This is a genomic window from Pseudomonas sp. 9Ag, assembly GCF_902506445.1.
In the GTDB taxonomy this organism is placed as follows: Bacteria; Pseudomonadota; Gammaproteobacteria; order Pseudomonadales; family Pseudomonadaceae; genus Stutzerimonas; species Stutzerimonas stutzeri_AB.
The window spans coordinates 4356759-4413295 of sequence record NZ_LR733836.1; the positions used below are offsets into that span (position 1 = coordinate 4356759).

Genomic DNA, 56537 nt, shown 5'->3' on the forward strand with positions numbered 1-56537 from the left:
GACTCTGACGCCTATGTAAAGAGTCTGGATGAATGGATTCCGATTCCAGGCTCGATCCAGGCGATCGCAAGGTTGTGCAAGGCCGGCTGGACAGTGGCAGTCGCCACCAACCAGTCGGGCCTTGCCCGAGGTCTGTTTGACGCAACTACGCTCGGCGACATGCATTTCAATATGCAGCAGCTAGCAATGGAAGAGGGTGGTCGCATCGACTTGATCGTGCACTGTCCGCATGGTCCCGACGATGGTTGTGATTGCCGCAAACCGCTGCCCGGCTTGTTCCAGCAGATCGCAGAACACTTCCATCTGGACGATCTCAAGGGCGTTCCGGTGGTAGGTGACAGTCAACGCGATCTGGTTGCTGGCATGCGTCTTGGCGGCCTGCCTTATCTGGTTCGCACCGGAAAAGGCTTGAAAGCTTCAGACGGTACGCTGCCACCTGGCACCCAAGTGTTCGATGACCTGGCTGCCGTGGTCGATCATCTGTTGGGAGCGAAACGATGAGCGCCTTGCTGCCGATTCGCATCGTCCTGTTCTACCTGTTGCTGTCATTCACGGCGTTTGCCTGGTGTTTGGTCAGCCTGGTGTTCGCACCCTTCATGTCATTCCGCACACGCTACCGGTTCGTGGTCCAGACCTGGTGCCGCAGCGCCGTCTGGTTAGCCAAGACCGTTATCGGTCTGCGTTATGAGGTGAGCGGTGCGGAAAACGTGCCGGAGAAGCCCTGCGTGATTCTGTCCAAGCACCAGAGCACCTGGGAAACGTTTTTCCTTTCGGCTTACTTCGAACCATTGAGTCAGGTGCTCAAGCGCGAACTGCTCAACGTGCCGTTCTTTGGATGGGCAATCCGGCTGCTCAAACCCATTGCGATAGACCGTGAGAATCCCAAGGAGGCGTTACGTCAGGTCGCCAAGCAGGGACTGGAACGGCTCGAGCAGGGTGCCTGGGTGTTGATCTTTCCAGAAGGTACTCGCGTTCCCGTTGGCCAAGTCGGCAAGTTCTCGCGCAGCGGTGCGGCGCTGGCAGTCAACGCCAAGCTTCCGATTTTGCCTGTCGCGCACAATGCCGGTACGTTCTGGCCCAAGTCCGGTTGGGGCAAGCGACCTGGGGTCATTCAGGTGGTCATAGGTCCTGCTATGCATGCCGAGAGCGAAGGTCCCCGGGCTGCAGCTGAGCTCAACCAGCGCGCCGAAGACTGGATCAATTCGACCGTGGCGGAATTGGAACGCAACGTTTGACCTAAAAAAATAGGGCAATACAAAAGGGGAGCAGACTGATGTCTGCTCCCCTTTTTTTACCCCAACGTTCAGTCTTCGACCGAGCTGCGAATCAAATGATCGAAGGCACTCAGCGAGGCTTTCGCGCCTTCGCCAACGGCGATGACGATCTGCTTGTATGGCACCGTGGTGACATCACCTGCCGCGAAGATGCCCGGCAGCGAGGTCTCGCCACGCGCATCGACGATGATCTCGCCGCGTGAGGTCAGCTCTACCGTACCTTTCAGCCAATCAGAGTTGGGCAACAGGCCGATCTGCACGAAGATACCTTCCAGTTCCAGCTCATGGAATTCACTGGAGTTGCGGTCCTTGTAGGTCAGGCCGATAACCTTCTTGCCGTCGCCGATGACTTCACTGGTCAGCGCACTGGTGATCACGGTGACGTTGGGCAGGCTGTGCAGCTTCTTCTGCAGCACCGCATCGGCACGCAGCTGGCTGTCGAACTCGAGCAAGGTGACCTGAGCGACGATACCCGCCAGGTCGATCGCCGCTTCCACGCCCGAGTTACCGCCGCCAATCACCGCGACGCGCTTGCCCTTGAACAGCGGGCCGTCGCAGTGCGGACAGTAGGCTACGCCACGGCCACGGTATTCCTGCTCGCCCGGGACGTTCATTTCGCGCCAACGCGCACCGGTCGCCAGGATCAGCGTCTTGGCTTTCAGCGAGCCACCATTTTCGAGCTTGATCTCGTGCAGACCGCCTTCGCTTGAAGCGGGAATCAACTGCGCCGCACGCTGCAGGTTCATGATGTCGACGTCGTATTCGCGTACGTGGTTTTCCAGCGCACGGGCCAGTTTCGGACCTTCGGTCTCGTTGACCGAGATGAAGTTCTCGATGGCCATGGTGTCCAGCACCTGACCGCCGAAGCGCTCGGCGGCAACACCGGTACGGATGCCCTTACGCGCCGCGTAGATGGCCGCTGCAGCGCCGGCCGGGCCACCGCCGACCACGAGCACGTCGAAGGCGTCCTTAGCGCTGAGTTTCTCGGCATCACGCGCCGAAGCGCCGGTGTCGAGCTTGGCGAGAATTTCCTCTTCACCCATGCGGCCCTGACTGAACAGCTCGCCGTTGAGGTAGATGCTCGGCACGGACATCACCTGGCGCACCGTGACCTCTTCCTGGAACAACGCACCGTCGATGGCGACGTGACTTATATTCGGGTTGAGCACAGCCATGAGGTTCAGTGCCTGAACCACGTCGGGGCAATTCTGGCAGGACAGCGAGAAATAGGTTTCGAAGTTGTATTCGCCGTCGAGGTTCTTGATCTGCTCGATGACGTCAGGCGCGGTCTTGGACGGGTGACCGCCCACCTGGAGCAGGGCCAGTACCAAGGATGTGAATTCGTGGCCCATCGGAATGCCGGCGAAACGCAGGCTGATGTCGCCACCGATGCGGTTGAGCGCAAATGATGGCCGGCGAACGTCGTCACCGTCGGTGCGCAGAGTGATCTTGTCGCTCAGGCTGGTGATATCTTCCAGCAGGCTGAGCATTTCCTGGGACTTGGCGCCGTCACCGAGGGACGCGACGATCTCGAACGGCTGGGTGACCTTTTCCAGATAGGTTTTGAGTTGCGATTTCAGGTTGCTGTCGAGCATGTCGATTACCCCTTACTCAGAAGCTTATTAAAGGAAGCGGTTGAATTTAGATGGACCTAGCTTAAGAGCTGGAGAGGAGTTCGGAAAATTGATTAAACGAAGCATGACGATTAAACGAAACTATACGGTTCAAATGGCGACGTTCCACGTGAAACAAAAAACCCGGCCTAGGCCGGGTTTCTTGCTATTGCTTACTGACGATTATCTCTTCTTTTATCAAAAGTCCAGGTTGGAGACAGCCAGTGCATTCGACTCAATGAAGTCACGTCGGGGTTCTACAGCATCCCCCATGAGGGTGTTGAAGATCTGGTCTGCACCAATGGCATCCTCGATCGTGACTTTGAGCATCCGACGTACTGCCGGATCCATCGTGGTTTCCCACAGCTGATCAGGGTTCATTTCACCCAGCCCCTTGTATCGTTGAACGCTGTGACGTCGCGTACCTTCGGTCATCAGCCAATCAAGAGCTTGCTTAAACGTGGAAACCGGCTTTTTGCGCTCACCACGCTGAACATAGGCTCCTTCCTCGAGAAGGCTGTTCAGCTTGTCACCCAGCACTGTGACTGTCTTGTAGTCGTTACTGCCGAAGAAGTCGCGGTTGAAGGTGATATAGCTCGCCAACCCGTGCGAAATGATCTCGACTTCCGGAAGCCACAGATTGCGCTCTTTGTCTTCGCGCAGACTTGCCTTGTATGCCAGGCCAGATCGTTCAACGCCTTTCAGCAGCGCAGCGTAGGGCTCTAGCCAGGCCTGCATCGCTGCGTGATCACCCAACTGCTCGACAGTCACCCTGGGCAGATAGATAAAATGCTCTGTCAGCTCCTGTGGGTACAGACGCGATAGACGTTGAAGCGTTTTCATCACGGTACGGTAGTCGTTGACCAGACGCTCTAGCGCCTCACCGGACAAGCCGGGCGCGTGCTCGTTGACGTGCAGGCTGGCGTCTTCCAGAGCCGACTGGGTCAGGTATTCGTCCATCGCCTCGTCGTCTTTGATGTACTGTTCCTGCTTACCGCGCTTGACCTTGTAGAGCGGCGGCTGCGCGATATAGACGTAACCACGTTCAATCAGCTCGGGCAGCTGGCGGAAGAAGAACGTCAGTAGCAACGTCCGGATGTGAGAACCGTCAACGTCGGCATCGGTCATGATGATGATGTTGTGGTAGCGCAACTTATCGATGTTGTACTCATCGCGACCGATACCACAGCCGAGCGCGGTGATCAGGGTGCCCACTTCCTGCGATGAAATCATCTTGTCGAAACGAGCTTTCTCGACGTTGAGGATCTTGCCCTTGAGCGGCAGGATGGCCTGGGTCCTGCGGTTGCGGCCCTGCTTGGCAGAACCGCCCGCGGAGTCACCCTCCACGATGTAAAGTTCGGAAAGGGCAGGGTCCTTTTCCTGGCAGTCGGCTAGCTTGCCGGGGAGGCCCGCGATGTCCAAGGCACCCTTGCGTCGAGTCATCTCGCGCGCTTTGCGTGCTGCTTCACGTGCTCGCGCAGCATCGATCATCTTGCCAACTACGGCCTTCGCCTCGTTGGGATGCTCGAGTAGAAAATCTCCGAAGTGCTTACCCATCTCCTGTTCTACGGCGGTCTTTACTTCGGACGAAACCAGCTTGTCCTTGGTCTGCGAGCTGAACTTCGGGTCCGGCACCTTGACCGAAATGATCGCGGTCAATCCTTCGCGCGCATCGTCACCTGTCGTAGCAACCTTGTGCTTCTTGGCCAAACCTTCCTGTTCAATGTAATTGTTCAGGTTGCGCGTTAACGCCGATCTGAAACCGGCCAGATGCGTTCCACCGTCGCGCTGAGGGATGTTATTGGTGAAGCACAGTAGGTTTTCATTGAAGCTGTCATTCCACTGCAGCGCTACCTCGACACCGACACCATCGTCACGCTGTACATTGAAGTGAAACACTTCATTGACCGGCGTCTTGTTGGTATTGAGATAGGCCACGAAGGCACTGAGCCCACCTTCGTACTTGAACAACTCTTCCTTGGCGTTGCGCTCGTCGCGCAGGATGATTCCGACACCGGAATTCAGGAATGACAGCTCACGCAGCCGTTTGGCGAGAATATCCCAGCTGAAGTGAATATTCTGAAAGGTTTCAGCCGAGGGCTTGAAGTGGATTTCAGTCCCCGAATCTTCGGTTTCTCCGACTGCGGCGAGCGGGGCTTGCGGTACACCGTGGCGGTAGGTTTGTTCCCAAACCTTACCTTCCCGGCGAATTGTCAGGATGAGCTCCTCGGACAGGGCGTTCACTACCGAAACACCCACACCGTGAAGGCCGCCGGAAACTTTGTAGGAGTTGTCGTCGAACTTACCGCCTGCGTGCAGAACAGTCATGATGACCTCCGCTGCAGACACGCCTTCTTCGTGAATGTCTACCGGAATGCCACGACCATTATCGCGAACGCTGATCGATTCATCGACATGGATAGTGATCGAAATATCGCTGCAGTGACCTGCCAAAGCCTCATCGATCGAGTTATCGACGACTTCGAAGACCATATGGTGCAGACCAGTTCCATCGTCCGTATCGCCGATATACATGCCGGGGCGCTTACGTACGGCATCAAGGCCCTTGAGCACCTTAATACTGGACGAATCGTACGTGTGGTTTTCGCTCATGCCTTCACTCCCGAGGGGCCGTGGTCTTGGGCTATCGCTCCATGTTCCACGTGAAACATTGAGACTGGCGTGTCGCAACACCAGCCTTCTCGCAATATGTTCGAATCAACACAGGTGATAAATACCTGGCAATTCAACTGTTCAAGCAACCGGCACAACGCAAGCCGGTGCTGATCGTCCAATTCGGACGGTAAGTCGTCGACCAAGTAGATACACTGGCCGCGCTTGGCTTCGCTTACCAGATGACCTTGAGCAATCCGCAACGCGCACACCACCAGCTTCTGCTGGCCGCGGGATAGGGTCTCCGCGGCATTATGGTTAGCAATACGCAATCGAAGGTCAGCCCGCTGGGGACCCGCCTGAGTGTGTCCCATGAGCCTGTCTCGTTCGATTGAAGCCGCAAGCACTTCACTCAGAGAACGTCCTTTATCCCAGCCACGGTAGTAGCTGAGCTGAAAACCTTCGAGGTCCAAAAGCGCCGCCAGAGTGGCCTCGAAAATCGGCTTCAGCGCCTGAATATAAGCCCGTCTGTATCCATCGATTTCATCGCTCGCGGCGCTTAATTCGCGGCTCCAGGCCACCTGAGAAGCGGGGTCAAGTGTACCATGTCGCAGCCACGAGTTACGTTGCCTCAGAGCCTGTTGGAGACGCTGCCAGACCTGAATAAAGCGGGGTTCCACGTGAAACACACCCCAATCCAGAAATTGGCGGCGGAGCTTGGGGGCACCCTCAAGCAAGCGGAAACTGTCCGGATTGATCAGCTGTAACGGTAAGGCTTCAGCCAATTCCGCTGCGCTTCGAACGGTCTGCCCATTAATCCGAATGCGCGCTTCACCGCTGCGATCTCGGGAGATTCCCAGGGCGCTCGACTGACCATCAGCCATTTCGACCTGTCCAAAAACCGTGCAGCTGGAATGCTCATGACTAATGACAGGTGTTAGACGTGTACTGCGGAAAGAACGGGCCATTCCAAGAAGATGAATCGCCTCGAGGAGACTGGTTTTCCCGCTACCGTTATCACCGTAGAGAATATTGACACGAGGGGAGGGGTTTAGCGTCACCGGCTGCAGATTGCGAATGCCGGTGACGGAGATGCGGCTAAGTGACATTCAATGAATGGGTTACAGGCGCATCGGCATAACAACGTAGGCCGAGTCGTCGTTGTCGTACTCCTGAACCAGAGCACTGCTGTTCGCATCGGAAAGAATCAACCGGACCTGATCAGTCGTCATGACACTAAGCACATCGAGCAGATAGCTGACGTTGAAACCGATTTCCAAAGCCCCACCGGTATAGTCCACTGCAACTTCTTCTTCAGCTTCTTCCTGCTCGGGGTTGTTCGCCTGTATTTTCAACAGACCAGATTCCAGCTGCAGCCGGATACCACGGTATTTCTCGTTGGAAAGAATGGCCGTACGGCTGAACGCTTCGCGCAGGGTCTGGCGTTCACCCACCACCAACTTGTCACCGCCGCGGGGGAGCACACGCTCATAGTCAGGGAATTTCCCATCAACAAGCTTGGAGGTAAAAGTAAATTCACCTGTGGTAGCGCGAATGTGATGTTGGCCCAGGACGATACTGACTTCACCGTCCTGATCCGTAAGAAGCCTGGCCAACTCGAGGATGCCCTTACGCGGAACGATCACTTGATGTCGGTCGGGCTGTTCGATGCCAGCTTGCATGGAGCACATGGCCAAACGATGTCCGTCAGTTGCGACCGCGCGCAGCATTCCACTTGAAACCTCGATCAGCATACCGTTCAGGTAGTAACGCACATCCTGCTGTGCCATGGCGAAGCTGCTGCGCTCGATTAAACGGCGCATCTTGCCTTGGTTAACGCTGAAGTTCAGCGAGCCAGGCCCTTCCTCAACAGTAGGAAAATCATTGGCCGGCAAGGTTGAAAGCGAAAAGCGGCTGCGCCCGGATTTGATAACAATCTTCTGGTCATCCAGCCGGATATCGATAAGCGCATCAGGCTGCAAGCTTTTGCAGATATCCATCAGTTTGCGCGCAGGCACCGTGATCTCGCCTGGCTCGGATGCATCCTCCAAGGCGACACGACCAACCAACTCGACTTCAAGATCAGTGCCGGTAAGCGAAAGCTGATGGTCCTGGACCACCAGCAAGACGTTCGACAACACCGGCAGGGTCTGTCGACGCTCGACGACGCCGGCCACCAGCTGCAGAGGTTTCAACAAGGCTTCGCGCTGAATAGTGAAATGCATGGTCTGGTCCCTTGCCTATTAAATGGCCGCAGTCTGTTCAGGTTGTCAAAGTGCGCAGCAAATTCTTGTAATCTTCGCGAATATCCGCATCCAATTCCCGAAGTTCGGCAATCTTACGACAAGCGTGTAGCACTGTCGTGTGATCGCGCCCACCGAAGGCGTCGCCGATTTCCGGCAAGCTGTGATTGGTGAGCTCTTTGGACAATGCCATCGCGACCTGCCGAGGCCTCGCGACCGAACGCGAGCGTCGTTTCGAGAGGAGATCCGATATCTTGATCTTGTAGTATTCCGCGACGGTGCGCTGAATGTTATCAACACTTACCAGCTTGTCTTGCAGTGCAAGCAGGTCTTTCAACGACTCGCGAATCAGCTCGATGGTAATGTCACGCCCCATGAAATGAGCATGGGCGATTACGCGTTTCAATGCTCCTTCCAGTTCGCGAACATTCGAACGGATGCGCTGCGCAATGAAAAACGCAGCATCATGTGGAAGCTCGACGTTGGCCTGATCAGCCTTCTTCATCAGGATCGCCACACGGGTCTCAAGCTCCGGCGGCTCGACGGCCACAGTCAGCCCCCAGCCGAAGCGCGACTTCAAGCGCTCTTCGAGCCCGTCAATTTCTTTCGGGTAACGGTCACTGGTGAGGATTACCTGCTGGCCACCTTCAAGCAAGGCGTTGAACGTGTGGAAAAACTCTTCCTGCGACCGTTCTTTCTTGGCGAAGAATTGGATGTCGTCAATCAACAACGCATCCACCGATCGATAGAAGCGCTTGAACTCATTGATCGCGTTGAGCTGCAGAGCCTTGACCATATCCGCAACGAACCGCTCGGAATGCAGATAGACCACCTTGGCGTTAGGGTTCTTCTTCAGCAGATGATTGCCAACCGCGTGCATCAAGTGCGTCTTGCCAAGTCCTACGCCGCCATACAGAAACAACGGGTTGTAGCCATGCTTGGGATTGTCGGCCACCTGCCAGGCAGCTGCCCGTGCCAGTTGGTTGGACTTGCCTTCGACAAAATTCTCAAAGGTGAACGTGCGGTTGAGATAACTGGTGTGCTTGAGCCCACCCTCGACCTGAACGTTGCGTTCCGCGGGCCGAGACGGTGCGCTAGACGCAGGTACTGCCATAGGTTCGGCAGATGGGGTCGGTTCGTTGAACGATGCAGGCGGCGGCGCAGCGGCGGCAGGAGCGCCAACCTGCGCCTGAGAACGAGCAACGGAGCCGACAGCTGGCCGTGAAGAAGCTACTCGCCGGCTGCCTATCAGCAGGGACAGTGAAGGCACGGCTCCAGTGGCACGTTCCGACAGCAGCTCCATCAAGCGCGAAAGATACTTCTCGTTGACCCAATCGAGCACAAACCGGTTCGGGGCATAGACCCGCAACTCATCTCCATCAGCTTCGATCTGAAGCGGACGAATCCAAGTGTTGAATTGCTGGGCCGGCAGCTCATCTCTCAAGAGGTCAATACACTGCTGCCAAAGTTCCACCGACACGGACACTCCTAGACGCTGCAACGCTCAAAACGGAGCTTATTGTAGCCCTGAGCCCATCAGTTATCCACAGTCCAAGGGCAGTTATATAGGAAGCAGACGATCCAACCATGCTTGGTGATGATTGAAACCAGCCTCCTAAGGTTTGTTGATAACCATGCTCCAGCCCATTGGAAAAGCCTGTGTACAGCTTGCGGTGGTTTGGGCCTGTGTATAAGTTCTGCTTCCATCCACAGGAAACGCAGTGGCTTTGCACTGCAAACGCACCGTTTCCACAGAAGGCTTAAGAGCGCTGTACGCCTTGCGCTGCGTGGGCTACAGGCACCTGTCCACAGAAAATGGCTCCACCATCTATAAGCACTGCATTAAGAAGAGCTTTATCTTCTTTCTCTATCTATTAATTTCTGAATGAATGGCGCTGGTTGGAAATTGACCTCACCGCGCGGCTTCTCTACAATCGCCGGTCTCTTAAAAGGGGGCCATTCCGGCCCGCAACGAATCACCAGGTAACGCATCATGAAACGCACTTTCCAACCCAGCACCCTCAAGCGCGCTCGCACCCACGGTTTCCGTGCCCGTATGGCCACCAAAAACGGTCGTGCCGTCCTGTCGCGTCGTCGCGCCAAAGGTCGTAAGCGTCTGGCAGTCTGAAGACGTCGGAACAGGTAGTGAGTCGAGACTTCGGTCGGGAAAAGCGTCTGCTGACCCCGAGCCAGTTCAAGGCTGTCTTCGACTCCCCCGACGGTAAGTTACCGGGCAGGAATGTCCTGCTACTGGTGCGCGAAAATCAGTTGCCACACCCGCGAATCGGATTGGTAATTGGCAAGAAGAGCGTCAAGCTCTCGGTAGAGCGCAATCGCATCAAGCGGCAACTGCGTGAAACCTTTCGTCTCCACCAGATGGAGTTGACGGGGTGGGACATCGTGGTCATCGCACGCAAGGGCCTCGCGGAACTGGATAATCCAGAACTGGCAAAGCAGTTTGCCAAACTCTGGCGACGCTTGGCTCGTACGCCGGCGCCGGACACCAAGCAGGTCCAGAGCAACGCCGCCGATGCGTAAGCTCGCACTCGTCCCCATCAAATTCTACCGGTACGCCATCAGTCCGATGATGGCCAGCCACTGTCGCTTCTACCCAAGTTGCTCCTGCTACGCACAAGAGGCCATTGAAACTCATGGCTTGCTGCGCGGTGGCTGGCTGAGCCTATGCAGGCTTGGCCGTTGCCATCCATGGAATCCGGGCGGCTATGATCCCGTGCCTTCCAACACCCCTCCAATTCATCTTCGATGACCGAGTAACCATGGATATCAAACGCTCGATCCTGCTTGTCGCCCTGGCAGTCGTTGCTTACCTGATGGTTTTGCAGTGGAACCAGGACTACGGTCAGACCGCTATCCCTGACGAGACGCGCCAGGAGCAGTCTTCGGCTGCGCAGCTTCCCGCTGTCCCAACCAACAGTGATGTGAATGCGCAGGGGGATATCCCTGCCGTAAGTACTGAACCGTCGGCCAACGCGGTAGCCGACGGTCAGGCCAGTTCTGAATTGATCCACGTACGCACTGACGTACTGGACGTCGCGATCGATCCCCGCGGTGGCGACATTGTCGATCTGCGCTTGCCAGAGTTTCCTCGTCGGCAAGATCGTCCAGACGTGCCGTTCCAGTTGTTCGAACGTAGCGGCGAGAGGACCTATGAAGCCCAGAGCGGCTTGATTGGGGACGGTCCGGACAAAGCAACTGGTCGTCCGCTATACAGCAGCGAGCAACAGCAATACCAATTGGGTGAGAATCAGGACCAGCTGGTCGTTGATCTGCAATTCAGCGAAGACGGCGTCAACTACACCAAGCGCTTTACCTTCAAACGAGGCGACTACGATCTTGGCGTGCGCTATCTGATCGACAACCAAAGCGATCAAGCGTGGACCGGTCATATGTTCGGTCAGCTGAAACGTGATGACAGCAAGGATCCGTCCTCGAGTACCGCAACTGGCACAGCAACCTACCTGGGCGCGGCTCTCTGGACCAAAGACGAGCCCTACACCAAGGTTTCCATGGGGGACATGGACGACAAGAGTCTGAAGAAGACCGTCGAAGGTGGCTGGATAGCATGGTTGCAGCACTACTTTGTGACCGCGTGGATTCCAGCGCCTGACCAGACCAATCTGGTACAGACCCGCAAGGACAGCCAGGGCAACTACATCATCGGTTTCACCGGTCCCGCTGTTTCGGTTGCACCGGGCAGTCAGGGTGAGACCTACGCTACCCTGTATGCCGGTCCGAAAAGTCAGGACCAGCTGGAAGAGCTGTCACCCGGCCTCCGTCTAACCGTTGATTACGGCATTCTCTGGTTCATCGCCCAGCCGATATTCTGGCTACTTCAGAATATCCATGCACTGCTGGGTAATTGGGGCTGGTCAATCATCGCGCTGACTATCGTGATCAAATTGGCGTTCTTCCCGCTCTCGGCTGCGAGTTACAGGTCGATGGCCCGCATGCGTGCGGTTTCGCCGAAAATGCAGGCGCTCAAAGAGCAGTTCGGCGACGACCGCCAGAAGATGTCTCAGGCGATGATGGAGCTGTACAAGAAAGAGAAGATCAATCCACTCGGAGGCTGTCTGCCGATCCTGGTGCAGATGCCCGTCTTCCTCGCGTTGTACTGGGTTCTGCTGGAAAGCGTCGAAATGCGCCAGGCGCCCTGGATGTTCTGGATCACAGACCTGTCGATCAAAGACCCTTTCTTCATTCTGCCGATCATCATGGGCCTGACCATGTTTATCCAGCAGCAATTGAACCCTACGCCACCGGACCCGATGCAAGCCAAGGTGATGAAGCTGCTGCCAATTATCTTCACCTTCTTCTTCCTCTGGTTCCCGGCAGGCCTGGTGCTGTACTGGGTCGTTAACAACTGCTTGTCGATCGCGCAGCAGTGGTACATTACCCGCAAGATCACCGGACAGACTGCCAGCGCAACCTGATCCGTCGAAGTGAACAGAACGCCCCTTAATTGGGGCGTTTTGCATTATCGATACCTGGGAGAGTTTTGATGAGCCAAGATCGCGAAACCATCGCTGCCGTCGCCACTGCACCGGGTCGTGGAGGGATCGGCGTTGTGCGCGTTTCCGGCTCGCGAGCCAAAGCCGTCGCGATCACGCTTAGCGGTCGCGAGCCGGTTCCAAGACATGCCCACTACGGCCCCTTCCATGCCGATGATGGCGAAGTGATCGATGAGGGTTTGATGCTGTTCTTCCCCGGCCCCCACTCGTTTACCGGCGAAGATGTTCTGGAACTTCAAGGTCATGGCGGCCCCGTCGTGATGGACATGTTGTTGCAGCGTTGCGTAGAGCTCGGCATCCGGCCTGCTCGTCCCGGCGAGTTCAGCGAACGAGCGTTCCTCAACGACAAGCTGGACCTGGCCCAGGCAGAGGCGATTGCGGACCTTATCGAAGCGAGCTCGGCGCAAGCAGCGCGCAATGCAGTGCGCTCCCTTCAGGGTGATTTCTCCCGGCGCGTGCATCACCTCACCGAAAGCCTGGTGCAGCTGCGCATCTACGTCGAAGCAGCGATCGATTTTCCGGAGGAGGAAATCGATTTCCTCGCAGACGGCCGAGTGCTCGGGTTGCTGGAGCAGCTTCGCGCAGAGTTATCCACAGTTCTTCGTGAGGCAGGGCAGGGCGCATTGCTGCGTGAGGGCATGAACGTGGTCATTGCAGGCCGACCCAACGCCGGCAAATCGAGCCTGCTCAATGCCCTGGCAGGGCGTGAGGCGGCAATCGTGACCGACATTGCCGGGACCACGAGAGATCTGCTCAAAGAGCATATCCAGATTGATGGAATGCCGTTGCACATCGTCGATACAGCCGGGCTGCGTGATACGAAGGACCAGGTGGAACGAATCGGCGTAGATCGGGCCATCAAAGCCATAGAGGATGCCGACCGGGTGCTGCTGGTGGTCGATGCGAGTGCGGCGTCTGTTGCTGATGATGATGTCCTGTGGCCGGGTCTGCTTCTGACCAGACCAGACCCAGCGAAGACCACGGTGATTCGCAATAAGGCCGACATTACGGGTGACGCCGTCAGTATCTCAGTCGCCCCAGAGGGACATACCACGCTCAGCCTGTCGGCCCGTTCAGGTGAGGGGCTTGAATTGCTCCGTGGGCATCTCAAGCACTGTATGGGCTATGACCAGACAGCGGAGAGCGCATTTAGCGCAAGACGTAGGCACCTGGACGCGCTGCGCAAGGCTGCCGAGCACCTTGACCATGGTCATGCTCAGTTAACGCTGGCAGGCGCAGGTGAACTCCTAGCTGAAGACCTTCGTCAAGCGCAGCAGGCACTTGGCGAGATCACCGGGGCATTCAGTTCCGACGATCTGCTTGGCCGAATCTTCTCCAGCTTCTGCATCGGCAAATAGTCGGTCTCTAGCCACGCTGTGGCGCTCAAACCTTTCCTGAACGCTATCCGTTCCTGAGGGGGCGACCTCCCACAGCCACCCCAGCATTCCAGTTCGACATCAGCCCTTCAGTTGGAGGGCCTGTCCACCTGCTCGCCTAAAATTCTCCTCCATCCCTGCCATTTTGTTGTTTTCAGCGCAGCGCGTCCGGCAGTTTTGCATAAAGAGACGATGCTTAAGCTCTGTGGAAAACCCTGCCTAAGCTCGGTCAATAAGCAGTGCGTAAAGCGACTGCTGCAGGCGGCTGTGGATAAAGTCTTATTCCATACACAGGGTGTCAACCGGGGTTCCACCGCTTGTACGGCGGCTGAACACAGCGTTTCTTCCGGCTGTAACCTGCGTCACATAGGCGTTTCAGAGTTCTATCCACAGATATGCGCTGCGTATTTATAAACATAAAAATAAGCTTTAAATCATTTCTCTTTTTTATCTATTAAGGCCTTCTCTTGAGCCAGCGTCGCTGCAACTGGTCATTTTTTGTTCAGAGGCCTTCTTTCGCGCTCTCCTAGTGCCTATACTGGCGAGCTTCCTGAGACTCAACCAAACAGGCACGAGGTGCGTGGTGGATTTCCCTTCCCGTTTTGACGTCATCGTTATCGGCGGCGGCCATGCCGGTACCGAAGCTGCGCTCGCAGCAGCTCGAATCGGCGTAAAAACACTCTTGCTGACCCACAATGTCGAAACGCTGGGACAGATGAGCTGCAATCCAGCCATTGGTGGCATCGGCAAGAGTCATTTGGTGAAGGAAATCGATGCTCTCGGTGGCGTCATGGCAACTGCTACCGATCTGAGCGGCATTCAATTCCGGGTGCTCAACAGCCGCAAAGGGCCAGCCGTACGGGCGACGCGCGCTCAGGCCGATAGGGTGTTGTACAAGGCTGCTGTCCGCGAAGTGTTGGAAAACCAGCCGAACCTGTGGATATTTCAACAGGCAGCCGACGACCTGATCGTTGAGTCCGATCAGGTCAAGGGTGTCGTTACCCAGATGGGACTGCGCTTCCTAGCTGAATCGGTTGTCCTCACAACCGGCACCTTCCTTGGTGGACTTATCCACATTGGTTTGCAGAATTACTCTGGCGGCAGGGCCGGCGATCCCCCTTCGATAGCGTTGGCCAAACGTTTACGCGAGCTGCCCCTGCGGGTTGGACGTCTGAAGACCGGAACGCCTCCGCGAATCGATGGCCGCAGTGTCGATTTTTCAGTAATGACCGAGCAACCAGGCGATACGCCAATTCCTCCCATGTCGTTTCTGGGTGAGGCAGCGCAGCATCCGCGACAGGTGAGTTGCTGGATCACGCACACCAACGCCCGCACTCACGAAATCATTGCCGCCAACCTTGATCGATCACCGATGTATTCTGGCCTTATCGAGGGTGTCGGTCCGCGCTACTGCCCGTCGATTGAGGACAAGATTCATCGTTTCGCCGACAAGGACAGCCATCAGGTCTTTATCGAGCCGGAAGGCCTGACGACCCATGAGCTCTACCCAAACGGTATCTCGACCTCGTTGCCTTTTGACGTGCAGTTGCAGATCGTTCAAAGCATTCGTGGCATGGAGCAGGCGCACATCGTGCGGCCCGGCTACGCCATCGAATACGACTATTTCGATCCACGTGATTTGAAATACAGCCTGGAAACCAAAGTGATTGGTGGGCTGTTCTTCGCAGGGCAGATCAACGGCACTACCGGTTACGAAGAGGCGGGAGCCCAGGGACTACTCGCTGGTGCCAACGCTGCGCTGCGTGCCAAAGGGTTGGACAGCTGGTGTCCTCGTCGGGACGAAGCGTATCTCGGCGTGCTGGTCGATGACCTGATCACGCTCGGGACGCAGGAGCCGTATCGGATGTTCACCTCGCGCGCCGAATATCGGCTGATTCTGCGTGAGGACAACGCTGATTTGCGATTGACCGAAAAAGGCCGCGAGTTGGGCTTGGTCGACGACGTGCGTTGGGCTGCATTCGAACGCAAGCGCGAGAGTATCGCGCAGGAAGAACAACGTTTGAAGGGCACCTGGGTTCGCCCGGGAACCGAGCAGGGCGATGCGATTGCCGAGCGATTCGGGACCCCGCTTACCCATGAGTACAACCTGCTGAACCTCTTGGCGCGGCCGGAAATCGATTATCGGGGCCTCATGCAGCTCACCGGCGGCGGAGCCGAAGATCCTCAAGTCGCCGAACAGGTTGAGATCAAGACCAAGTACGCCGGCTACATCGACCGCCAGCAGGAGGAGATTCTCCGCTTACGGGCCAGCGAATCCATCGCGCTGCCAGCTGAGCTGGATTACTCAGGTATTTCCGGACTTTCCAAAGAGATCCAGCACAAGCTTTCGCAGGCACGGCCTGAAACCCTTGGGCAAGCCTCTCGGATTCCGGGCGTCACGCCGGCAGCGGTGTCGCTACTCATGATTCATCTGAAAAAGCGCAGCGCTGGGCAAAAGCTGGAGCAGAGCGCTTGATGGCTATGGAACTGGTTGATCATGCCGATGAGCTCAGACTAGGGGCGTTGCAGCTGGGGCTCGACCTGAGCAGCGCTCAGCAACAGCAGCTAATGGCTTATCTGGCACTGCTGAACAAGTGGAACAAAGCTTACAACCTCACCGCAGTGCGCGACCCGGCCGAGATGGTCTCTCGCCACCTGCTCGACAGCCTGAGCGTTGTGCCGCACGCGGAACAGGGCGGCGCCCGCTGGCTCGATGTCGGAAGTGGGGGCGGTATGCCTGGAATTCCTCTGGCGATCATGTTTCCCGAGCGCAACTTCACCCTGCTTGACTCCAACGGCAAGAAGACCCGCTTTCTCACCCAGGTGAAGCTGGAGTTGAAACTCGCCAATGTGGATGTTGTCCACAGCCGCGTCGAGCAGTTCAGACCGCCGCAGCCGTTAACTGATATCACCTCGCGGGCGTTCAGCTCCCTAGAGGATTTTGCCAACTGGACTCGCCATCTCGGCGATAAAGATTCCCGCTGGCTCGCCATGAAAGGCGTGCAACCGGACGATGAGCTGCAGGCGCTTCCGACGGACTTCCAGCTGCAGAGCTGTGTAGTACTCAAGGTTCCAGGTTGCCAAGGGCAACGCCATCTGCTGATACTGCGGCGCACTTCATGACCCGGACAGACACTGACCATGGCTAAAGTATTTGCCATCGCCAATCAGAAAGGCGGTGTCGCCAAGACCACCACTTGCATCAACCTGGCGGCTTCGCTCGTTGCAACGCGTCGTCGCGTGCTGTTGATCGATCTTGATCCACAGGGCAACGCCACCACCGGCAGCGGTGTGGATAAGTTGGCATTGGAATATTCGATCTACGACGTGCTGATTGGTGAGTGCAGCTTGGTCGATGCCATGCAGTTCTCAGAGCACGGCGGTTATCAGTTGTTACCAGCCAACCGCGACCTGACGGCTGCTGAAGTTGCCTTGCTGAACCTCCCGGCCAAAGAGCACCGCTTGCGCGAAGCGCTGGCCCCGGTGCGCGAGAATTACGACTACATCCTCATCGATTGCCCACCTTCGCTCTCGATGCTGACGATCAACGCGCTGACGGCCGCCGATGGCGTGATCATTCCCATGCAATGCGAGTACTACGCGCTCGAAGGCCTGTCAGATCTGGTCAATTCGATTCAGCGTATTGGTCAGGCGCTGAACCCATCGCTGAAGATCGAGGGTTTGCTCCGCACCATGTATGACCCACGCAGCAGCCTGACCAACGATGTCACCGAGCAGCTGAAAGCGCACTTCGGTGAGAAGCTCTATGACACCGTGATTCCACGCAATGTACGCCTGGCAGAAGCCCCCAGCCATGGCATGCCGGCGCTGGTCTATGACAAGCAATCCAAGGGCGCCTTGGCTTACCTGGCACTGGCGGGCGAGTTGTCGCGCCGTCAGCGTCGAGCCGCCCGCAGCGCAACCGCATAAGGAAACTTCATGGCGACCAAAAAACGAGGCCTAGGACGGGGTCTGGATGCCCTGCTCGGCGGCGCCAATGTGGCGGCCATACAAGAGGATGTTACTCAAGCTGCTGTGCATGAGCTGCAACAGTTGCCGCTCGACGTTATCCAGCGGGGCAAGTATCAGCCTCGCCGCGACATCGACCCGGTCACCCTCGACGAACTGGCGAACTCGATCCGTACCCAGGGTGTGATGCAACCCATCGTGGTTCGCTCGATTGGCTCTGGCCGCTACGAAATCATCGCTGGAGAACGGCGCTGGCGTGCAAGTCAGCAGGCTGGCCTGGATAAAATCCCTGCCATGGTTCGGGAAGTCTCCGACGAAGCAGCCATTGCCATGGCACTGATCGAGAACATTCAGCGCGAGGACCTCAGCCCTATCGAGGAAGCCGTTGCGCTTCAGCGACTGCAGCAGGAGTTCCAGCTGACACAGCAGCAGGTCGCGGACGCGGTGGGTAAATCCCGTGTGACCATTAGCAACCTGCTGCGTCTGATTGCACTGCCGGAGGAGATCAAGACGCTTCTCTCGCATGGCGATCTGGAAATGGGCCATGCCCGGGCTTTGCTTGGACTGCCTGCCGATCAGCAGGTTGAAGGCGCGCGGCATGTTGTCGCACGCGGTCTGACCGTACGCCAGACCGAGGCGCTGGTAAGGCAATGGCTGAGCAAGCCGGAAAACACCAAAACCGAGCCAAAAAGCGATCCCGATATCGTCCGTCTGGAACAGCGCCTGGCTGAACGTCTGGGCTCACCGGTGCAAATCAAGCACGGTGAGAAGGGCAAAGGGCAGCTGGTAATCCGTTACAGTTCGCTGGATGAGTTGCAGGGCGTACTTGCGCACATTCGCTGATACAAAGTTTATGTAGTGCCGGTCAGAAAGTGCTACCTGAAGGTTGAACGCAGGATGGGCTGCTCCTATACTCGCGGCGCTTTTTTGACCGCGGTCGAGCTGAACAGCTAACGATCTTTTTCGGTGGATGCACGGTGAATATACGCAACAAGACACCTCTCCATCGATTGCCTGTAGTACGTGTGTTAGCCGTACAGGCGTTCGTTGCGTTAGGCGCAGGCGTAGCATGCGGTTTGTTTTTTGGTATGGTTGCCGGCTATTCGGGATTGCTGGGTGGCCTGATTGCATTAGTGGCCAACCTGTACTTTGCGTTTAAGGCGTTTCGCTATTTTGGCGCGCGCTCGACCACAGCCATTGTTCAGTCCCTGTGGGCTGGAGAAATGGGTAAGCAGATTCTGGCAGCAGCGCTGTTTGCGCTGGTGTTTGTAGGAGTGAAACCGCTGCAACCGGGGGCGTTGTTCGTCGGTTACCTGATGGTTCTGGGCGCCGGAGCGAGCGCCCTCCTGCTGATGAAAAATAATCCGAAGCATTGAGCACTGAGGCGTTTATGGCGAGTACCCCGGCGGAATACATCCAGCATCACCTGCAGAATCTGACCTACGGAAAACTGCCGGAAGGTTACGTACGCGCAGACGGCTCGGTCGTCGACCAGGCTACCTGGACCATTGCTCATTCGGGCGTGGAAGCGCGTGACATGGGCTTCATGGCCGTCCATCTCGATACGCTCGGTTGGTCGCTGTTCATGGGACTCATCTTCGTGCTGGTGTTTCGCATGGCGGCCAAGGGCGCTACTGCGGGTACCCCAGGCCGTTTGCAGAACTTCGTCGAGATGTGCGTCGAGTTTGTCGAAGGCGTGGTGAAAGATACCTTCCATGGTCGCAACGCGCTGATCGCGCCGCTGGCCCTGACCATTTTCGTTTGGGTGTTCCTGATGAACAGCCTGAAATGGATTCCGGTTGACTACATTCCAGGTCTGGCGAGCATGTTGGGGCTGCCGTACTTCAAGATCGTACCGACTGCGGACCCGAACGGAACCTTCGGTCTGTCGCTTGGCGTGTTCATTCTGATTCTGTTCTACAGCTTCAAGGTCAAGGGCTTCGGTGGCTTTACCAAGGAACTGGCTTTCACGCCGTTCAATCACTGGTCGCTTGTGCCGTTCAACCTGTTCCTCGAAATCCTCGGTCTGCTGACCAAGCCGTTGAGCCTGGCTCTACGACTGTTCGGCAACATGTATGCCGGTGAGGTGGTATTCATCCTCATCGCGCTGCTGCCGTTCTACGTGCAGTGGACCCTGAATGTACCCTGGGCGATCTTCCACATCCTAGTGATCCCGCTGCAGGCGTTCATCTTCATGGTTCTGACCGTGGTGTATCTGAGCTCTGCGCATGAAGACCACAGTCATGCCGAACTCACGCCGTAACAGTTAAAACCGGTTCAACACGTTTCGTTTTACCAAGAAAACCTTAACCCTTAGCTTCAGGAGCTTTACATGGAACTCGTCTACATCGCCGCCTCTCTCATGATCGGTCTGGGTGCCCTGGGCACTGGCATTGGCTTCGCTCTGCTGGGCGGTAAGCTGCTGGAATCCACTGCTCGTCAACCCGAGCTGGCTCCTCAGCTGCAAACCAAGACCTTCCTGATGGCTGGTCTGCTCGACGCCGTACCGATGATCGGTGTTGGTATCGCGATGTACCTCATCTTCGTTGTCGCTGCTTAAGACTTTTCCGGTTCCTGATGGGGTTCGCATGGCGAGCCCCGTTGCCGTGGAATTGACAACCGCGTCGAACGAGATAGCACGAGGTATATCGCTGTGAACATTAACTTGACGCTGTTCGGTCAAACGTTCGCCTTCGCTATTTTCGTCTGGTTTTGCATGAAGTACGTATGGCCGCCGATCACCAAGGCCATGCAAGAACGCCAGAAGAAAATCGCCGAAGGACTGGACGCCGCAGGCCGTGCGCAGCAAGACCTAAAGTTGGCTCAGGAAAAGGTTTCCAACACTCTCCGTGAGACCAAAGGGCAAGCTGCCCAGATTGTTGAGCAAGCCAATAAGCAAGCCAACGCCATCGTTGAGGATGCCAAGCAACAGGCGCGCGCCGAAGGCGAGCGACTGGTAGCCGGCGCCCGCGCCGAGATCGAGCAGGAAGTGAATCGTGCCAAGGAGCAACTGCGTAACCAGGTAGCCGTGTTGGCTGTCATGGGTGCGGAGAAGATTCTGGAGTCCCAGGTGGACGCCAAGGCACACAACGATCTGGTCGAAAAACTGGCCTCCCAACTCTAAGCGAGGCAAGCGATGATCAATACCCAGACGCTTGCTCGGCCCTATGCAAAGGCCGCTTTCGAGTTTGCCAGCGCGGCTGGCCGGATTGATGCCTGGTCGGGCATGTTGAGCCTGGCTGCGGTCGCTGTTGACGTTCCCCAAGTTACCGAACTGCTTAAGAACCCGCGTCTGACCAGCGAAAGCAAGGTCCAGACATTGGTTCAGCTGTTCGGTAGCGACATCGATGAAGCATTCCGAAACTTCGTCTCCACACTCGGCGATAACGATCGTCTGGATGTGTTGCCGACTGTTCGGGAGCTGTTCGAGGAACTCAAGGCTGAGGCCGAAAAGACACTCGACGTTGAAGTGCAGACGGCCTTCGAGCTGACCTCTGTGCAACTCCAAACTTTGGCTGCCGCCTTGTCGAAGCGGCTAGATCGTACCGTCAACCCCCAGCAGGTCGTGAACCCTGCGCTGATCGGCGGCGTTGTTATCCGCGCCGGCGATGTGGTTGTCGACGGTTCGGTCCGCGGCAAACTGAGCCAGTTGGCCGAATCGTTGAAATCCTGATTTGAGGGTCGTGGCATGCAGCAACTGAATCCTTCCGAGATTAGTGAAATCATAAAGCAGCGCATCGGCAGCTCCGATGTGTCTGCTCAAGCGCGCAATGAGGGTACCGTCGTCAGCGTTTCCGACGGTATCGTGCGCATTTACGGCCTGGCCGACGTGATGTACGGGGAGATGATCGAATTCCCCGGTGGCGTCTTCGGCATGGCCCTGAACCTGGAGCAGGACTCTGTAGGTGCCGTTGTATTGGGCGCGTACCAGAGCCTGACCGAAGGCATGAGCGCCAAGTGCACCGGTCGCGTACTGGAAGTTCCGGTTGGTCCGGAACTGCTGGGTCGCGTCGTTGACGCTCTGGGCAACCCCGTTGACGGCAAGGGCCCAGTCAATGCTCAGGCAACTGACGCTGTCGAGAAAGTCGCACCGGGCGTGATCTGGCGTAAGTCGGTCGACCAGCCGGTTCAAACCGGCTACAAGTCGGTCGATGCGATGATCCCGGTCGGTCGTGGTCAGCGCGAGCTGATCATCGGAGACCGTCAGATCGGTAAAACCGCTCTGGCCATCGACGCGATCATCAACCAGCGCAACAGCGGCATCAAGTGCGTCTACGTGGCCATCGGTCAGAAGCAGTCGACCATCGCTAACGTGGTGCGCAAGCTGGAACAGCACGGTGCACTGGCCAACACCATCATCGTTGCCGCTTCGGCTTCCGAATCCGCTGCGCTGCAGTTCCTGGCACCTTACGCCGGCTGCACCATGGGCGAATACTTCCGCGATCGCGGCGAAGACGCACTGATCGTCTATGACGATCTGTCCAAGCAGGCTGTCGCCTATCGTCAGATCTCCCTGCTGCTGCGCCGTCCGCCAGGACGCGAAGCCTATCCAGGTGACGTTTTCTATCTCCACAGCCGTCTGCTGGAGCGTGCTTCGCGCGTTTCCGAAGAGTACGTCGAGAAGTTCACCAATGGCGCAGTGACTGGCAAGACCGGTTCCTTGACCGCTCTGCCTATCATCGAAACCCAGGCGGGTGACGTATCTGCGTTCGTTCCGACCAACGTGATTTCGATCACCGACGGCCAGATCTTCCTTGAGTCGTCGATGTTCAACGCCGGTATCCGTCCGGCCGTTAACGCCGGTATCTCGGTATCCCGCGTCGGTGGCGCCGCTCAGACCAAGATCATCAAGAAGCTTTCCGGTGGCATTCGTACCGCACTGGCTCAGTACCGTGAACTGGCGGCCTTCGCCCAGTTTGCCTCTGACCTGGACGAAGCGACCCGCAAGCAGCTGGAGCATGGTCAGCGTGTCACCGAGCTGATGAAGCAAAAGCAGTACGCGCCGATGTCCATTGCCGACATGGCGGTGTCCCTGTACGCAGCCGAGCGCGGCTTCCTGCAGGACATCGAAGTAGCCAAGGTTGGTGCCTTCGAACAGGCGTTGATTGCCTATTTCCATCATGAGCATGCTGCTCTGCTGGACAAGATCAACGTGAAGGGCGACTTCAACGACGAAATCGACGCAGGCATCAAAGCCGGTATCGAGTCGTTCAAGGCCACCCAATCCTGGTAAGCCGCAGCGGGAGCCGCGAGGCTCCCGCTTGCTAACCCGATAGGTGTCAAATGGCAGGCGCAAAAGAGATTCGCAGCAAGATTGCGAGCATCAAAAGCACGCAGAAGATCACCAGCGCCATGGAAAAGGTGGCGGTCAGCAAGATGCGCAAGGCACAGATGCGCATGGCTGCCAGCCGTCCCTATGCGGAGCGGATCCAGCAAGTTATTGGTCACCTGGCCAATACCAACCCTGAATACCGTCATCCGTTCATGGTTGAGCGCCCGGTCAAGCGTGTCGGCTACATCGTCGTGTCGTCCGATCGTGGCCTGTGCGGCGGCTTGAACACAAACCTGTTCAAGGCGCTGATCAAGAACATGAAGGAATGGCACGACAGTAAAGTCGAAGCTGACCTGTGCGTGATCGGTAACAAGGGTGCGAGCTTCTTCCGCAGCTTTGGCGGCAATGTGGTCGCGGCAGTCAACGGACTTGGCGAAGAGCCGTCGATCAATGATCTGATCGGCAGCGTCAAAGTCATGTTGGATGCTTTCGATCAAGGCCGTCTGGACCGTCTCTACCTGGTGTCGAACAAGTTCATCAACACCATGACGCAGAAGCCGACCGTAGCTCAGTTGCTGCCGTTGGCCGCGAGCGACGATCAGACCGCGCCGAAAGGTAAGTGGGACTATCTGTACGAACCCGACGCTCGCCTGTTGCTGGACGCGCTGCTGGTTCGCTATGTCGAATCCCAGGTCTACCAGGCCGTGGTCGAAAACGGCGCCGCCGAACAGGCAGCCCGGATGATCGCCATGAAGAACGCAACCGACAACGCCGGTGAGCTGATCAGCGACCTGCAACTGGTCTACAACAAGGCCCGTCAGGCTGCGATCACGCAAGAAATTTCGGAAATCGTCGGCGGCGCTGCCGCGGTTTAAGAACGGTTCAAATATTCAGAGGAACCAAACATGAGTAGCGGACGTATCGTTCAAATCATCGGCGCCGTTATCGACGTGGAATTTCCGCGCGATCTGGTACCGAACATCTATGACGCGCTGAAAGTGACCGGCGCCGAAACGACCCTGGAAGTTCAGCAGCAGCTGGGCGACGGCATTGTCCGTACCATCGCCATGGGTTCGACCGAAGGCCTCAAGCGTGGCCTGGACGTCAGCAACACTGGCGCAGCCATCTCCGTACCGGTGGGCACTGCCACACTGGGCCGGATCATGGACGTGCTGGGCAACCCCATCGACGAAGCCGGTCCGATCGGTGAAGAAGAGCGCTGGGGTATCCATCGCGCGGCGCCGAGCTATGCCGAGCAGGCTGGCGGCAACGAGTTGCTGGAGACTGGCATCAAGGTTATCGACCTGGTTTGCCCGTTCGCCAAAGGCGGTAAGGTCGGTCTGTTCGGTGGTGCCGGCGTGGGCAAGACCGTAAACATGATGGAACTGATCCGTAACATCGCGATGGAGCACAGCGGTTATTCCGTGTTCGCCGGTGTGGGTGAGCGTACTCGTGAAGGTAACGACTTCTATCACGAGATGAAGGACTCCAACGTTCTGGACAAGGTTGCACTGGTCTACGGCCAGATGAACGAGCCACCAGGAAACCGTCTGCGCGTGGCACTGACCGGCCTGACCATGGCCGAGAAGTTTCGTGACGAAGGTAAGGACGTTCTGCTGTTCGTCGACAACATCTACCGTTACACCCTGGCCGGTACCGAAGTGTCCGCCCTGCTGGGTCGTATGCCGTCCGCGGTGGGTTACCAGCCGACACTGGCTGAGGAAATGGGCGTTCTGCAAGAGCGCATCACCTCTACCAAGAGCGGTTCGATCACCTCCGTTCAGGCCGTTTACGTACCTGCGGACGACTTGACCGACCCGTCCCCGGCGACCACCTTCGCCCACCTGGACGCCACCGTGGTTCTGTCCCGTGACATCGCTTCCCTGGGTATCTACCCGGCGGTCGATCCGCTCGACTCCACGTCGCGCCAGCTGGATGCCAACGTGATCGGCCAGGAGCACTACGACACCGCTCGCGGCGTTCAGTACGTGCTGCAGCGCTACAAGGAGCTGAAGGACATCATCGCGATTCTCGGTATGGACGAACTGTCCGAAGCCGACAAGCAGCTGGTATCCCGTGCTCGTAAGATCCAGCGCTTCCTGTCCCAGCCGTTCTTCGTTGCCGAAGTCTTCACCGGTTCGCCAGGCAAGTACGTTTCGCTGAAAGAAACCATCCGTGGCTTCGCTGGCATCCTCAACGGTGACTACGATCACCTGCCGGAGCAAGCGTTCTACATGGTTGGCGGTATCGACGAAGCCATCGAGAAAGCCAAGAAACTGTAACTGGCGCGCCCGCTTGCGGGCGCCAATAAGCTCTGCTGGCGGCGAAGGTTTCCAGCAGAGCTCATTACCGAGGCATAAGTATGGCTATGACAGTCCACTGTGACATCGTCAGCGCGGAAGAAGAGCTGTTCTCGGGGCTGGTAGAGATGGTCATCGCCCATGGTCACCTGGGTGACCTGGGTATTCTGCCGGGCCACGCTCCTTTGCTGACTGATCTCAAGCCCGGTCCGGTGCGTGTGATCAAGCAGGGCGGCGAAGAAGACATCTTCTACATTTCTGGCGGCTTCATTGAAGTACAGCCGAACATGGTGAAGGTGCTTGCCGATACTGCTACTCGCGCCAAGGATCTGGACGAAGCGGCGGCGAAAGCTGCAGTTACAGCCGCTGAAAAAGCGTTGCACGAGAAGGGTGCCGAGTTTGACTACGGCTCCGCTGCTGCGCGTCTCGCCGAGGCTGCAGCCCAGCTGCGGACCATCGAGGCGATGCGCAAGAAGTACGGTCGCGGTTGATCCGCTAACGGCTTCATCGCGAACAAGTAAAAGGGTAGCCTTAGCTACCCTTTTTCTTTTTCTGCCACTTGGAAATAACCCCGGCGTCGGCCTGCGGCTACGTTTGTTCAGGATCTGCCATGTCTCTCGATATCGTCATTCTCGCGGCTGGTCAGGGTACGCGCATGCGCTCGGCCCTACCGAAAGTTCTCCATCCTGTAGCTGGTCGATCCATGCTTGGGCATGTCATCGATACCGCTCGCGCACTCGCGCCAAAAGCCATCCACGTGGTCATCGGCCACGGTGCCGAGCAGATTCGCGAACAGCTGGCTGCGGATGATCTGAATTTTGTGGTGCAGGCCGAGCAACTGGGGACAGGGCATGCAGTGGCCCAAGCGCTCCCGGCACTTTCGGCCGAACGTGTGCTGATCCTTTATGGTGATGTGCCGCTGATCGAGGCGGCGACGCTGGAACGTCTTCTGCAGCAGGTCACCCCGCAACAGCTCGCACTTCTCACTGTGAACCTGGCCGATCCCAGCGGCTATGGACGGATCGTTCGCAACGGGCAAGGGGTGGTGCAGGCGATCGTCGAACACAAGGATGCATCTGCGGCTCAGAGGCTCATCACTGAAGGCAATACCGGTATCTTGGCCGTGCCGGGTGAGCGGCTTGCCGACTGGCTGGGCCGGCTATCGAACAGCAACGCCCAGGGTGAGTACTACCTGACCGATGTGATCGCCATGGCGGTCGCCGATGGGCTGGTGGTCGCCACCGAGCAGCCGCTCCATGCAATGGAAGTTCAGGGCGCCAATGACCGCATTCAACTGGCTGAGCTTGAGCGACATTATCAGCAGCGTGCCGCTCGCCATTTAATGGCACAGGGCGTGACTTTGAGAGATCCCGCGCGTTTTGATCTGCGCGGCGAGGTTACTGCCGGTCGCGATGTGCTAATTGATGTGAACGTGATTCTCGAAGGCAAGGTCGTGATAGAGGACGGTGTGGAGATCGGGCCAAACTGCGTGATCCGCAACAGCACGCTACGCCGCGGTTCGGTGGTCAAGGCCAACAGTCATCTCGAAGGCGCGGAATTGGGTGAAGGCGCTGATTGCGGGCCATTTGCCCGTTTGCGCCCCGGCGCGGTATTAGGCGCCAAAGCGCATGTTGGCAATTTCGTCGAGGTGAAGAACGCCAGCCTGGGCGAGGGTGCCAAGGCCGGGCACCTGGCCTATCTGGGCGATGCGGATATAGGTGCACGGACCAACATCGGGGCCGGCACCATCACCTGCAATTACGACGGTGTAAACAAGTTCCGCACAGTCATGGGCGAGGACGTGTTCATTGGCTCCAACAGTTCGTTGGTGGCTCCGGTGACCCTGGGCGATGGCGCAACCACTGGCGCGGGCTCGGTTATCACTGCTGATGTCCCGGCCGCAACCTTGGCCCTGGGACGAGCCCGGCAAGCATTGATCACGGGCTGGCGGCGGCCGCAGAAAGGCCAGAAGTAGCAGCGAAAGCGTTCATCGTTGGGTTGCAGGTCTGGCTCGTCTTTACCAGTGGCGTCAGACCGTCGCGCTGGTGAGCTGCTCAATCACGACCCGGTGCCGCGATTGGGATCGAAAGGTCAAGCGGCACTGTAAGCCAGGCGCTAAACAGCTGACCAATCAGTTCTTAGCCTGATGTGCTATTACGCGTTGAAGCGTCTCCGCAGTTGACCGTTGCGCAAAAATAGGTTTTGATTCGCCAGCTCTTCTTTCGAATCGAAACTTAAGTATGTCGAAACGCAACACCCCGCAACGACGTCACGCGATACTTGCCTTGCTCAACGAGCAGGGCGAGGTCAGCGTTGACGAGCTGTCCAGGCGTTTCGAGACCTCTGAGGTGACCATCCGTAAGGACCTCGCCGCGCTGGAGAAAAACGGTCTACTGTTGCGTCGCTACGGCGGTGCGGTGCTCTTGCCGCAGGAGCTGATTGGTGACAGTGCGCAGCCGGTATCGCTTTGCAAGCAAGCCATCGCCCGAGCCGCTGTGGCATGCATTCGTGAACATGCGCGAATCATCATCGACAGCGGCACCACCACGGCAGCCATGATCCCGCAGCTGGGCCACAAGCATGGTCTGTTGGTCATGACCAATTCGCTGAGTGTTGCCAATGCGTTGCGCGAGCTGGAACACGAGCCGACACTGTTGATGACTGGCGGGACCTGGGATCCGCACTCCGAGTCGTTCCAGGGACAAGTGGCCGAACAGGTGCTGCGTTCTTACGACTTCGACCAGCTGTTCATCGGTGCAGACGGTATCGATCTGCAGCGTGGCACCACCACTTTCAACGAGTTGCTCGGCCTGTCGCGGGTCATGGCCGAAGTCGCACGTGAAGTCATCGTGCTGGCCGAGTCCGACAAGATTGGCCGACGCATACCCAATCTGGAGTTGCCCTGGGGCGACATCCATACCCTTATCACGGACGACCGTCTCACACCCGAGGCGCGTTCAAGCATTCAGGCCCGCGGTGTCAAGCTGATCTGCGCGGCCGTTGAAACCCATCAGGAGTCCTGACCATGTGTGGCATCGTTGGCGCCGTCGCTGAACGTAACATCACCGCAATCCTGCTCGAAGGGCTCAAGCGCCTGGAGTACCGTGGCTACGACAGCGCCGGTGTCGCCGTGCTGGATGCCAGCGGAAGCCTGCATCGTCTGCGCCGTTCCGGCAAGGTCGCCGAGCTGGAGCAGGCGCAACAGGACGAGCAAATTACCGGTCGCCTGGGCATTGCGCACACCCGCTGGGCCACTCACGGAGCACCTTGCGAGCGCAACGCTCATCCACATTTTTCGGGTGATGACCTCGCCGTGGTGCACAACGGCATCATCGAAAACCACGAAGCGCTGCGCCAGCAGCTGAAAGGGATGGGCTATGTTTTCGTGTCCGATACCGACACCGAAGTCATCGTTCATCTGTTGCATCACAAGCTCGGCGAGGTTGGCGACCTGACCGTCGCGCTCAAGGAAGCCGTCAAAGAGCTGCACGGCGCCTATGGTCTGGCGGTGGTCAGCGCGAAACAGCCAGATCGCTTGCTTGCCGCCCGCAGTGGTAGCCCGTTAGTGATCGGCCTGGGCCTGGGTGAGAATTTCCTCGCCTCCGATCAGCTGGCACTGCGTCAGGTCACTGACCGCTTCATGTACCTGGAAGAAGGTGACATCGCCGAGATCCGCCGCGACAGCGTGCAGATCTGGAATGTCGATGGCCAGCCTGTCGAGCGCGAAAGCGTGCAATACCATGAGGGTGCCGAAGCTGCGGACAAGGGCGAGTATCGCCATTTCATGCTCAAGGAAATTCATGAGCAGCCCAAGGTCGTGCAACGTACCCTCGAAGGCCGTCTTGGCGACCAGCAGGTACTGGTGCAGGCGTTCGGCCCGCAGGCGGCTGAGCTGTTCGCCAAGGTGCGTAACGTGCAGATCGTCGCCTGCGGCACCAGCTACCATGCCGGAATGGTCGCTCGTTACTGGCTCGAAGAGCTGGCCGGCATTCCCTGTCAGGTAGAAGTGGCCAGCGAGTTTCGCTACCGCAAGGTGGTGGTGCAGCCGGATACGCTGTTCGTCACCATTTCCCAGTCTGGCGAAACGGCCGATTCTCTCGCTGCGCTGCGCAACGCCAAGGCGCGGACGGAAGGGGAAGGTCGTTATCTTGCCAGCCTGGCTATCTGTAACGTCGGCATCAGCTCTCTGGTGCGCGAGTCCGATCTGACCCTGCTGACTCAGGCCGGCCCTGAAATCGGCGTGGCTTCGACCAAGGCCTTCACCACGCAACTGGTCGGCCTTTTGCTGCTGACCCTGTCACTGGGACAGGTACGCGGCACCCTGGCGCCAGCCTTGGAAGCGGAGCTGATCGACGAACTACGTCGTCTGCCTACACGCCTTGGCGAAGCGCTGGCCATGGACACCACGGTGGAAAAGATTTCCGAACATTTCGCCGAGAAGCACCACACACTGTTCCTCGGCCGTGGCGCGCAATACCCGGTGGCCATGGAAGGGGCGCTGAAGCTCAAGGAAATTTCCTACATTCACGCCGAGGCCTATCCGGCCGGTGAGCTCAAGCATGGTCCGTTGGCGCTGGTCGACGCTGACATGCCGGTGGTCACCGTGGCGCCTAACAACGAATTGCTGGAAAAGCTCAAATCCAACCTGCAGGAAGTACGCGCGCGCGGCGGCGAGCTGATCGTCTTTGCTGATCGTGAAGCGGGCATCGAGAACGGGGAGGGCACCTTTATCGTCAGCATGCCGCACATCCACGATGTACTGGCGCCGATCCTCTACACGATTCCCCTGCAGCTGCTTTCCTATTACGTTGCGGTGCTGCGCGGTACCGACGTCGACCAGCCACGTAACCTGGCTAAATCAGTAACCGTCGAGTAGGCCGTCCGATCTGCCTAAGCGCGTGTGTTGAGCACAGCAAAAAAGCCTGTCAGGGCTTTTTTGCTTTATAGCCTGTTCGACCGGGCTGCGCTCAGAAAACGGTCGAATGTGGCATTCGCTCCGGTAAGCACCTCGGACCAGTCACATGCCGAGCCCTGCTGTTCGAGCTTCTGCAGAAAACTCGGCCATAGTGGCGTCGCGCTGCCGTGGTTCAGATAGCGTAGCGGGGCAGACGGGCTGGCTTCGGCAACGCGCCGCGACAGCACACGACCACCCAGGCGCGAGCCCTCGATCACATAAGCCGCGCCCCAGCTCCAACCGAATGAGGGTGCCATGCCCGGCGGCGTCAACGGCGGCTCTGCGCAGCCCAGCGCCTGGAGGTCTGCGAGCAATGCGTGGCGTCTGCTACGCAGGGGCCAGTCATCAAGCATCGATTCGATACCAGCCCGCTCCAGCTCGATTTCCAGCGGAATGAGCACCTGTGCATGGGCCTGTAGAAAAGCGCGGTAGCCTTCGGGCTGATCCAGTCGATAGGCCGAAAAAGCCTTGTCGACGCGTTCATGTTGCGGCGCGGTGGCTGCGCGCAGCTGATTTCGCAAGCTGTCCATCAGGCCGGGTTGCTTTCCTTCAGCACCATACTCAGCGTTCGCACCAACTGTTCCTCGCGAAAGGGCTTCTGAATGATGGTCGCGCTGCCCATTCCCAGTTCGCCAAGCTCGGCGTAGCCGGTGATGAACACCACGGGCAACTTGGGATAGCGAGACGAGATAGCCCGCGCGAGCTCACCTCCGTTCATGCCCGGCATGGCGAAATCGGCAAGTACCAGATCCACCGCCGCGCCCTGTTCGAGCATCTCCAAGGCCATACGACCACCGTCGGCCTGAACCACTGCGTAACCCAGATTGCTCAGCATTTGTGCGGTCACTTCGCGCACGGCGGGGTCGTCGTCCACCAGCAGTACCTTGTGCGAGGCCTCGTCGATGGGCATGTCCTGCTCGTGGTCCGCGGCGCCGAGACTGCGTTCTGGGGCGGTCACCCGAGGCAGGTAGACCATCACAGTGGTGCCTGCACCCAGCTTGGTCTCGATGCGCGCCCCGCCACCGGATTGCTTGGCAAAGCCGAACACCTGGGCCAAGCCGAGCCCTGAACCCTTGCCGACTTCCTTGGTGGTGAAGAAGGGTTCGAAGGCTTTCTGCAGCACCTCGTCTGTCATGCCGGAGCCGGTGTCCTTGACCGACAGCACCACGTATTCGCCCGGCCCAGGTTCTTCAGCGCGTTCTGCCGGCGCGCTAATCACCGCGTTGTTGGTACGCAGGGTCAGGCAACCACCGGAGCCCATCGCATCTCGCGCGTTGATGGCGAGATTGAGGATGATCATCTCGATTTGCGTAGGGTCGACCAGCGCGTGCCAGAGCCCGGCACGGGTATCGGTTTCGATGGTGACGGAGCCGCCCAGGGTGCTGTGCAACAGACTCAACAGGCCGACCAGCGTGTCGTTGAGATCAACGGCTTTAGGGGCGAGTTGCTGGCGGCGAGCAAACGCAAGCAGCTGGCTGGTCAAGGTTGCACCGCGCTCGCCGGATTCCTGAATGTACTGCAGGCGGCTGAGTGATTTGGCCAGCGGTGCGCCGCGTTCCAGGTCATTTTTGAGAAAGCTGGCGCTGGTGAGGATCACCGTCAACAGGTTGTTGAAGTCATGCGCGACACCAGCCGTAAGCTGGCCGACGGCCTCCAGCCGTTGCATCTGTTGCAGCGTGGCTTCGATGCGCTCGCGTTCGGTGATCTGCTCGGTGAGCTCGCGGTTGGCGGCGGCGAGCTTGTCTACCGCCGCTATTTCGCTGGTGATGTCACGCGCCGCGGCGTACATCATTCCGGCCTCGGGTACGGCAGTCCAGGACAGCCAGCGGTAGCTGCCGTCACGATGCTGCATGCGGTTGACGAAGCGATCGGTGACGTTACCGCAGCGAATGCGTTCGGTCTCCGCTTGGGTCGCGCTGAGATCATCGGCGTGGACTAGTGACCATAACGGTGTGTTGATCAGTTCTTCACGCGGCCAGCCAAGCGCTTCTTCCCAGGCGGGGTTGAGTGCAACCACGGTGGTGTCGAAACGCATCACGGCGAGCAAATCCCGTGACAGTTCCCAGGTCCGGTCTCGTTCTCGGGTACGTTCTTCTACGCGTTCACCCAGGGTTACATTCATGCGCTTGAGCGCTTCGGTCGCCAGTCGCTGCTCGGTAACGTCCATCACCACACCGATGAAACGCTTGCACAGGCCTTCATCGAAAAACGCCTGGCCACGGGTTTCAAACCAGCGAACCTGACCGCTTTCGAGCATGATCCGGTAGTCGGTGGTGTACTCCTTGTCGCCCTTGTCGATGCTGATCGCTTCCCAGACGTGTTCGCGCATGCGCTGCAGGTCTTCTGGGTGGCACAGCGACTCGAAGACATGGATATCCACAGACGCACGGTCGGCCAAGCCGAACATGGCGCGGCAACGACGGTCGAGAACCAGCCTGCCGTGCTGTGGATCGTAGTCCCACATGCCGAGCCCCGCAGCGTCAATCGCCAAACGCGCCCGAACCTCAACCTCATGCAGCGCTTCCTCTGCGCGCAACCGGCCGCGCCGCTCCTGGACCTCGCTCAATGCCCGCTCGACAGCTTTCGGAAGGAAACCGAGGTTTTGCTTGAGGACATAGTCCACAGCGCCGGAGCGCATCATGTTTACAGCATGCTCCTCACCGAAGACGCCGGAGAGAAAGATGAACGGCGTTTCGGGTGCGAGCTGCCTGGCATCCTGCAGGGCCAGGCCGCCGGAATAGCCGGGGAGGATAAAGTCGGAAAGAATTAGATCGAAGCATCTGCGTTGCAGGGCTTCGACAACACCTGCCTGGTCGAAAACCACTTCGCTATCGACGTGATAGCCGCTTCTTTCGAGCGTGACGAGCGCTAGTTCAGCGTCGTGCGGGCTGTCTTCAACAAACAGGACGCTGATAGGTGTTGTCGCCGGCATAACCATCCTGTCGCGGATACCGCACTACTTGAAAGGAGTTCTGCTTTGGAGCCTAAAGCATGAGCGTTTAGCTCGGCTCCTCACTGTTCTTGCGATCCCGAAGTTGGCGCTGCAACCGCAGCGATCCGGGTGGCGGCTCATTCAGCACAGCCCAGAAAATCCCCAGATCGGAGATGGCGGCGACGAAATCTCGAAATTCGACCGGCTTGACCACGTAAGCGTTCACTCCGAGTTCGTATGCTCGGACCAGGTCGGGCTCTTCACGGGACGACGTGAGCATCACCACAGGAATACTGCGCAATTCTGGGGTGTCCCGAACGGTCTTGAGCACCTCGAGTCCGTCGACCTTTGGCAGTTTCAGATCCAGCAGCAGCACGGCTGGATTGCCGTCGGCGCGGTCGGCATGGTCGCCGCGGCGGTACAGGTAATCCAGGGCCTCGGCGCCGTCGCGCATGACGATGACGTCATTGGCCAGCTGGCTGCGCTCGAGCGCCACCAACGTCAGCTCGAGATCGTGTGGATTGTCCTCGACCAGCAAAATCGGTTTGAGCATTTAGAGTCCCGTACTAAATGGGTGACGCATAGGTAAGTCTGGGGAGTGAAAAGAAGAAGGTCGCACCCTGGTTGACCTCGCCGTTGGCCCAGACCTGACCATCGTGGCGTTCGATGATCCGGCGCACGCTGGCCAGACCAATCCCGGTGCCTTCGAATTCTTCCATGCGATGCAGCCGCTGGAAGACGCCGAACAATTTGTTGGCGTACTGCATGTTGAAGCCCACGCCGTTATCGCGGACGTAGACGATGATTTCCTCGGTGCGCTCTTCGGCACCGATCTCAATGGTGGCGTGCTCGCGTTTGCGGCTGTATTTGATCGCGTTCGAGATCAGGTTGCGCAACGCCATGTGGATGAAAGCAGCGTCGGCGACCACGATCGGCATAGGATGGACCTGCCATTCTATTTCGCGACCTTCACAGTCAGGTGCCATTTCCTGACGAATGGAATCAACCAACGCGGCCAGATTCACATCGGACAAGCGCAGTGCGGCGCGACCCATCTGGGAGAAACTCAACAGATTGTCCACCAGAGTTCCTGCAAAGCGGGCGGCGTCGCCAATGTTGTCGAGAAAGCGCAGGCCGCGTTCGCTGAGCTTGCTACCTTCGAGCTCTCCGAGCAGCTCGGCATACCCCGCAATGTGCCGCAACGGCGCACGCAGGTCGTGTGAAACGCTGTAAGAGAAGGACTCCAGCTCCTTGTTGCTTTCGCGCAGTTCGCCGGCCAGCTGGGCCATCTCTTCGGCCTTGCGCAGGACGATACCGAGCACTGCTGTGCGCAACTCCAGTGCGCCCTCCAGCTCAACCTGCTGCCAAGGCGTCGCATAGCCGCGTACCGTCTCTTGCCAGCTTTCAAAGCTGTGGCGTGGCGAGAGGCTGCCCTGGCTGTTGATGCGCTTTTCTGGCTGGCCAGCCCAGTTGACTGTCTTGATCTGTTCGCGTCGAAACCAGATCAAGTAATGCGGGTGCAGGCGGGAGATGGAGATCGCCAGCAAACCGGCACAGTGCTCGGCCAATTCAGGTATCGAGGGTACGTCGCGGCTGACGCAGTCGGTGCTGAACACCAGTTGCTCGCGTTGCTTCGACAGCCATTGGGTCAAGCGCACAAGCAAGGCGCCTGGCGGCGTCTCGCCAATCGGTTCGGAGTGCTCGCCGGAGACAATGGCGCCGCCGACCGCACCGGCAAACTCCAGCACCACCTGCGGCAGACACTTGTAGCCTTCAATGACGCTGTCGCGGTCAGCCATGGACGACAGCATCTCGACGATCTGCCGTCGCAGTTCGAGCTTGCGTTGCGCCAGGGTCGCCGCCTCTTTGGCTTCGATCTGCAGCGACATGATGCGACCCAGCAGCTCGCAGGCTGTACGGGTCTGGTAGTTGACCTGGCGAGGCTCGGCGTCGTGGCAGGAAATAAGTCCCCAGAGGCGCCCCTGGATGACGATGGAAATCGACATCGACGCCAGAGTGCCCATGTTGCGCATGTATTGCAGATGAACAGGCGACACGCTGCGCAGCGAGGCGAAGCTCAAGTCCAGCGGCTCTCCGTCAGGTGTCAGCGTGGGCACGACCGGAGAGGGTTGGTAATTGGCGTCCTGGATTACGCGGATCAGGTTGTTGCAGTAGAGCTGACGCGCTTGCGGCGGGATATCCGAGGCGGGAAAACAAAGCCCCAGATAACGCGGATAGCCTGCGTCAGCCTGCTCTGCCAATACATGGCCGTTGCCCTGGGAATCGAATCGATAGGCTTTGACGCGACCGAAGCCGGTGATGCGCTTGACCTCATGAACAGCCAGTTGGCAGATGTACTGAAGGTCTTGCGCCTCCTGCAGCTGCACGACGAAGGTGCGCATCAGAGGGTATAACTTGTCGTATGCCGCGCCCGGGCTGCCGGCCGCTTCGAACTCGACGATCAGCTTGCCCTTGTAGCGGTGCGCCATCAGGGCTAGCGGCGGATGGTTACTGCGGCCTGGCAGGCTGAAATTGATGTCCCGCAGGTGAAACGGGTTGTGATCATCGTCAGCCAATGAAGCCAACCCTTCAGCAAAACCGCATTCACCGATGAGTTCGGTCAGCGGCTGCCCCAGCAGCGTCTGCACATCAACGCCGAGCCATTCACGCACGTTTTCGCTGGCCTGGGTAATGGTTAGCTGGGGCTCGCTGACTACCAGCAGAAAGCCATGAGGCTGAATGCTGCCGGGGATATGGATCGGCTCGTCACCGCACTGGGCGATCGCCTTGGCGAGCGTATCTAGATCTTCAATGGATGCCACAATTTCTCCTGTTCACCCCGTTACGGGCTGATGGCGACGAGCAGGCACCAATTGCGGTTGCTACCTAATGTCTGAGACTGCAAGGCGGACCGTTCATTACCCGCGAAACCCTAGCGGCGCGCCAATTTTTTCCAAACGGCAAATACTTTAGCGCGACTGGTACTGGCTAGCCAATGCGTGGGCTTGTATAAACGCGCATTCTCAAGACCGTCGAAGGGGGGCCGTCATGGAAGAAGTAATCGAGCAGCTGCGAGAGCTAAACGAACCAGTGCCAGTGCCACTGGAGCTGCCGGACGATGACCGGTTGGTCGAGGTTGAGGAAGAGTTGCTGATCAATCTGCCGTTCGGCCTGCGCGAGTTTCTGCTGACGGTCAGCGACGTTGTCTATGGACGTCTGGAGCCCGTCACCGCGGCTGATCCGCAAGCGCACACTTATCTGCCCGAGGTGGCCGCGAACGCCTGGGACGCCGGCGTGGAGCGCGACCTGCTGCCCATCTGCCAGGACGGACCTGATTTCTACGTAGTGGATCTTGAAGGTGAAGTCATGTTGTTCGACGGCAGCGGGCATGAGATGACTGACGAAAGCTGGGAGTCGGTCTGGCATTGGGTACGCGACGTTTGGCTGGAAAGCTGATGCGCCGGGTCACCGTTGCGCCGCGCGCAGGGCACGATGCCTATCGCTGCTTGCGGGGTTGCCGGCAGTGTCACGCATGGTGACCCTCGGCAATCTGTTTATTGTCCTGGTGCTGTTCAGCATTGGCGCCTGGCTGTGGCATTCCTATGGCATCCGCGAGCGGGCGCTGAGGGCGGTACGGCAGCACTGCAAGAAGATGGATGTGGAGCTGCTCGACGGCAACGTAGCCTTTCGCCGACTCGGGTTGATCCGTGATACACGTGGCCAGCGCCGCTTTGCCCGGGTCTATGGATTCGAGTTCACCGTAACCGGGGAGCAGCGGCACCAGGGCAGCATCGTGATGTTTGGCGCCCGTTCGGGCCCGATCGAAATGGAAGCCCATCCGTTTCCTGCTCGTCAGGATTCTGGCCAGGTGATTCAGATGGACGATTGGCGCCGCCGCGACGATTGAACCGCTAAGTCACAGCCGGCAGGCGACCAGCGCGTCGTTCAGATGCTGTTCATCCTGAGGCTCAGTGAAGATCAATTCGAGGCGGGAATCCTTGCGCCATTCGCTGGGCGCGAATGCCAAGGTCTGGCCATTCAGCGCGTTGAGTGACTGCCAGCCCTGCGAACCCTGCATGACTAGCTTCGCGCGCCGCCAGTCCATCGATTCCAGCCAGCCCTTGACGCGCTCCAGATCGAAGCGCTGACTCGGGTGCCAGCGCCAGCCGATGCTCCAGCCATCGGCGCTACCCTGGCTCTGGCACAGTGGTTGACGCGGGTCCAGCCAGACATGAGCAAGGCTTGCCGGTGGAGAGGGCAGCGATGAGGGGGCTGTTTCAACATGACTTGCGTGCTGGTCGATGCCGGGCAACTCCCTGAGCGGCAGCTGTCCATGTTGCGTCCAGCGGACCGGTATCGGCGGCAGCAGCGTTTTAATTGAATGCCGTTCGGTTTGGCTCAGGCCTTCGCTCTTGTTTATCACCAACAGACCACAGTGGTTCAGTGACTGCCGCTGGCTCTCCGGAAGCGGTTCGCCCCGTAGCAGCCCCGGCCCGTCGATGACCGCCACGCAGGGCTGCACAGCAAGCACGCCGTGCCAAGGTGCGCGCGAGAGTTGATCAAGCAGCTCGGCAGGATGACCCAGGCCGGAGGGTTCGATGAACAGCCGGTCCGGCTTCGCCTTGCGCAACAATCGGCTCAGGCCCACCTGGAAGGGCACACCATTTACGCAACACAGGCAGCCGCCGGCGACTTCCGTCAGGCTTACGCCTGAGTCGTCGGTGCTCAGTAGCGCAGCATCGAGCCCGATCTGGCCGAATTCATTGATTAGCACCGCCCAGCGCTCGCTGGCAGGGCGTTGCGCCAGCAGCGCACGTATCAGGCTGGTTTTGCCCGCGCCGAGTGAGCCGCTGATGAGGTGTGTCGGGATATTGGAAAGCATGGCGTTATGGTGCGCATTCTGCCGATCGGAGGAAAGCGGTTTTCAGACCTGCGTGCTAGAGTCGCCGCGTTCGATCGGGAGGGACTGGTGATGCGTTCGCTGTATGTGCTGCTGTTGATGGTAGGGCTTTGCGCCGAGGCGCTTGCAGAAGGCTGCATCGTTCATAGTCAGGATGATCGGATTGAAGTGAAGATCTGCCAGGAAAATCGCAGCATTCCCGGCGAGCTCTTTCGCAGCGGATTCTGCCAGCCAGCCCTCAAGGACCAAGAGGTCGAAGTGACCTTTGTTGAGCAGTGTCCGACTGGCGCGTTCGGCATTTGCCGCAACGCCCAGGTTTCGAACATGCCGTATCGCCAGGACATCCACTACTACGGCGTCGCCAGCGATGCCCGTTACCTGCAGCCTGCATGCGAACAGAACAGTGCAGGTGATTGGGTCACGGAATAATCGCAAGTGTTGCGTCGCGTTCCACGTGAAACGTTGCGCTGATTAGCGCTGAGGCTTCAATGCGCCGCAGTCCTCGCCAATCCACTGGCCGCGTGACTGCATTTGACTGGTGCCCTGTTGTTCGCCCGTGGTGTAGGTCGTCTCGATTGTGCTTGCTACCTCCCGCTCGCTGATCACCTTCGTCTCGCCCTGACCCTTTGCGTCCGGGCACTCGAAACGGAATCGCCACAGGCTTTCCGTTTGTTCAAGGACCTCTTGCTTGCAACCGGGCTCGTCCTGAAAGGGCAGCTTGCGTGACTTAACCTGTGCTTCGCTCAGACAGATGCGGACGCCCCCGGAACCCAGCTCGACACCCTGTTCGGCAAGCATGCTCTCCATCATTTTGCGCTGCTCGGGAGGCAACTGGTTCATCTGCGCCAACATCTCGGACATGCCAGGCATCTGCATGCCGTCGACGACCAGTTTCTCACTGCTGAACTCCCATAGGCCGGGGAGTAGCTGCGCTGCTTGAACGGGGAGGGCTGCGGCAAGCAGCGCAGCCAGGCTGAGCCGGGCGAAGTGGGTCATGAGGTTCTCCTGCAATCAGTTGTTGAACAGCCTAGTCCAGCCGCCGGAAAGTCCCCAGCAAAAAGATCAGAGGCGAGACAACCTCATGGTCTTTTGTTGATGAGAAGCGTTAGCATTACCGTCTTGACGATGAAAGGCGGCGAGACATGGCAGCGGATGGGGGGGGCCGGCAACAACTGGTGCATCGACTTTATGTCGACCACCAGGGCTGGCTGAACGGTTGGTTACGGCGACAGCTTGGTTGCAGCCAGAGGGCAGCCGACCTTGCCCAGGACACCTTCGTGCGGGTGCTGAGCAAGGACCAGGGGCTGGATGCGATACGTGAGCCGCGTGCGTACTTGCACATCATTGCCCGTGGCCTGTTGATCAACCATTGGCGTCGGCGGCAGATCGAGCAGGCTTACCTGGAAGCGATTGCGCTGCAACCGGAGGCGGTGGCTCCTTCGCCGGAATCTCAGGTGCTGGTGGTCGAAACACTGATGCAGGTCGACGCCATGCTCGCTCGACTGCCGGAAAACGTGCGGCGTACGTTTCTCCTGTCACAACTGCAGGGCCTGACCTACGCCGCCATCGGGTTGGAACTGGGCGTGTCCGAACGGATGGTCAAAAAGTACATGGCGCAGGCCATGCTGCACTGCCTGACCCTGATCGAGGACGACTGAGTGAAGCTGGACTATCAGGTGCTGCAGGCCGCTGCACAGTGGTTCGCCGTGCTGCAGTCGGACCGCGTCAGCGATGACGATCTCGAGGCCTGGCGACGCTGGCTAAACGATCCCGAGCACGCGCGCGCGTGGCAGCGCGTCGAACAGATCAGTGGACGCCTCGAGCCGCTCGCCCGCGATCCGTTTGGTGCCAGGGCGAGCAGTTTGATGCAGCGCCGTCAGCCGACGCGGCGACAGGCACTGAAGGCCCTGTCCGTTATTTTTGGGGGTGGTGTTCTGGCCTTGGCGGGCGGCGCCATGCCTTGGCGCAGCTGGACGGCCGACCAACGCACGGCTGTGGGTGAGGTGCGCGATTGGCGATTGCCTGACGGCTCGCACCTGTGGCTTAACACCGACAGCGCGGTCGACGTCGCGCTCGATGATCAGGTGCGCCAGCTGTCGCTCTACCGTGGCGAGCTGCTGGTGCAGGCAAGCAATGAACAGCGTCCGTTGTTGCTGCGGACCGCCGAAGGCAGCGTGAAAACCCATGAGACCGCACGTTTTTCGGTCCTGCAGCGCGACGGTCGCACGCAGCTCAGTGTGTTCGACGGCGCTGTTGAGTTCCGACCTGCCAATGGTCGAGCACGTACGGCACTGCAGGGCCAGCAAATCAGCTTCGACCAGCGCTACGCCGAAGCCGAACGTCCGGTTCAAATGGGGCGCCAGGCCTGGGTTCGTGGCGTGCTGGTGGCTGACAACCTGCGGTTGGATGAATTCCTGGCCGAGCTGAGCCGATACCGCCAGGGCTTTCTCGGTTGTGATCCCCGCATCGCTGGCCTACGCGTGGTGGGCGCTTATCCACTGGCCGATACCGAGCGTGTCCTAGACGTTCTGGCGAGCACGCTGTCGTTGCGCGTCAATCGGCGCCTTCCGTGGTGGGTCAGTCTCGAGCCGGTGCAATCCGAAGCCTGAAAAGCACCCGATGAAAATAATTTGAGTTGGCGGTTCCCTTTTGGGACGAGTCGCGGGGCATAACCGCAACGATCACGAATTTGCTCCCGCAAAAAGGATGAATCATGCGCTCCGCTGCCTTGCCCGTTCGCCGTCCACGTCCGCTGTCCCAGGCCATTCGTGCCGCCATGATCTGCCTGTCATTGGCCACCGTTGCCGTCGCGCCGGCGGCGCTGGCGCAATCGGTACAGCAGCAGACTGAACGCAGCTATGACATTCCGCCCGGTTCACTTTCCTCCGCCCTGAGCCGCTTCGCCGGGGAGGCAGGGGTGATGATGTCGGTCGATGGCCGTCTGGTCGACAATCGCCAGTCGAGCGGCCTGCACGGTCAATATGGCGTTGAAGAAGGCTTCGACACTTTGCTGGACGGCAGCGGTCTGCAGGCCGTGCGTGACGAACGTGGTGCCTATTCGCTGGTGCCCGCGCCGTCTCGCGAACAGGCCCAAGCCGTCGAGCTGAAGCCGATGGTGGTGGAAGGCTTCGCGCTGGGCAATGCGCTGGGCGATATGGAAGGCTACAACGCCACGCACAGCAGCGTGGCGACCAAGACGAGCGTGCCGTTGGCCGAGACCTCGCAAACCGTTTCCGTGGTCACCCGCCAGCAGATCGAAGACCAGGGATCACGCTCCATTGCCCAAGCCGTACGCTACACGCCGGGCCTGATGAGCACTCCCTATGGTGCCACTACCCGTTACGACTACGTCGCCATGCGCGGTATCACTGACGGGTCGGTGGATAACCTCTACCTCGATGGCCAGAAGCTGCTGGGCGATAGCGGCACCTACAGCAGCCTGCAGGTCGACCCCTATTTCATCGAGCGTATCGACATCCTCAAAGGCCCATCCTCGGTGCTCTACGGCCGCAGCCTGCCCGGTGGCCTGGTGGCGATGACCAGCAAGAAGCCGCAGTACGAGGCGAGTCGGCAGATCAGGCTGTCCTACGGCAGCGAGGATAACAAGCAGGCCGCGTTCGACTTCACCGGCCCGCTGGATGACGAGCGCATCGCCTATCGTCTGGTCGGCGTCGCAAAGGATGCCGACAACCAGGTCGATGGCATTGAGGAGAAGCGCTACGCCGTCATGCCTTCGCTGAGCATCGACTTCACCGAGGACACCCGGCTGACGCTCCAGGCCATGCTCCAGCATGACCCCGAAAGCGGCTATCACGGCGGCCTGCCAGCTGACGGCACCGTAACCTCGCACAACGGTCAGCGCATCTCACGCAGCTTCTTCGAAGGCGATGAGGATTACGAAAAGTTCGAGCGCGACCAGCAGATGATCGGCTATCAGCTGGAACACCGTTTCAACGATACGGTGTCGGCGCGGCAGAACTTTCAGTATCTCGATTCGACGGTCGAGTCCGGCCAGGTCTACCAGTACGGCTACGCCACGCAGGACGAGCTGGTGCGCTATTACACCGGCGCTGACGAGGTGCTACACGCCTGGACGTTGGATAACCAGCTGCAGTTCCTTTTTGACACCGGTGCACTGAACCACACCTTGGTAACCGGGCTGGATTATCAGCGTCGCAAGGCCAAAGTCGATTACAACGCGGCCACCGGCATCGGCACGATCAACCCCTATACCGGCGTCGCCAAACCGAGCAGCCTGGTTTTCTATCACCAGTACGACGAACTACGGGAGCTGGAGCAGACCGGCCTCTACGTGCAGGATTTGATCAGCCTGGGCAACTGGCGCTTTTCGCTGGGTGCCCGGCAGGACTGGGTCGATGTTTCCTTCGAGCAGACTGAGTCCATGTATGGCGACCAGGCGGACCAGTCAAAACTTGAGCAGTTTACCGGGCGGGTCGGGGTGCTCTATGCCTTCAACAACGGCTTGTCGCCCTACGCTAGCTATTCGGAATCCTTCAACCCTAACGCCACGGGAGCCTATAACTATGATTCGGGCACAGGTAGCTATGACATCACGCTGCTCGACCCGACCGAGGGTGAACAGTACGAGCTGGGGCTGAAATACCAGCCGCTGGGCACCGACGATCTGTACTCCATCTCCTACTTCGACCTGAAACAGTCGAACCTGGCGAACAAGGATTCCAACGAGAACTTCTATCGCGCCGTCGGCGAACTCACCTCCAAAGGCGTGGAAGTGGAGGCGCGCTTGCGTCCGCGAGACAACCTCAACGTGATCGCCAGCTACACCTACATGGATGTGGAGTACTCCAAGGACTTCACCGGCGCTGCTGGGGTCAATAACCGCGGCAATACGCCTAATGCGGTGGCCCGCAACATGGCGTCGCTGTGGACCGACTACACATTCGAGCAAGGCCTGATCGCCGGCTTGCAGGTCGGCGGCGGCGTGCGCTACTTCGGCAAGAGCTGGGCGGATGCGGAGAATACGCTACGTATCCCGTCCTACACGCTGTACGACGCCATGCTCGGTTACGACTTGTCGCGTGTCGGGCTCGACGGTTTGAGCGCACAGCTGAACCTGAACAACCTGACCGACGTAAAATACGTCGCCGCCTGCAACAGCCTCAGTCAGTGCTATTACGGCGAAGCGCGAAACGTCATGGCCACGTTGACCTACGACTTCTAAGCACCCTGCGAAAGCCGCTGGCCTGTGATGGGCCGGCGGCTTTGTGCGTTCTGCAAGACGGACACCGACCATGCGCTCGATCCTCGTACTGCTGCACCGCTACATTGGACTGGCGACGGCGCTGTTTCTGTTTCTCGCCGGAATCACTGGCAGTGTGTTGGCCTTCCATCATGAGCTGGATGAATGGCTTAATCCCGAGTTCTATCACACCGCCAGCGAAGGCCCGGTGCTGGCGCCGGGGGCGCTGGTCGACCGGGTAGAGCAGGCCAATCCGCGCATGCAAGTCTGGTACATGGAGTTTCCGGACGAGCCGGGGCATGCCGCGCTGATGGCGTTGGTACCGCGCAATGATCCTGCAACCGGCAAGCCTTATGAAGAACAGCCGGTGGTGCATTACCTCGATGCGGTGACTGGCGATCTGGTTGGCACACGCTATTGGGGCGAGTGCTGTTTTTCCCGGCAGAACCTGGTGCCGTTTCTGCTGGAGTTTCACTACAACCTGACGCTGCCGGGCAACTGGGGCCTCTGGCTGATGGGTATCGTCGCAATCTTCTGGACCCTCGACTGTGTCGTCTCGCTGCTGCTGACCTTTCCGCGTGGGCGGCCGTTCTTTGGCAAGTGGAGAACCGCCTGGAAGATCAAGCGCCAGCGGCTCAACCACGACGTGCATCGCGCCGGCGGGCTGTGGCTTTGGTTGCTGCTCACCCCGGTCGCCATCAGCAGCATCGCCATGAACCTGCCTGAGCAGGTCTTCAAACCGGTGGTGTCGTTGGTATCAACGGTGGAGCCGAGCGTTTACGCGGCGCGCGGAAAGCTGCCAAAGGACGAGTTGGGTGTGACGCAGTACGACTTCCATCGGGCCTATGACTTCGCCATGCAGCACGCCGCCGACCTGGGTCTGAGCGAACCCATCGGTGAGCTGTATTACAGCTTCGAGTACAACTTCTACGGTGCCGGATTCGGTGACCACGACAGCAACCAGGGCAATGCCTGGCTATTTTTTCACGGCAGCGACGGCACGCAATTGCTGGGACAGGAGATACCGGGGCAGGGCACCTTGGGTGAGCAGTTCCACATGCTGCAACCCGCGATACACGGCGGCCGGATCCTGGGTATGCCTGGGCGCATTCTGATCGCGGTATTGGGGTTGGCAATTGCCGTGCTGTCGGTGACTGGCGAGGTGATCTGGTGGCGCAAGTTGCGCGCCAGACAGCTTGCAGCAAGCAAGCGCAGAGCGACGTTGCAGGCCACCTGATAACCGCCGTAGGCGATGAGCCAACGTAGGGTGGATCACGTTTCACCGATCCACCAGGCGGTGTGTGCAACCTACATGACCGCGAGGCCATGCAGGCCGTACGTTAGGAGCCCACCACCTGCGCGGCGCAGCTCCAGAGTTCCAGCGCGGGCTGGGCCGCTTTTGGCGGGCCCAGCCATTCGCTCAAGGCGTGGCAACGCTGGTCGAAACACAATTGGTAATCCCCTGCTTCGGGGGATCGCCCCACTCGCAGCGGTTGCAACGGCGGCATCTGGCGCTGGTAGTGCCAGGCCCCGTCACGCAGTTCGGCGCCATCCGGGATTTCCATCCCGGCGCCTGAACCCTTGACCCGCGCTTCGCCGAGCAGCAGCCCGTCCGGCGTCACGCGGTAATCCTCTTCCCAGCGGATCTTCTCGATGGTGTGGTTCCAGGCCAGGGTGAAGTCGGCGACGGGTACCTCCGCCCACACCACCCCGGCCAGCCCCAGACAGAGTCCGATCACGCCAGTACCGGCCCGGCACGACGGGCACGCACAATGTGCTGTGCGAGCAACAGAAGGCCAATACCGAAGCCGATTTCATCGGTGATCGGCATGGCCATGATCAGCGTCGCGCCAGCGGCGAAACCAAGCACACGCTCCCACCAGGCCAGCGGGCGCTGCAGGTAGCCAATCGTGGCGACGCCCCAGAGTCCAATGGCGAAAGCGGCCTTGAGAACCATGTAAGCGGTCATCCACAGGCTGTCGCCTTGCATCATCAGCGAGGGGTTGTAGACCGCCATGAACGGCACCACGAAGCCGGCAATGGCGATGCGCACCGCCCACATGCTGATCTTCAGTCCGGTTTCCTTGGCGATCGGTGCCGCCGCGAAGCAGGCCAGCGCCACCGGCGGTGTGAGGTCGGCGAGGATGCCGAAATAGAACACGAACATGTGCGAGACGAGCAGCGGGACACCGAGGTCCAGCAGCGCCGGTGCGGCGATCGAACTGGTGATGATGTAGTTGGGGATGGTCGGAATGCCCATGCCCAGCACCAGGCAGGTCAGCATTGTCAGGATCAGCGAGAGGAACAGATTGTTCTCACCGACCGCGAGGATATAGCCGGCAAAGGTCGAGGCCACACCGGTCAGCGACACCACACCGATGATCACGCCGACCAGGGCGCAGGCAATGCCCACCGGTACCGCATGGCGTGCGCCCTCGACCAGCGCGTGCAGGCAGACCACCAGGGTGTCGCGTCCGCCCTTGATGAACCAGCAGATCGCCACCAGCACCGCGATGACCGCGAATATGACCCCGATACCGAGTTGGAAGAATCCGGCACAGAGCACGCCCAGTGCGATCCAGAAGGCAATGCGCAGGCCGAATGACGAGACTTTGAGGATGATTGCCGAGCCAAGGATGACGATCGCTGTCAGCGCCAGGCCGACCATTCCGGAGAACAGCGGCGTGCGTCCGGAAAACAGCAGATAGACCAGTACACCCAGCGGAATCAGCAGGTACCAGCGCTGCTTGACCGCGGCCATTGCGCTGGGGCACTCCTCTTTCGGCAGGCCTTTGAGGTTGGCGCGCTTGGCTTCGAGGTGAACCATCCAGAACACCGAGCCGAAGTACAGCAGGGCCGGAATCAGCGCGGCCTTGGCGACTTCGATGAAGGGCACGTTGATGGTTTCAGCCATGATGAACGCCACGGCGCCCATCACCGGCGGCATCATCTGGCTGCCCATCGAGGAGGTCGCTTCGACACCGCCCGCAAAAGCGGCCTTGTAGCCGAAGCGTTTCATCAGGGGGATGGTGAACTGGCCGGTGGTCACCACGTTGGCGACGCCGGAACCGGTGATGGTGCCCATCAATGCCGAAGACACCACCGAGACCTTGGCCGGGCCGCCCAGCTTGTGGCCGAACAGGCCCATGGCGAAGTCGGTGAACAGCTTGATCATCCCGGCCTGCTCAAGAAAGGCGCCGAAGAGGATAAACAGAAAGATGTAGGTTGCCGAGACGTAGGTCGGCGTGCCGTACAGGCCTTCGGTGCCAAAGGCGAGCTGGTTGACCATCTGGTCGATGCCGTAGCCACGGTGCGCGAGATCCCCGGGCAGATACTGACCGAGTAGCCCATAGGCGAGGAATATGGCGCAGATGATCGGCAAGGCGATGCCCATGACCCGGCGAGCGGCTTCGAACACCAGCGCGATCAGCAGGACGCCGACAGCGAAGTCCAGGCTGGTGAGGTCACCGGAGCGCTGGATCAGGTCGGCTTCGAAATACCACTGATAGAATGCCGTGCCCATGCCGGCCAGGGCCAGTACCCAGGCCAGCGGCTGCCAGGGGCGACCATTGCCCCCGGCGGGAAAATACAGAAAAACGACCATCAGCAGAAAGCCGACATGCCCCGCTCGCAGTACCTGGCTCGATACCGGGTGAAACGCCGCCATGACAATCTGGTAGATGGAAAACAGCAGGGCCACATAAAACAAAGCTTTTGGCCAATCGGCTGCGCTACCTGCCAGGCCTTCCTCTTGTTGTAGTTCGCTCATGAATTGCCTCGAGCCGATAAAGCGTGGTCGCGTAGAGCCGCTAACAAAACCTGCCGTGATTTCACGCTGGTTTTACTAGCGCCTCTTCAGATTCGGATTGGGCGAGCCGCAAGCGTCAGGACCGACGCCTGCGGTTCAGGTTGGGCAGCGCATGGGCTACCCAGGGCGTGATCAGAGCACGCCGGCTTCCTTGTAGTAACGCTCGGCACCCGGATGCAGCGGAATCGGCAGCGCCTTGGTCGCGTTTTCCAGCTTGATGTCCTTGGCAGCGGAGTGCGCATTGCCCAGCTGATCGAGGTTCTCGAACAGCAGCTTGGTCATCTGATAGGCAATGTCATCCGGCACGTCGGAATGGGTCACGAGGATGTTGGTGATGGCCACGGTTGGCACATCGGCTTCCTGGCCGTCATAGGTGCCTGCCGGGATATTGGCCGCCTGGTAGGCATCGTTGCCGATCTTGGCGACCACATCCTCTGGGATTTCCACGTAGTTCAGCGGCATGGTGGAAGCCAGGTCGCGGATCGCAGCCATGCCCAGGCCGGCCGACTGCAGAGTGGCATCGAGCTGGCGGTTCTTGATCAGCTCGACCGATTCGGCGAACGGAAGGTATTCGACCTTGCCCATGTCTTCGTAGCTCAGGCCGGCAGCCTTGAGAATGGCGCGGGCGTTCAGTTCGGTGCCGGACTTCGGCGCGCCGACGGAGAGCGACTTGCCCTTCAGGTCGGCCAGCGTCTTGATGCCGGATTCCTTGCTGGCAACGATCTGAATGTAGTTCGGGTAGCTGCCGCCGATGGCGCGCAGTTTCTTCAGGGGCGCCTTGAAGCCGGCGTCCTCGACGCCATTCCAGCCGTCAGCCACGGAATCGCCGAGGGCAAAGCCCAGCTCGCCACGGCCGGCTTGCAGCAGATTAAGGTTTTCGACCGAAGCCTTGGTTGCCTGCACGGAGGTTTTCGCGCCGTCGATGCCTTTGCTGTACAGCTGGGAGATGCCCACCCCGATCGGGTAGTACACACCGCTGGTGCCGCCCGTGAGGATGTTGATGAAGGTCGGGGCAGCGACTGCGGCGGTGCTGGCTGTGAAGGCCGCTGCGGCAGCGAGCAGGCTGAAGCGTTTGGTCAATCTCATGGTGTCTCTCCGTTTCGTTGTTATTGGTCTTGCAGAACTGACGATAGACGATCAGCTACAGCGCCAGGGCTGCATGCAAAGACAAGAAAAGGGAGACGGCGTCGGGCGTGCTTTCACGGAGGAGAGCAGAAGCGCTGTGCGGCTTTTCTTGTCATTGGTCGTCGCATCGGGCAGTTCAGACATAGCACGAGCTGTGCCACAAGCGCTGAAGGCTCTGTTCCAGCCCATCCGAGCCGGCAACAAGCCTCCATTGGCAACAAGTCGCTCATGATTGAAGGGGCTGTCGGCGGATTCTTGCCTATCGCTACACATGCCAGCAGCGAACCCTTGAGCCTGAGGGGCGTCGCAAAGAGATGAATTCACCGCGAACGAGACAGGGTAATGGCCAGCGAAATCAGTGCTAAGCAACTCGGGATCGATATCAGTCAGGGCGAAGGTGAACTGTTCAAGTGGTTCATCGCGAGCTTCCTGTTCGGCAAGCGCATCCAGCAGGATATCGCGGCGGATACCTATCGGGTGATCGTCGAGAAGCACCAGCGTGACACCCCGCGCAAACTCTGCAACTGCAGCTGGCAGGAGTTGGTAAACATGCTCGGCGAGGGTCGCTACGTGCGCTATGACGAGTCGACTGCCGAGCGACTACTCAAACTGTGCAACAAGCTCAACAGCGAATACGGCGGCAAGCTCGGCAACATGCGCGAGCAAAGCAAGGACCGCAAGGACCTGGAGAAACGGCTGGGTGAGTTCGAAGGGATCGGGCCGAAAACCGTAGAAATCTTCATGCGCGAGGCGGAAAAGGTCTGGTATTGAGGCGTGCCGACAGGCCGCGCTTGCGCTGCGGGCCGATCCGGCTAAAGTGACGCCAGCCCTCCAACGAAGCCCAATCCATGCGCGCCTTCCTCATTGCGTTCAGCCTGTTGCTGCCCGTGCTGGCTTCAGCCGCTCCGGCCCCTTATTACCAATGGCAGAGCAAGGCCGATGGCACGGTCATCTGTCGCCAGACCTCGCCGGGGCATGGCTGGGAGCTGCTCAACGGCCAGCCTTTCCGCGACCTCAACTGCAGCATGCCGGCTGGTCGTATAGATCGGCCCAACGCCGTGCCGGGCTTCTATCCGCAACCGGGCCGATGAAGGCGTTTAGCGGTCGATGATGCGCAGCAGCTTGTCGACCGTCTCTTGAAGATCGCCTGAATTGTCCAGCAGGAAGAGTTCGTCCAGCGAATCCTCGAAACGCGCATTACGCGCCAGCCGCGCCTCGATCTGCTCCGGTGTCTCGCGGTTGCGCTTGAGCAGGCGCTGGCGCAACACCTCCGGGCGCACGCTGAGCAACACCGCCAGCAGGGCCGGATAACGCCGGCGCGCCTGCTCCAGATATCCACGCGATCCGTTGACCAGCACATCCTCACCGGCGGCCAGCCACTGGTCGATCTGGATCGGGATGCCATAGGCCAGCTCGTTGGCGCGCCAGCTCATGGCGAAGGCACCGGCGCGTTCCAGGCGGTCAAACTCGTCATGAGTGACGGCCTCGGCGGATTCACCCACGGCCTCGGCCGAGCGGGTAATGACCCGCCGTGCGATTCGAACGCCGCGCTCGGCTAGGGCCTCGCGTGCCGCATCGAGCACGCTGTCCTTGCCCGAGCCGGAGGGACCAATGAGGTAGATCAACCTGCCTTCCATCAAAATCCTCGGTAACCTTGCATCTGTGAAGCCGACGCTGCAGCCTGCCAGATTTTCGCCGAGCCATCTCGTTATCTCGCCGCCCGCGATACCTAAACCCTAGATCCCGTAACCCATATGTTTGACCTGACTGCCTACCTTGGCCTGTTTGGCGCTGCCTTCGCCGCGGCCACGCTGGTACCTGCTCAGTCCGAGGCGGTATTGGTCGGGCTGCTGCTGCATGGCGGCTATTCAGCGACGGGGCTGCTGCTGGTGGCCACGCTGGGCAACGTGCTGGGCTCCTTGGTCAACTGGCTGCTCGGCCGCTCCATCGAACGCCTGCGCCACAAGCGCTGGTTTCCGGTCAGCGAGCAGCAGCTGGAGCGTGCCCAGCGGCAATATCACCGCTTCGGCCGCTGGTCGCTGCTGCTGAGCTGGGTGCCGATCATCGGCGACCCGCTGACAGTCGTCGCCGGTACGCTGCGGGAGCCGCTGTGGAGCTTCCTTTTGCTGGTAACGCTGGCCAAGGGCGGCCGCTACTTGCTGCTCGCCAGCGTGACACTGGGGTGGTTCTGAGCGCCGCCATGCCGAATCGTTAACCTCAGCGTAACGAAACACCTCAGTGCTTGATTGATGACCTTCCGGTCACACTCCTACTGTGCGCTCCACAAAGCGGAAAACCTGTGGAGTCAGCATGACAACAACAATCTCCCCACCGCCGCAGTGGTCGCGTCGCCGAGCCGAAAAAGCTCGCCGTGTCGATCAGGTGCGCAGCCTCGCCGACGGCGTGGTGCTGCCGGGCGAGCGGATCGTCGAGGCCCTGGAACTGCTAATCGCCCCCGGTGATCGTGTGGTGCTCGAGGGCAACAACCAGAAGCAGGCGGACTTCCTTTCCCGCTCGTTGGCCAAGGCCGATCCCGGAAAGCTGCATGACCTGCACATGATCATGCCGAGCGTCAGTCGCGCAGAGCACCTGGATCTGTTCGAACGGCAGATCGCGCGCAAGCTCGACTTCTCCTTTGCCGGCCCGCAGAGCCTGCGCATCAGTCAGCTGCTCGAAGACGGCCTGCTGGAAGTCGGTGCCATCCACACCTACATCGAACTCTATTCGCGCCTCCTGGTGGACCTTATCCCCAATGTCGCGCTGGTCGCCGGCTTCCAGGCCGACCGCCACGGCAACATCTACACCGGGCCGAGCACCGAAGACACCCCGGCACTGGTCGAGCCGACCGCGTTCAGCGATGGCATCGTCATCTTCCAGGTCAACGAGATCGTCGACGAGTTGCCTCGCGTGGACATCCCGGCCAGCTGGGTGGATTTCGTCGTGGTCGCCGACAAGCCTTTCTATATCGAGCCACTGTTCACCCGCGACCCGCGCCACATCAAGCCAGTACACGTGCTGATGGCGATGATGGCGATCCGCGGCATCTACGAAAAACATAACGTGCAGTCGCTCAACCATGGCATTGGCTTCAACACCGCCGCCATCGAGCTGATTCTGCCGACCTACGGCGAATCCCTCGGCCTGAAAGGCAAGATCTGCCGCAACTGGACGCTCAACCCGCACCCGACGCTGATCCCGGCGATTGAGACCGGTTGGGTGGAAAGCGTGCACTGCTTCGGCACCGAGCTGGGCATGGAGAACTACATCGCCCAGCGTCCGGACGTGTTCTTCACCGGCCGCGACGGCTCGATGCGCTCCAACCGCATGATGTGCCAGCTGGCTGGGCAGTACGCGGTGGACCTGTTTATCGGCGCTACCCTGCAAGTCGATGGCGACGGCCATTCCTCCACCGTGACCCGTGGCCGCCTGGCCGGTTTCGGTGGTGCGCCGAACATGGGCCACGACCCGCGCGGTCGCCGCCATCCGACCCCGGCCTGGCTTGACATGGCCATGCCCGGTGGCGAAGCCCCGGTGACCATGCTCGAGCGCGGCAAGAAGCTCGTGGTGCAGATGGTCGAGACCTTCCAGGAGGGTGGCAAACCCACCTTTGTCGAACAGCTCGACGCGGTCGAGGTGGCGAAGAAGAGCGGCATGCCGCTGGCGCCGATCATGATCTACGGCGACGACGTCACCCACCTGCTCACCGAGGAAGGCATCGCTTACCTGTACAAGGCGCGCTCGCTGGAAGAGCGTCAGGCGATGATCGCCGCGGTGGCCGGCGTCACCAGCATCGGCCTGCGGCACAACCCGAAAGACACCGAGCGCATGCGCCGCGAAGGGCTGATCGCCCTGCCGGAAGACCTCGGCATCCGTCGCAACGACGCGACCCGCGAGCTGCTCGCCGCCAAGAGCATCGCCGAGCTGGTCGACTGGTCCGGCGGCCTCTACAACCCGCCTGCCAAGTTCAGGAGCTGGTGATGAGCGCACTCATTGCAAGACAGGCGCAGCCAACCCTGGCCGAGCGCCTGGCGGATCTGGCAGTGCAGGCGCTGATCGACGAGGCCGACCTGTCGCCCAAACCGGGGCTGGTCGACCGACGCGGCAACGGCGCGCACGACGATCTGCATCTGGGTCTGATGCACGCTTCGGCGCATGCGCTGTGGCCGGTGTTCAAGGCGATGGCTGAAGCGGCGCAGGAAGTTGGCGAAGTCGGTCAGCCCTTGCGCGAAACCCTCGGCCAGCTGGGCCGCGACGGTGAAGCCGAGATGCTCCGCGTCACCGGCGGCGTGAACACCCATCGTGGCGCGATCTGGGCGCTGGGGCTGCTCAGCGCAGCGGCGGCGCTACAAGGCGACGCGCCTGACGTCAGAAGCATTGCAGCAACGGCCGCGAGGCTGGCCCGCTTGAGCGATCCGGCTGCGCCGCATAACCCGGACAGTCACGGCGCGCGTGTCTGCCATACCTATGGCGTGCTCGGCGCCCGCGAACAGGCGCAGCACGGCTTTCCCGCCGTCATCGAACAGGGCCTGCCGCAACTGCTGGTGAGCCGCCGCGGTGGGGCAGGCGAGCAGAACGCCCGACTCGATGCGCTACTGGCGATCATGACCGAGCTGAGCGACACCTGCGTGCTGCATCGCGCCGGCCTCGATGGGTTGAACCGCATGCAGCAGGGCGCCCGCGCCGTGCTCGATGCCGGAGGTGCCGCCAGCCTTGCCGGTCGCCGTCAGCTGCGCGCACTGGAAGGCGAGATGTTGTCGCTGCGTGCCTCGCCGGGCGGTGCCGCCGATCTGCTCGCTGCCACCTTATTCCTCGACCGTTTGACGCCTTCGTTGGCGCCGACTGGGAGCAACTGAACATGGAAACCCTGTCTTTCGAATTCGCCGCCGGGCAACCCGCCCGCGGCAAAGCCCTGGTCGGCGTGGTCGGCTCGGGTGATCTGGAAGTGCTGCTCGAGCCGGGCCAGGCCGGCAAACTGGCCATTCAGGTGGTCACCTCGGTCAATGGCGCCGAGCAGCGCTGGCAGCAACTGTTCGAGCGGATGTTCCGAGAGCAGAACCTGCCAGCACTGAACATTGATATTCACGATTTTGGGGCCACACCCGGCGTAGTCCGTCTGCGTCTGGAGCAAGGGTTGGAGGAGGTCGGCCATGACTGATTCGTCTGCTGACAATGTGGCCCGTTTACTCAAGTCGCGCAGCTTCGTCGAGCTTGGCGCCCGCCATCGTGCCCGCGCGCTGCTGGACGAAGGTAGCTTCCGCGAACTGCTCGATCCGTTCGACCGTGTGACTTCGCCTTGGCTGCCAAAGCAGGGGATCGTCACCCAGGCCGATGACGGCGTGGTGGTTGCCAAGGGCACCATCGACGGCCAGCCGGCGGTGATCGCCGCCATTGAGGGCGCATTCCAGGGCGGCAGCATGGGCGAAGTCGGCGGCGCGAAGATTGCCGGCGCGCTGGAACTGGCTGCCGAAGACAACCGCAACGGTATCCCGACTCGCGCAGTATTGTTACTGGAAACCGGCGGCGTGCGCCTGCAGGAAGCCAACCTGGGCCTGGCCGCCATCGCCGAGATCCAGGCGGCGATCGTCGAGCTGCGCCAATATCAGCCGGTGATTGGCGTGGTCGCCGGCTCCGTCGGCTGCTTCGGCGGCATGTCCATCGCCGCCGGGCTGTGCAGTTATCTGGTCGTCACCCGTGAGGCCCGCGTCGGCCTCAACGGCCCGCAGGTGATCGAGCAGGAAGCCGGTCTCGACGAGTACGACTCGCGCGACCGCCCCTTCATCTGGAGCCTGACCGGCGGCGAGCAGCGCTATGCCAGCGGCTTGGTGGATGCCTACGTCGCTGACGACACCGACGCCATCCGCGAGCAGCTGCACGAGCTGTTCGCCCTCGGCAAGCCCGTTCAACCGCGCAGTCGCCGCCACGCCTGGTTCCTCCAGCGCCTGGCCGACGTTGATACCCGCACGCAGCTCGATGCTGCCGCCGTGCGTGCCCTCTACGAAGGAGAAGTCAGATGAGTCGTGGACTGAACTGGTTGCAAGCCTTGGCCGGCGGTCAGGCGCTGTCGGGCTACGCGGCCTCGGTAAAGGTGGTCGATGGCACCCTCGGTGATCGTTCCGCCCGCTTTATCGCCGTGGTGCCGGATGCCGAAAATCCTTTCCCACGTGCCCGCAACGGCGAAGTCGGCCTGTTGGAAGGCTGGGCGCTGGGTCAGGCGCTGGATGAGGTGATCGAGGCGGACCGCGACAAGGCGGACAAACGCGTGGTGGTCGCGATCGTCGACGTGCCGAGCCAGGCCTATGGCCGCCGCGAAGAAGCGCTGGGTATTCATCAGGCACTGGCCGGGGCGGTGGACGGCTATGCCCGTGCGCGGCTGGCCGGGCATCCGGTGGTCTCGCTGCTGGTCGGCAAGGCCATGTCCGGCGCCTTTCTCGCGCACGGCTACCAGGCCCAGCGGATCATCGCCCTGCGCGATCCGGGCGTGATGGTGCACGCCATGGGCAAGGCCGCCGCGGCGCGCATCACCCTGCGCAGCGTCGAGGAGCTGGAAGCCCTGGCCGAATCTGTGCCGCCGATGGCCTATGACATCGACAACTACGCGACCCTCGGTTTGCTCTGGGAAACCCTCTCGGTGAACAGCATCGAAGAGCCCGCGCAGCACGACCTGCAGCGAGTTCGCGATTGCCTGGTTAAGGCCGTCGAAGACATCGGCAGCAGCACGGATCTGCGCGGCCGTCTCGGTGCGCCGAACCGTGAAGCCTCGTCACGCGTGCGCGAGCTGCTGCGCGCGCAGTGGTAGCAAACATCTGATACGGCCGTAGCCGCCAAACCGATCAGCGACTCGACAACAACAATCACGAGGAGGCTGTAGATGCACGACACGACACGCCCCCATGACCTGCTCTGGGGCATGACTCCAGCACAGTTGCCCGCCGACGCGCCCGACTGGGCGCATGAGGTGCTCATTGCCGGCCAGCCGGTGGTGGTTCGCCGGGCCATGGTGGCGAGCGGTCAGCTTGCGGTGGGCCTGCGCGGCTCCAGCCGTGATCAGCGCTACGCCTCGGTGATGCCGGCCTGCGCGGTGCTGCGCAAGGTGCGTCCGGAGCAACTGGTCGAGCGGCTACCGGTGAGCGACTTGCCCGCGCTCCTTGCGCTTAAGCAGCTGAAGCCGAATATGGATGCGCTCGGCCTCTGCTGGGGCGTGACCGGCTCGGTCGGCTTTCAGCTGGCGACAGGGTTGCCAACGGCCCATGCCGACAGCGACCTCGACCTGCTGCTGCGTACGTCAATCGAGCTGCCCCGGCATAAAGCACGCTCGCTGCTGGGGTTGCTGGACCGGGCCGCCTGCCGCGTCGACCTGCAGTTGGAAACGCCATCCGGCGCCATTGCCTTGCGCGAGTGGGCAGGCAGCGCCCGCCGGGTTCTGCTCAAGTGCGCCACCGGCGCACGCTTGGTCGAGAACCCCTGGGATCAGGCGGATCTGGTCGCATGAGCAGCCTGTTCGCCTTTCCCGGTCAGGGTGCGCAAAAGCCCGGCATGCTGCATCGCCTGCCGCAGGAGCCCGAGGTGCTCGAGTGCCTCGCTGAGGCTGGCGAAACCTTGGGGGAGGATGCCCTCGCCCTGGACAGCGAAGCGGCGCTGAGTTCCACCCGCGCCGTGCAGCTATGCCTGTTGATTGCAGGCGTCGCCGGCGCGCGGCTGCTGATGCGGGGCGGCGAGTCGCCGGACTATGTCGCGGGGCTGTCCATTGGCGCCTATGCCGCGGCGGTGGTAGCGGGTGCGCTGGACTATCGGGACGCCGTCGGGCTGGTCGCGCTGCGCGGCGAGCTGATGCAGAACGCCTACCCTGAAGGCTTCGGCATGACCGCCGTGATCGGATTGGATCTGGGCTCGGTCGAGCGGTTGCTGGCCGAGGTGCATGACGAAAGCACACCGGTGCATCTGGCCAATATCAACGCCGACAACCAGATCGTTGTCGCTGGCGCGGACGCTGCCATGGCGGCTGTCGCCCAACGTGCGAAGGCGTTGGGCGCGTCGTGCGCCAAGCGTCTCGCGGTGAGCGTGCCGTCCCACAGCGCCTTGCTGGAAGAACCCGCCGCTCAGCTTGCCGAAGCCCTCGCCAATGTCCCGCTTCGCGCGCCCCGTATCCGTTATCTGAGCAGCACCACTGCCCGACCCATCGCCGATCCTGAGCGTTTGCGTGACGACCTCGCCTTCAACATGTGTCGCGTCGTCGACTGGCACGGCACCCTGCGCACCGCCTACGAACGCGGCGTGCGACTGCAAATCGAATTGCCCCCCGGCTCGGTACTGACCGGCCTGGCGCGGCGGGTTTTTGAACAAGGTACGCTGATCGCCTTTGACGGCGCCCGGTTGGACACACTGGACGCCTTGCTGCGTCAGGAGGGCAG

Annotated in this window: 54 protein-coding genes and 1 pseudogene (2 of these 55 cut by a window edge); 40 read left to right on the forward strand and 15 right to left on the reverse strand. The window is 59.9% G+C overall.

The window, feature by feature from the left end; all coding sequences use genetic code 11:
- Positions 1-501, forward strand: the 3' portion of a protein-coding gene (gmhB, locus tag ALTERO38_RS20015) for a D-glycero-beta-D-manno-heptose 1,7-bisphosphate 7-phosphatase (protein ID WP_102837710.1). The gene continues 42 nt to the left of window position 1, outside the view; only the last 501 of its 543 coding nucleotides appear in the window; its start codon lies off the left edge, out of view; it ends in the stop codon at positions 499-501.
- Positions 498-1235, forward strand: a complete 738-nt coding sequence (locus ALTERO38_RS20020) for a 1-acyl-sn-glycerol-3-phosphate acyltransferase (RefSeq protein ID WP_102837665.1) — start codon at positions 498-500, stop codon at positions 1233-1235. Before gmhB ends, ALTERO38_RS20020 begins: the two co-directional genes overlap by 4 nt.
- Positions 1236-1303: 68 nt before the next feature.
- Here the strand turns inward: ALTERO38_RS20020 and ahpF are convergent, their stop codons facing one another.
- The 5 genes from ahpF to dnaA all read right to left on the reverse strand — a co-directional run bounded on the left by ahpF (position 1304) and on the right by dnaA (position 9223).
- The gene (gene ahpF, locus ALTERO38_RS20025; RefSeq protein ID WP_159969467.1) at positions 1304-2869 is read right to left on the reverse strand and encodes an alkyl hydroperoxide reductase subunit F; all 1566 of its coding nucleotides are present in this window, start codon (positions 2867-2869) and stop codon (positions 1304-1306) included.
- A gap of 216 nt (positions 2870-3085) precedes the next feature.
- Positions 3086-5500, reverse strand: coding sequence for a DNA topoisomerase (ATP-hydrolyzing) subunit B (gene gyrB / locus ALTERO38_RS20030; RefSeq protein WP_148925721.1), 2415 nt, complete (start codon positions 5498-5500; stop codon positions 3086-3088).
- Positions 5497-6609, reverse strand: coding sequence for a DNA replication/repair protein RecF (gene recF / locus ALTERO38_RS20035; protein WP_148925720.1), 1113 nt, complete (start codon positions 6607-6609; stop codon positions 5497-5499). The genes gyrB and recF overlap by 4 nt, the downstream gene beginning before the upstream one ends.
- A 12-nt stretch (positions 6610-6621) precedes the next feature.
- Complete coding sequence (gene dnaN / locus ALTERO38_RS20040) at positions 6622-7725, reverse strand: DNA polymerase III subunit beta (protein WP_148925719.1); 1104 nt, start codon at positions 7723-7725, stop codon at positions 6622-6624.
- Positions 7726-7762: 37 nt separating this feature from the next.
- Positions 7763-9223, reverse strand: coding sequence for a chromosomal replication initiator protein DnaA (gene dnaA, locus ALTERO38_RS20045; RefSeq protein WP_159969468.1), 1461 nt, complete (start codon positions 9221-9223; stop codon positions 7763-7765).
- A 513-nt stretch (positions 9224-9736) separates the two neighbouring features.
- Here dnaA and rpmH point away from each other — a divergent pair.
- The 21 genes and pseudogenes from rpmH to glmS all read left to right on the forward strand — a co-directional run bounded on the left by rpmH (position 9737) and on the right by glmS (position 30065).
- Positions 9737-9871, forward strand: coding sequence for a 50S ribosomal protein L34 (gene rpmH / locus ALTERO38_RS20050; RefSeq protein WP_019340723.1), 135 nt, complete (start codon positions 9737-9739; stop codon positions 9869-9871).
- Positions 9872-9888: 17 nt separating this feature from the next.
- A complete protein-coding gene (rnpA, locus tag ALTERO38_RS20055; RefSeq protein ID WP_102837659.1) occupies positions 9889-10281 on the forward strand; it encodes a ribonuclease P protein component in 393 nt (130 codons plus the stop codon).
- Positions 10274-10518: pseudogene (gene yidD / locus ALTERO38_RS20060) on the forward strand (membrane protein insertion efficiency factor YidD). Before rnpA ends, yidD begins: the two are co-directional and overlap by 8 nt.
- 2 nt (positions 10519-10520) lie before the next feature.
- The gene (yidC, locus tag ALTERO38_RS20065) at positions 10521-12194 is read left to right on the forward strand and encodes a membrane protein insertase YidC (RefSeq protein ID WP_148925717.1); all 1674 of its coding nucleotides are present in this window, start codon (positions 10521-10523) and stop codon (positions 12192-12194) included.
- A gap of 68 nt (positions 12195-12262) precedes the next feature.
- The gene (gene mnmE, locus ALTERO38_RS20070; RefSeq protein ID WP_159969470.1) at positions 12263-13630 is read left to right on the forward strand and encodes a tRNA uridine-5-carboxymethylaminomethyl(34) synthesis GTPase MnmE; all 1368 of its coding nucleotides are present in this window, start codon (positions 12263-12265) and stop codon (positions 13628-13630) included.
- A gap of 601 nt (positions 13631-14231) precedes the next feature.
- Complete coding sequence (gene mnmG, locus ALTERO38_RS20075; RefSeq protein ID WP_159969471.1) at positions 14232-16124, forward strand: tRNA uridine-5-carboxymethylaminomethyl(34) synthesis enzyme MnmG; 1893 nt, start codon at positions 14232-14234, stop codon at positions 16122-16124.
- Positions 16124-16771 carry a 16S rRNA (guanine(527)-N(7))-methyltransferase RsmG gene (rsmG, locus tag ALTERO38_RS20080; protein WP_159969472.1) on the forward strand — a complete coding sequence of 216 codons (648 nt, stop codon included), beginning with the start codon at positions 16124-16126 and terminating at the stop codon, positions 16769-16771. Before mnmG ends, rsmG begins: the two co-directional genes overlap by 1 nt.
- Before the next feature lie 18 nt (positions 16772-16789).
- Positions 16790-17578: a ParA family protein gene (locus ALTERO38_RS20085; RefSeq protein ID WP_159969473.1), complete on the forward strand. Its 789-nt coding sequence runs from the start codon at positions 16790-16792 to the stop codon at positions 17576-17578.
- A 9-nt stretch (positions 17579-17587) separates the two neighbouring features.
- Positions 17588-18460, forward strand: a complete 873-nt coding sequence (locus tag ALTERO38_RS20090; protein WP_159969474.1) for a ParB/RepB/Spo0J family partition protein — start codon at positions 17588-17590, stop codon at positions 18458-18460.
- A gap of 134 nt (positions 18461-18594) precedes the next feature.
- A complete protein-coding gene (locus ALTERO38_RS20095; protein ID WP_178114610.1) occupies positions 18595-18993 on the forward strand; it encodes a F0F1 ATP synthase subunit I in 399 nt (132 codons plus the stop codon).
- Positions 18994-19007: 14 nt separating this feature from the next.
- Positions 19008-19880, forward strand: coding sequence for a F0F1 ATP synthase subunit A (gene atpB / locus ALTERO38_RS20100; RefSeq protein WP_102837651.1), 873 nt, complete (start codon positions 19008-19010; stop codon positions 19878-19880).
- A gap of 69 nt (positions 19881-19949) precedes the next feature.
- Positions 19950-20177, forward strand: a complete 228-nt coding sequence (atpE, locus tag ALTERO38_RS20105) for a F0F1 ATP synthase subunit C (protein ID WP_102837650.1) — start codon at positions 19950-19952, stop codon at positions 20175-20177.
- A gap of 93 nt (positions 20178-20270) precedes the next feature.
- On the forward strand, positions 20271-20741 hold the full coding sequence (locus ALTERO38_RS20110) for a F0F1 ATP synthase subunit B (RefSeq protein ID WP_159969475.1): 471 nt from the start codon (positions 20271-20273) through the stop codon (positions 20739-20741).
- A gap of 12 nt (positions 20742-20753) precedes the next feature.
- Positions 20754-21290: a F0F1 ATP synthase subunit delta gene (locus tag ALTERO38_RS20115; RefSeq protein WP_159969476.1), complete on the forward strand. Its 537-nt coding sequence runs from the start codon at positions 20754-20756 to the stop codon at positions 21288-21290.
- A gap of 15 nt (positions 21291-21305) precedes the next feature.
- Positions 21306-22850 (forward strand): F0F1 ATP synthase subunit alpha, encoded by a 1545-nt coding sequence (atpA, locus tag ALTERO38_RS20120; protein ID WP_045422988.1) that lies wholly within the window; start codon positions 21306-21308, stop codon positions 22848-22850.
- A gap of 50 nt (positions 22851-22900) precedes the next feature.
- Positions 22901-23764, forward strand: a complete 864-nt coding sequence (gene atpG, locus ALTERO38_RS20125; protein WP_102837647.1) for a F0F1 ATP synthase subunit gamma — start codon at positions 22901-22903, stop codon at positions 23762-23764.
- A gap of 30 nt (positions 23765-23794) precedes the next feature.
- On the forward strand, positions 23795-25171 hold the full coding sequence (gene atpD / locus ALTERO38_RS20130; RefSeq protein ID WP_102837646.1) for a F0F1 ATP synthase subunit beta: 1377 nt from the start codon (positions 23795-23797) through the stop codon (positions 25169-25171).
- A gap of 80 nt (positions 25172-25251) precedes the next feature.
- Positions 25252-25680, forward strand: a complete 429-nt coding sequence (locus ALTERO38_RS20135; protein WP_046163281.1) for a F0F1 ATP synthase subunit epsilon — start codon at positions 25252-25254, stop codon at positions 25678-25680.
- Between the two features lie 119 nt (positions 25681-25799).
- A complete protein-coding gene (gene glmU, locus ALTERO38_RS20140; protein ID WP_159969477.1) occupies positions 25800-27164 on the forward strand; it encodes a bifunctional UDP-N-acetylglucosamine diphosphorylase/glucosamine-1-phosphate N-acetyltransferase GlmU in 1365 nt (454 codons plus the stop codon).
- A 265-nt stretch (positions 27165-27429) separates the two neighbouring features.
- Positions 27430-28212: a DeoR/GlpR family DNA-binding transcription regulator gene (locus ALTERO38_RS20145; protein ID WP_159969478.1), complete on the forward strand. Its 783-nt coding sequence runs from the start codon at positions 27430-27432 to the stop codon at positions 28210-28212.
- A 2-nt stretch (positions 28213-28214) separates the two neighbouring features.
- On the forward strand, positions 28215-30065 hold the full coding sequence (gene glmS, locus ALTERO38_RS20150) for a glutamine--fructose-6-phosphate transaminase (isomerizing) (protein WP_159969479.1): 1851 nt from the start codon (positions 28215-28217) through the stop codon (positions 30063-30065).
- Positions 30066-30130: 65 nt separating this feature from the next.
- Here the strand turns inward: glmS and ALTERO38_RS20155 are convergent, their stop codons facing one another.
- From ALTERO38_RS20155 to ALTERO38_RS20170, 4 genes are all read right to left on the reverse strand, one after another.
- Positions 30131-30673, reverse strand: coding sequence for a biliverdin-producing heme oxygenase (locus ALTERO38_RS20155; RefSeq protein ID WP_159969480.1), 543 nt, complete (start codon positions 30671-30673; stop codon positions 30131-30133).
- Complete coding sequence (locus ALTERO38_RS20160; RefSeq protein ID WP_159969481.1) at positions 30673-33075, reverse strand: hybrid sensor histidine kinase/response regulator; 2403 nt, start codon at positions 33073-33075, stop codon at positions 30673-30675. Before ALTERO38_RS20160 ends, ALTERO38_RS20155 begins: the two co-directional genes overlap by 1 nt.
- A 67-nt stretch (positions 33076-33142) precedes the next feature.
- Positions 33143-33628 carry a response regulator gene (locus ALTERO38_RS20165; RefSeq protein ID WP_159969482.1) on the reverse strand — a complete coding sequence of 162 codons (486 nt, stop codon included), beginning with the start codon at positions 33626-33628 and terminating at the stop codon, positions 33143-33145.
- Positions 33629-33641: 13 nt separating this feature from the next.
- Positions 33642-35897: an ATP-binding protein gene (locus tag ALTERO38_RS20170; protein ID WP_159969483.1), complete on the reverse strand. Its 2256-nt coding sequence runs from the start codon at positions 35895-35897 to the stop codon at positions 33642-33644.
- A gap of 226 nt (positions 35898-36123) precedes the next feature.
- On the opposite strand from ALTERO38_RS20170, the gene ALTERO38_RS20175 reads away from it, so the two are divergent.
- Together ALTERO38_RS20175 and ALTERO38_RS20180 are read left to right on the forward strand one after the other, a co-directional pair.
- Complete coding sequence (locus ALTERO38_RS20175; protein WP_159969484.1) at positions 36124-36531, forward strand: SMI1/KNR4 family protein; 408 nt, start codon at positions 36124-36126, stop codon at positions 36529-36531.
- Between the two features lie 76 nt (positions 36532-36607).
- Positions 36608-36982, forward strand: a complete 375-nt coding sequence (locus tag ALTERO38_RS20180) for a DUF3301 domain-containing protein (RefSeq protein WP_159969744.1) — start codon at positions 36608-36610, stop codon at positions 36980-36982.
- Positions 36983-36991: 9 nt separating this feature from the next.
- On the opposite strand, the gene ALTERO38_RS20185 is transcribed toward ALTERO38_RS20180, so the two are convergent.
- Positions 36992-37957, reverse strand: coding sequence for a GTP-binding protein (locus ALTERO38_RS20185; protein ID WP_159969485.1), 966 nt, complete (start codon positions 37955-37957; stop codon positions 36992-36994).
- Between the two features lie 90 nt (positions 37958-38047).
- Here ALTERO38_RS20185 and ALTERO38_RS20190 point away from each other — a divergent pair, with 90 nt between their 5' ends.
- Entirely contained in the window at positions 38048-38404 is a 357-nt protein-coding gene (locus ALTERO38_RS20190; protein WP_159969745.1) for an NADH:ubiquinone oxidoreductase, read from the forward strand.
- Between the two features lie 42 nt (positions 38405-38446).
- On the opposite strand, the gene ALTERO38_RS20195 is transcribed toward ALTERO38_RS20190, so the two are convergent.
- Positions 38447-38971: a DUF3617 domain-containing protein gene (locus ALTERO38_RS20195; RefSeq protein WP_159969486.1), complete on the reverse strand. Its 525-nt coding sequence runs from the start codon at positions 38969-38971 to the stop codon at positions 38447-38449.
- A 146-nt stretch (positions 38972-39117) separates the two neighbouring features.
- Here ALTERO38_RS20195 and ALTERO38_RS20200 point away from each other — a divergent pair, with 146 nt between their 5' ends.
- From ALTERO38_RS20200 to ALTERO38_RS20215, 4 genes are all read left to right on the forward strand, one after another.
- Positions 39118-39633: a sigma-70 family RNA polymerase sigma factor gene (locus ALTERO38_RS20200; RefSeq protein ID WP_159969487.1), complete on the forward strand. Its 516-nt coding sequence runs from the start codon at positions 39118-39120 to the stop codon at positions 39631-39633.
- Complete coding sequence (locus ALTERO38_RS20205) at positions 39634-40584, forward strand: FecR domain-containing protein (protein ID WP_159969488.1); 951 nt, start codon at positions 39634-39636, stop codon at positions 40582-40584.
- A gap of 104 nt (positions 40585-40688) precedes the next feature.
- Complete coding sequence (locus ALTERO38_RS20210) at positions 40689-43178, forward strand: TonB-dependent siderophore receptor (protein WP_159969489.1); 2490 nt, start codon at positions 40689-40691, stop codon at positions 43176-43178.
- A 70-nt stretch (positions 43179-43248) separates the two neighbouring features.
- The gene (locus ALTERO38_RS20215; protein WP_159969490.1) at positions 43249-44433 is read left to right on the forward strand and encodes a PepSY domain-containing protein; all 1185 of its coding nucleotides are present in this window, start codon (positions 43249-43251) and stop codon (positions 44431-44433) included.
- Between the two features lie 103 nt (positions 44434-44536).
- Here ALTERO38_RS20215 and ALTERO38_RS20220 read toward each other — a convergent pair whose 3' ends face one another.
- From ALTERO38_RS20220 to ALTERO38_RS20230, 3 genes are all read right to left on the reverse strand, one after another.
- A complete protein-coding gene (locus tag ALTERO38_RS20220) occupies positions 44537-44935 on the reverse strand; it encodes a DUF1850 domain-containing protein (RefSeq protein ID WP_159969491.1) in 399 nt (132 codons plus the stop codon).
- Complete coding sequence (locus tag ALTERO38_RS20225) at positions 44932-46965, reverse strand: TRAP transporter permease (protein ID WP_159969492.1); 2034 nt, start codon at positions 46963-46965, stop codon at positions 44932-44934. Before ALTERO38_RS20225 ends, ALTERO38_RS20220 begins: the two co-directional genes overlap by 4 nt.
- A gap of 171 nt (positions 46966-47136) precedes the next feature.
- Positions 47137-48090, reverse strand: coding sequence for a TAXI family TRAP transporter solute-binding subunit (locus ALTERO38_RS20230; protein WP_159969493.1), 954 nt, complete (start codon positions 48088-48090; stop codon positions 47137-47139).
- Positions 48091-48471: 381 nt separating this feature from the next.
- Between ALTERO38_RS20230 and ALTERO38_RS20235 the strand changes: the two genes are divergently transcribed.
- Complete coding sequence (locus ALTERO38_RS20235; protein WP_159969494.1) at positions 48472-48900, forward strand: DNA methylase; 429 nt, start codon at positions 48472-48474, stop codon at positions 48898-48900.
- 77 nt (positions 48901-48977) lie between these two features.
- A complete protein-coding gene (locus ALTERO38_RS20240; protein ID WP_148925694.1) occupies positions 48978-49220 on the forward strand; it encodes a hypothetical protein in 243 nt (80 codons plus the stop codon).
- A gap of 6 nt (positions 49221-49226) precedes the next feature.
- On the opposite strand, the gene phnN is transcribed toward ALTERO38_RS20240, so the two are convergent.
- On the reverse strand, positions 49227-49766 hold the full coding sequence (gene phnN, locus ALTERO38_RS20245) for a phosphonate metabolism protein/1,5-bisphosphokinase (PRPP-forming) PhnN (RefSeq protein ID WP_148925693.1): 540 nt from the start codon (positions 49764-49766) through the stop codon (positions 49227-49229).
- 117 nt (positions 49767-49883) lie between these two features.
- Here phnN and ALTERO38_RS20250 point away from each other — a divergent pair, with 117 nt between their 5' ends.
- From ALTERO38_RS20250 to mdcH, 8 genes are all read left to right on the forward strand, one after another.
- The gene (locus ALTERO38_RS20250) at positions 49884-50321 is read left to right on the forward strand and encodes a YqaA family protein (RefSeq protein WP_148925692.1); all 438 of its coding nucleotides are present in this window, start codon (positions 49884-49886) and stop codon (positions 50319-50321) included.
- Between the two features lie 118 nt (positions 50322-50439).
- On the forward strand, positions 50440-52107 hold the full coding sequence (gene mdcA / locus ALTERO38_RS20255; protein ID WP_159969495.1) for a malonate decarboxylase subunit alpha: 1668 nt from the start codon (positions 50440-50442) through the stop codon (positions 52105-52107).
- Positions 52107-52982, forward strand: coding sequence for a triphosphoribosyl-dephospho-CoA synthase (locus tag ALTERO38_RS20260; protein ID WP_159969496.1), 876 nt, complete (start codon positions 52107-52109; stop codon positions 52980-52982). The genes mdcA and ALTERO38_RS20260 overlap by 1 nt, the downstream gene beginning before the upstream one ends.
- A 2-nt stretch (positions 52983-52984) precedes the next feature.
- Entirely contained in the window at positions 52985-53284 is a 300-nt protein-coding gene (locus ALTERO38_RS20265; protein ID WP_014818584.1) for a malonate decarboxylase subunit delta, read from the forward strand.
- Positions 53277-54143 (forward strand): biotin-independent malonate decarboxylase subunit beta, encoded by an 867-nt coding sequence (locus tag ALTERO38_RS20270; RefSeq protein WP_159969497.1) that lies wholly within the window; start codon positions 53277-53279, stop codon positions 54141-54143. The genes ALTERO38_RS20265 and ALTERO38_RS20270 overlap by 8 nt, the downstream gene beginning before the upstream one ends.
- Positions 54140-54925 carry a biotin-independent malonate decarboxylase subunit gamma gene (gene mdcE / locus ALTERO38_RS20275; RefSeq protein ID WP_159969498.1) on the forward strand — a complete coding sequence of 262 codons (786 nt, stop codon included), beginning with the start codon at positions 54140-54142 and terminating at the stop codon, positions 54923-54925. Before ALTERO38_RS20270 ends, mdcE begins: the two co-directional genes overlap by 4 nt.
- 72 nt (positions 54926-54997) lie before the next feature.
- The gene (locus tag ALTERO38_RS20280) at positions 54998-55618 is read left to right on the forward strand and encodes a malonate decarboxylase holo-ACP synthase (RefSeq protein WP_159969499.1); all 621 of its coding nucleotides are present in this window, start codon (positions 54998-55000) and stop codon (positions 55616-55618) included.
- Positions 55615-56537, forward strand: the 5' portion of a protein-coding gene (mdcH, locus tag ALTERO38_RS20285; RefSeq protein WP_159969500.1) for a malonate decarboxylase subunit epsilon. The gene runs 13 nt beyond the window's last position; 923 of the gene's 936 nt are visible here — the first part of the coding sequence; its start codon is at positions 55615-55617; its stop codon lies off the right edge, out of view. The genes ALTERO38_RS20280 and mdcH overlap by 4 nt, the downstream gene beginning before the upstream one ends.

Excerpts from the sequence above, each read along its gene's own strand:
- ALTERO38_RS20020 (WP_102837665.1), top strand. The coding sequence starts at position 498 with ATGAGCGCCTTGCTGCCGATTCGCATCGTCCTGTTCTACCTGTTGCTG.
- ahpF (WP_159969467.1), bottom strand. The coding sequence starts at position 2,869 with ATGCTCGACAGCAACCTGAAATCGCAACTCAAAACCTATCTGGAAAAG.
- gyrB (WP_148925721.1), bottom strand. The coding sequence starts at position 5,500 with ATGAGCGAAAACCACACGTACGATTCGTCCAGTATTAAGGTGCTCAAG.
- recF (WP_148925720.1), bottom strand. The coding sequence starts at position 6,609 with ATGTCACTTAGCCGCATCTCCGTCACCGGCATTCGCAATCTGCAGCCG.
- dnaN (WP_148925719.1), bottom strand. The coding sequence starts at position 7,725 with ATGCATTTCACTATTCAGCGCGAAGCCTTGTTGAAACCTCTGCAGCTG.
- rpmH (WP_019340723.1), top strand. The coding sequence starts at position 9,737 with ATGAAACGCACTTTCCAACCCAGCACCCTCAAGCGCGCTCGCACCCAC.
- yidC (WP_148925717.1), top strand. The coding sequence starts at position 10,521 with ATGGATATCAAACGCTCGATCCTGCTTGTCGCCCTGGCAGTCGTTGCT.
- mnmE (WP_159969470.1), top strand. The coding sequence starts at position 12,263 with ATGAGCCAAGATCGCGAAACCATCGCTGCCGTCGCCACTGCACCGGGT.
- rsmG (WP_159969472.1), top strand. The coding sequence starts at position 16,124 with ATGGCTATGGAACTGGTTGATCATGCCGATGAGCTCAGACTAGGGGCG.
- ALTERO38_RS20085 (WP_159969473.1), top strand. The coding sequence starts at position 16,790 with ATGGCTAAAGTATTTGCCATCGCCAATCAGAAAGGCGGTGTCGCCAAG.
- ALTERO38_RS20090 (WP_159969474.1), top strand. The coding sequence starts at position 17,588 with ATGGCGACCAAAAAACGAGGCCTAGGACGGGGTCTGGATGCCCTGCTC.
- atpB (WP_102837651.1), top strand. The coding sequence starts at position 19,008 with ATGGCGAGTACCCCGGCGGAATACATCCAGCATCACCTGCAGAATCTG.
- atpE (WP_102837650.1), top strand. The coding sequence starts at position 19,950 with ATGGAACTCGTCTACATCGCCGCCTCTCTCATGATCGGTCTGGGTGCC.
- ALTERO38_RS20115 (WP_159969476.1), top strand. The coding sequence starts at position 20,754 with ATGATCAATACCCAGACGCTTGCTCGGCCCTATGCAAAGGCCGCTTTC.
- atpA (WP_045422988.1), top strand. The coding sequence starts at position 21,306 with ATGCAGCAACTGAATCCTTCCGAGATTAGTGAAATCATAAAGCAGCGC.
- atpG (WP_102837647.1), top strand. The coding sequence starts at position 22,901 with ATGGCAGGCGCAAAAGAGATTCGCAGCAAGATTGCGAGCATCAAAAGC.
- atpD (WP_102837646.1), top strand. The coding sequence starts at position 23,795 with ATGAGTAGCGGACGTATCGTTCAAATCATCGGCGCCGTTATCGACGTG.
- ALTERO38_RS20135 (WP_046163281.1), top strand. The coding sequence starts at position 25,252 with ATGGCTATGACAGTCCACTGTGACATCGTCAGCGCGGAAGAAGAGCTG.
- glmU (WP_159969477.1), top strand. The coding sequence starts at position 25,800 with ATGTCTCTCGATATCGTCATTCTCGCGGCTGGTCAGGGTACGCGCATG.
- ALTERO38_RS20145 (WP_159969478.1), top strand. The coding sequence starts at position 27,430 with ATGTCGAAACGCAACACCCCGCAACGACGTCACGCGATACTTGCCTTG.
- glmS (WP_159969479.1), top strand. The coding sequence starts at position 28,215 with ATGTGTGGCATCGTTGGCGCCGTCGCTGAACGTAACATCACCGCAATC.
- ALTERO38_RS20155 (WP_159969480.1), bottom strand. The coding sequence starts at position 30,673 with ATGGACAGCTTGCGAAATCAGCTGCGCGCAGCCACCGCGCCGCAACAT.
- ALTERO38_RS20160 (WP_159969481.1), bottom strand. The coding sequence starts at position 33,075 with ATGCCGGCGACAACACCTATCAGCGTCCTGTTTGTTGAAGACAGCCCG.
- ALTERO38_RS20165 (WP_159969482.1), bottom strand. The coding sequence starts at position 33,628 with ATGCTCAAACCGATTTTGCTGGTCGAGGACAATCCACACGATCTCGAG.
- ALTERO38_RS20175 (WP_159969484.1), top strand. The coding sequence starts at position 36,124 with ATGGAAGAAGTAATCGAGCAGCTGCGAGAGCTAAACGAACCAGTGCCA.
- ALTERO38_RS20180 (WP_159969744.1), top strand. The coding sequence starts at position 36,608 with ATGGTGACCCTCGGCAATCTGTTTATTGTCCTGGTGCTGTTCAGCATT.
- ALTERO38_RS20185 (WP_159969485.1), bottom strand. The coding sequence starts at position 37,957 with ATGCTTTCCAATATCCCGACACACCTCATCAGCGGCTCACTCGGCGCG.
- ALTERO38_RS20190 (WP_159969745.1), top strand. The coding sequence starts at position 38,048 with ATGCGTTCGCTGTATGTGCTGCTGTTGATGGTAGGGCTTTGCGCCGAG.
- ALTERO38_RS20195 (WP_159969486.1), bottom strand. The coding sequence starts at position 38,971 with ATGACCCACTTCGCCCGGCTCAGCCTGGCTGCGCTGCTTGCCGCAGCC.
- ALTERO38_RS20200 (WP_159969487.1), top strand. The coding sequence starts at position 39,118 with ATGGCAGCGGATGGGGGGGGCCGGCAACAACTGGTGCATCGACTTTAT.
- ALTERO38_RS20210 (WP_159969489.1), top strand. The coding sequence starts at position 40,689 with ATGCGCTCCGCTGCCTTGCCCGTTCGCCGTCCACGTCCGCTGTCCCAG.
- ALTERO38_RS20215 (WP_159969490.1), top strand. The coding sequence starts at position 43,249 with ATGCGCTCGATCCTCGTACTGCTGCACCGCTACATTGGACTGGCGACG.
- ALTERO38_RS20225 (WP_159969492.1), bottom strand. The coding sequence starts at position 46,965 with ATGAGCGAACTACAACAAGAGGAAGGCCTGGCAGGTAGCGCAGCCGAT.
- ALTERO38_RS20230 (WP_159969493.1), bottom strand. The coding sequence starts at position 48,090 with ATGAGATTGACCAAACGCTTCAGCCTGCTCGCTGCCGCAGCGGCCTTC.
- ALTERO38_RS20235 (WP_159969494.1), top strand. The coding sequence starts at position 48,472 with ATGGCCAGCGAAATCAGTGCTAAGCAACTCGGGATCGATATCAGTCAG.
- ALTERO38_RS20240 (WP_148925694.1), top strand. The coding sequence starts at position 48,978 with ATGCGCGCCTTCCTCATTGCGTTCAGCCTGTTGCTGCCCGTGCTGGCT.
- phnN (WP_148925693.1), bottom strand. The coding sequence starts at position 49,766 with ATGGAAGGCAGGTTGATCTACCTCATTGGTCCCTCCGGCTCGGGCAAG.
- ALTERO38_RS20250 (WP_148925692.1), top strand. The coding sequence starts at position 49,884 with ATGTTTGACCTGACTGCCTACCTTGGCCTGTTTGGCGCTGCCTTCGCC.
- mdcA (WP_159969495.1), top strand. The coding sequence starts at position 50,440 with ATGACAACAACAATCTCCCCACCGCCGCAGTGGTCGCGTCGCCGAGCC.
- ALTERO38_RS20260 (WP_159969496.1), top strand. The coding sequence starts at position 52,107 with ATGAGCGCACTCATTGCAAGACAGGCGCAGCCAACCCTGGCCGAGCGC.
- ALTERO38_RS20265 (WP_014818584.1), top strand. The coding sequence starts at position 52,985 with ATGGAAACCCTGTCTTTCGAATTCGCCGCCGGGCAACCCGCCCGCGGC.
- ALTERO38_RS20270 (WP_159969497.1), top strand. The coding sequence starts at position 53,277 with ATGACTGATTCGTCTGCTGACAATGTGGCCCGTTTACTCAAGTCGCGC.
- mdcE (WP_159969498.1), top strand. The coding sequence starts at position 54,140 with ATGAGTCGTGGACTGAACTGGTTGCAAGCCTTGGCCGGCGGTCAGGCG.
- ALTERO38_RS20280 (WP_159969499.1), top strand. The coding sequence starts at position 54,998 with ATGCACGACACGACACGCCCCCATGACCTGCTCTGGGGCATGACTCCA.